Source organism: Aeromonas sp. QDB25 (assembly GCF_027707725.1).
GTDB classification, from domain to species: Bacteria; Pseudomonadota; Gammaproteobacteria; order Enterobacterales; family Aeromonadaceae; genus Aeromonas; species Aeromonas caviae.
The window spans coordinates 1-54,845 of record NZ_JAPCIZ010000005.1; the positions used below are offsets into that span (position 1 = coordinate 1).

General features: G+C 64.7%; 57 protein-coding genes and 2 pseudogenes (1 of these 59 running past the window's edge). 25 read left to right on the top strand and 34 right to left on the bottom strand.

Annotated features, from left to right (window positions below; all coding sequences use genetic code 11):
* Positions 1-171: 171 nt before the first annotated feature.
* The gene (locus PG883_RS02750; protein ID WP_270806936.1) at positions 172-2,319 is read right to left on the bottom strand and encodes a prolyl oligopeptidase family serine peptidase; all 2,148 of its coding nucleotides are present in this window, start codon (positions 2,317-2,319) and stop codon (positions 172-174) included.
* A 215-nt stretch (positions 2,320-2,534) separates the two neighbouring features.
* Between PG883_RS02750 and PG883_RS02755 the strand changes: the two genes are divergently transcribed.
* From PG883_RS02755 to PG883_RS02800, 10 genes are all read left to right on the top strand, one after another.
* Positions 2,535-3,746, top strand: a complete 1,212-nt coding sequence (locus PG883_RS02755; RefSeq protein WP_270806937.1) for a threonine synthase — start codon at positions 2,535-2,537, stop codon at positions 3,744-3,746.
* Positions 3,743-4,408, top strand: coding sequence for an amino acid ABC transporter permease (locus PG883_RS02760; protein ID WP_194760338.1), 666 nt, complete (start codon positions 3,743-3,745; stop codon positions 4,406-4,408). Before PG883_RS02755 ends, PG883_RS02760 begins: the two co-directional genes overlap by 4 nt.
* 74 nt (positions 4,409-4,482) lie before the next feature.
* The gene (locus PG883_RS02765) at positions 4,483-5,145 is read left to right on the top strand and encodes an amino acid ABC transporter permease (RefSeq protein WP_065017296.1); all 663 of its coding nucleotides are present in this window, start codon (positions 4,483-4,485) and stop codon (positions 5,143-5,145) included.
* Entirely contained in the window at positions 5,142-5,903 is a 762-nt protein-coding gene (locus tag PG883_RS02770; RefSeq protein ID WP_270806938.1) for an amino acid ABC transporter ATP-binding protein, read from the top strand. The genes PG883_RS02765 and PG883_RS02770 overlap by 4 nt, the downstream gene beginning before the upstream one ends.
* Positions 5,900-6,736: a transporter substrate-binding domain-containing protein gene (locus tag PG883_RS02775; protein ID WP_270806939.1), complete on the top strand. Its 837-nt coding sequence runs from the start codon at positions 5,900-5,902 to the stop codon at positions 6,734-6,736. Before PG883_RS02770 ends, PG883_RS02775 begins: the two co-directional genes overlap by 4 nt.
* Positions 6,737-6,955: 219 nt before the next feature.
* Positions 6,956-8,215, top strand: coding sequence for an MgtC/SapB family protein (locus PG883_RS02780; protein WP_270806940.1), 1,260 nt, complete (start codon positions 6,956-6,958; stop codon positions 8,213-8,215).
* 89 nt (positions 8,216-8,304) lie between these two features.
* The gene (locus PG883_RS02785; RefSeq protein ID WP_104453223.1) at positions 8,305-8,895 is read left to right on the top strand and encodes a sugar O-acetyltransferase; all 591 of its coding nucleotides are present in this window, start codon (positions 8,305-8,307) and stop codon (positions 8,893-8,895) included.
* On the top strand, positions 8,892-9,230 hold the full coding sequence (locus PG883_RS02790; protein ID WP_039040562.1) for a DUF1294 domain-containing protein: 339 nt from the start codon (positions 8,892-8,894) through the stop codon (positions 9,228-9,230). Before PG883_RS02785 ends, PG883_RS02790 begins: the two co-directional genes overlap by 4 nt.
* A gap of 94 nt (positions 9,231-9,324) precedes the next feature.
* The gene (locus PG883_RS02795) at positions 9,325-9,537 is read left to right on the top strand and encodes a hypothetical protein (protein WP_041211694.1); all 213 of its coding nucleotides are present in this window, start codon (positions 9,325-9,327) and stop codon (positions 9,535-9,537) included.
* 200 nt (positions 9,538-9,737) lie between these two features.
* Positions 9,738-10,199, top strand: coding sequence for a hypothetical protein (locus tag PG883_RS02800; RefSeq protein WP_268452240.1), 462 nt, complete (start codon positions 9,738-9,740; stop codon positions 10,197-10,199).
* Positions 10,200-10,271: 72 nt separating this feature from the next.
* Here the strand turns inward: PG883_RS02800 and PG883_RS02805 are convergent, their stop codons facing one another.
* The 4 genes from PG883_RS02805 to PG883_RS02820 all read right to left on the bottom strand — a co-directional run bounded on the left by PG883_RS02805 (position 10,272) and on the right by PG883_RS02820 (position 12,373).
* Positions 10,272-10,907, bottom strand: coding sequence for an FMN-binding negative transcriptional regulator (locus tag PG883_RS02805; RefSeq protein WP_268452238.1), 636 nt, complete (start codon positions 10,905-10,907; stop codon positions 10,272-10,274).
* A gap of 235 nt (positions 10,908-11,142) precedes the next feature.
* Complete coding sequence (locus PG883_RS02810) at positions 11,143-11,667, bottom strand: DUF4865 family protein (RefSeq protein ID WP_268452237.1); 525 nt, start codon at positions 11,665-11,667, stop codon at positions 11,143-11,145.
* Positions 11,664-12,056 carry a tautomerase family protein gene (locus PG883_RS02815; RefSeq protein WP_268452236.1) on the bottom strand — a complete coding sequence of 131 codons (393 nt, stop codon included), beginning with the start codon at positions 12,054-12,056 and terminating at the stop codon, positions 11,664-11,666. The genes PG883_RS02810 and PG883_RS02815 overlap by 4 nt, the downstream gene beginning before the upstream one ends.
* Positions 12,047-12,373 carry a carboxymuconolactone decarboxylase family protein gene (locus tag PG883_RS02820; RefSeq protein ID WP_010675684.1) on the bottom strand — a complete coding sequence of 109 codons (327 nt, stop codon included), beginning with the start codon at positions 12,371-12,373 and terminating at the stop codon, positions 12,047-12,049. Before PG883_RS02820 ends, PG883_RS02815 begins: the two co-directional genes overlap by 10 nt.
* A 96-nt stretch (positions 12,374-12,469) precedes the next feature.
* On the opposite strand from PG883_RS02820, the gene PG883_RS02825 reads away from it, so the two are divergent.
* Positions 12,470-13,363: a LysR substrate-binding domain-containing protein gene (locus tag PG883_RS02825; RefSeq protein ID WP_268452234.1), complete on the top strand. Its 894-nt coding sequence runs from the start codon at positions 12,470-12,472 to the stop codon at positions 13,361-13,363.
* Positions 13,364-13,470: 107 nt separating this feature from the next.
* Here the strand turns inward: PG883_RS02825 and argH are convergent, their stop codons facing one another.
* From argH to argC, 5 genes are all read right to left on the bottom strand, one after another.
* Positions 13,471-14,856 carry an argininosuccinate lyase gene (gene argH, locus PG883_RS02830; RefSeq protein ID WP_268452232.1) on the bottom strand — a complete coding sequence of 462 codons (1,386 nt, stop codon included), beginning with the start codon at positions 14,854-14,856 and terminating at the stop codon, positions 13,471-13,473.
* A gap of 202 nt (positions 14,857-15,058) precedes the next feature.
* A complete protein-coding gene (locus PG883_RS02835) occupies positions 15,059-16,294 on the bottom strand; it encodes an argininosuccinate synthase (protein WP_270806941.1) in 1,236 nt (411 codons plus the stop codon).
* 56 nt (positions 16,295-16,350) lie between these two features.
* On the bottom strand, positions 16,351-17,268 hold the full coding sequence (locus tag PG883_RS02840; RefSeq protein ID WP_010675688.1) for an ornithine carbamoyltransferase: 918 nt from the start codon (positions 17,266-17,268) through the stop codon (positions 16,351-16,353).
* Between the two features lie 25 nt (positions 17,269-17,293).
* Positions 17,294-18,073 (bottom strand): acetylglutamate kinase, encoded by a 780-nt coding sequence (gene argB, locus PG883_RS02845; RefSeq protein WP_010675689.1) that lies wholly within the window; start codon positions 18,071-18,073, stop codon positions 17,294-17,296.
* A gap of 23 nt (positions 18,074-18,096) precedes the next feature.
* Positions 18,097-19,104 carry an N-acetyl-gamma-glutamyl-phosphate reductase gene (gene argC / locus PG883_RS02850; RefSeq protein WP_042864921.1) on the bottom strand — a complete coding sequence of 336 codons (1,008 nt, stop codon included), beginning with the start codon at positions 19,102-19,104 and terminating at the stop codon, positions 18,097-18,099.
* Positions 19,105-19,365: 261 nt separating this feature from the next.
* On the opposite strand from argC, the gene argE reads away from it, so the two are divergent.
* Both argE and ppc read left to right on the top strand, forming a co-directional pair.
* Entirely contained in the window at positions 19,366-20,511 is a 1,146-nt protein-coding gene (gene argE, locus PG883_RS02855; protein ID WP_039040568.1) for an acetylornithine deacetylase, read from the top strand.
* A gap of 213 nt (positions 20,512-20,724) precedes the next feature.
* Positions 20,725-23,358, top strand: coding sequence for a phosphoenolpyruvate carboxylase (gene ppc, locus PG883_RS02860; RefSeq protein WP_069651917.1), 2,634 nt, complete (start codon positions 20,725-20,727; stop codon positions 23,356-23,358).
* A 166-nt stretch (positions 23,359-23,524) separates the two neighbouring features.
* Here ppc and PG883_RS02865 read toward each other — a convergent pair whose 3' ends face one another.
* The gene (locus PG883_RS02865; protein ID WP_270806942.1) at positions 23,525-25,006 is read right to left on the bottom strand and encodes a GGDEF domain-containing protein; all 1,482 of its coding nucleotides are present in this window, start codon (positions 25,004-25,006) and stop codon (positions 23,525-23,527) included.
* Between the two features lie 181 nt (positions 25,007-25,187).
* Here PG883_RS02865 and ybaK point away from each other — a divergent pair, with 181 nt between their 5' ends.
* A complete protein-coding gene (gene ybaK, locus PG883_RS02870; RefSeq protein WP_010675694.1) occupies positions 25,188-25,658 on the top strand; it encodes a Cys-tRNA(Pro) deacylase in 471 nt (156 codons plus the stop codon).
* A 127-nt stretch (positions 25,659-25,785) separates the two neighbouring features.
* Here ybaK and PG883_RS02875 read toward each other — a convergent pair whose 3' ends face one another.
* Genes PG883_RS02875 through PG883_RS02885 form a run of 3 tightly spaced genes read right to left on the bottom strand, consistent with a single transcriptional unit; the run spans position 25,786 to position 27,466 of the window.
* Entirely contained in the window at positions 25,786-26,553 is a 768-nt protein-coding gene (locus tag PG883_RS02875) for a GNAT family N-acetyltransferase (RefSeq protein ID WP_223914999.1), read from the bottom strand.
* Entirely contained in the window at positions 26,543-26,980 is a 438-nt protein-coding gene (locus tag PG883_RS02880) for a rhodanese-like domain-containing protein (RefSeq protein WP_268452227.1), read from the bottom strand. The genes PG883_RS02875 and PG883_RS02880 overlap by 11 nt, the downstream gene beginning before the upstream one ends.
* Before the next feature lie 18 nt (positions 26,981-26,998).
* Positions 26,999-27,466, bottom strand: coding sequence for an OsmC family protein (locus PG883_RS02885; RefSeq protein ID WP_268452225.1), 468 nt, complete (start codon positions 27,464-27,466; stop codon positions 26,999-27,001).
* Between the two features lie 252 nt (positions 27,467-27,718).
* Between PG883_RS02885 and pdxR the strand changes: the two genes are divergently transcribed.
* From pdxR to PG883_RS02900, 3 genes are all read left to right on the top strand, one after another.
* A complete protein-coding gene (gene pdxR, locus PG883_RS02890) occupies positions 27,719-29,146 on the top strand; it encodes a MocR-like pyridoxine biosynthesis transcription factor PdxR (protein WP_268452223.1) in 1,428 nt (475 codons plus the stop codon).
* 153 nt (positions 29,147-29,299) lie between these two features.
* Positions 29,300-30,133: a hypothetical protein gene (locus PG883_RS02895; RefSeq protein WP_080944108.1), complete on the top strand. Its 834-nt coding sequence runs from the start codon at positions 29,300-29,302 to the stop codon at positions 30,131-30,133.
* Positions 30,117-30,947, top strand: a complete 831-nt coding sequence (locus PG883_RS02900; RefSeq protein WP_268452221.1) for a substrate-binding periplasmic protein — start codon at positions 30,117-30,119, stop codon at positions 30,945-30,947. Before PG883_RS02895 ends, PG883_RS02900 begins: the two co-directional genes overlap by 17 nt.
* Positions 30,948-30,964: 17 nt before the next feature.
* Here PG883_RS02900 and PG883_RS02905 read toward each other — a convergent pair whose 3' ends face one another.
* Complete coding sequence (locus tag PG883_RS02905) at positions 30,965-31,840, bottom strand: LysR family transcriptional regulator (protein ID WP_039040573.1); 876 nt, start codon at positions 31,838-31,840, stop codon at positions 30,965-30,967.
* A 128-nt stretch (positions 31,841-31,968) separates the two neighbouring features.
* On the opposite strand from PG883_RS02905, the gene PG883_RS02910 reads away from it, so the two are divergent.
* The gene (locus PG883_RS02910; protein ID WP_039040574.1) at positions 31,969-32,370 is read left to right on the top strand and encodes a CidA/LrgA family protein; all 402 of its coding nucleotides are present in this window, start codon (positions 31,969-31,971) and stop codon (positions 32,368-32,370) included.
* On the top strand, positions 32,363-33,052 hold the full coding sequence (locus tag PG883_RS02915) for an LrgB family protein (protein ID WP_270806943.1): 690 nt from the start codon (positions 32,363-32,365) through the stop codon (positions 33,050-33,052). Before PG883_RS02910 ends, PG883_RS02915 begins: the two co-directional genes overlap by 8 nt.
* Before the next feature lie 67 nt (positions 33,053-33,119).
* Here the strand turns inward: PG883_RS02915 and PG883_RS02920 are convergent, their stop codons facing one another.
* Positions 33,120-35,573: a bifunctional aspartate kinase/homoserine dehydrogenase II gene (locus PG883_RS02920; RefSeq protein ID WP_270806944.1), complete on the bottom strand. Its 2,454-nt coding sequence runs from the start codon at positions 35,571-35,573 to the stop codon at positions 33,120-33,122.
* Positions 35,573-36,751, bottom strand: a complete 1,179-nt coding sequence (gene metB / locus PG883_RS02925; RefSeq protein WP_270806945.1) for a cystathionine gamma-synthase — start codon at positions 36,749-36,751, stop codon at positions 35,573-35,575. The genes PG883_RS02920 and metB overlap by 1 nt, the downstream gene beginning before the upstream one ends.
* Positions 36,752-36,974: 223 nt before the next feature.
* On the opposite strand from metB, the gene metJ reads away from it, so the two are divergent.
* The 3 genes from metJ to PG883_RS02940 all read left to right on the top strand — a co-directional run bounded on the left by metJ (position 36,975) and on the right by PG883_RS02940 (position 38,515).
* Entirely contained in the window at positions 36,975-37,298 is a 324-nt protein-coding gene (gene metJ, locus PG883_RS02930; RefSeq protein ID WP_005327165.1) for a met regulon transcriptional regulator MetJ, read from the top strand.
* Between the two features lie 35 nt (positions 37,299-37,333).
* Positions 37,334-38,092, top strand: a complete 759-nt coding sequence (locus PG883_RS02935) for an AraC family transcriptional regulator (RefSeq protein ID WP_270806968.1) — start codon at positions 37,334-37,336, stop codon at positions 38,090-38,092.
* 84 nt (positions 38,093-38,176) lie between these two features.
* Positions 38,177-38,515, top strand: a complete 339-nt coding sequence (locus PG883_RS02940; protein ID WP_010675707.1) for a tRNA-binding protein — start codon at positions 38,177-38,179, stop codon at positions 38,513-38,515.
* Between the two features lie 83 nt (positions 38,516-38,598).
* Here PG883_RS02940 and PG883_RS02945 read toward each other — a convergent pair whose 3' ends face one another.
* The 3 genes from PG883_RS02945 to nudE all read right to left on the bottom strand — a co-directional run bounded on the left by PG883_RS02945 (position 38,599) and on the right by nudE (position 41,744).
* Positions 38,599-39,867 carry an aromatic amino acid transport family protein gene (locus PG883_RS02945; protein WP_124812922.1) on the bottom strand — a complete coding sequence of 423 codons (1,269 nt, stop codon included), beginning with the start codon at positions 39,865-39,867 and terminating at the stop codon, positions 38,599-38,601.
* Positions 39,868-40,278: 411 nt separating this feature from the next.
* Positions 40,279-41,091 carry a 3'(2'),5'-bisphosphate nucleotidase CysQ gene (cysQ, locus tag PG883_RS02950; RefSeq protein WP_010675709.1) on the bottom strand — a complete coding sequence of 271 codons (813 nt, stop codon included), beginning with the start codon at positions 41,089-41,091 and terminating at the stop codon, positions 40,279-40,281.
* 44 nt (positions 41,092-41,135) lie between these two features.
* Positions 41,136-41,744 (bottom strand): ADP compounds hydrolase NudE, encoded by a 609-nt coding sequence (nudE, locus tag PG883_RS02955; RefSeq protein WP_029314816.1) that lies wholly within the window; start codon positions 41,742-41,744, stop codon positions 41,136-41,138.
* Positions 41,745-41,891: 147 nt separating this feature from the next.
* Between nudE and yrfG the strand changes: the two genes are divergently transcribed.
* Entirely contained in the window at positions 41,892-42,560 is a 669-nt protein-coding gene (yrfG, locus tag PG883_RS02960; RefSeq protein WP_041211711.1) for a GMP/IMP nucleotidase, read from the top strand.
* Positions 42,561-42,639: 79 nt separating this feature from the next.
* Here the strand turns inward: yrfG and PG883_RS02965 are convergent, their stop codons facing one another.
* Positions 42,640-43,746, bottom strand: coding sequence for an NADH:flavin oxidoreductase (locus tag PG883_RS02965; RefSeq protein ID WP_128272522.1), 1,107 nt, complete (start codon positions 43,744-43,746; stop codon positions 42,640-42,642).
* Positions 43,747-43,862: 116 nt separating this feature from the next.
* On the opposite strand from PG883_RS02965, the gene PG883_RS02970 reads away from it, so the two are divergent.
* A complete protein-coding gene (locus PG883_RS02970; protein WP_270806946.1) occupies positions 43,863-44,783 on the top strand; it encodes a LysR family transcriptional regulator in 921 nt (306 codons plus the stop codon).
* Here the strand turns inward: PG883_RS02970 and tyrS are convergent.
* Positions 44,778-46,043 (bottom strand): tyrosine--tRNA ligase, encoded by a 1,266-nt coding sequence (tyrS, locus tag PG883_RS02975; protein ID WP_270806947.1) that lies wholly within the window; start codon positions 46,041-46,043, stop codon positions 44,778-44,780. The genes PG883_RS02970 and tyrS overlap by 6 nt on opposite strands.
* A gap of 145 nt (positions 46,044-46,188) precedes the next feature.
* On the opposite strand from tyrS, the gene PG883_RS02980 reads away from it, so the two are divergent.
* The gene (locus PG883_RS02980; protein ID WP_180907071.1) at positions 46,189-46,998 is read left to right on the top strand and encodes a helix-turn-helix transcriptional regulator; all 810 of its coding nucleotides are present in this window, start codon (positions 46,189-46,191) and stop codon (positions 46,996-46,998) included.
* Between the two features lie 48 nt (positions 46,999-47,046).
* Here PG883_RS02980 and exeN read toward each other — a convergent pair whose 3' ends face one another.
* The 12 genes and pseudogenes from exeN to exeE form a co-directional block, all read right to left on the bottom strand.
* Positions 47,047-47,805, bottom strand: coding sequence for a GspN family type II secretion system protein ExeN (exeN, locus tag PG883_RS02985; protein ID WP_161470346.1), 759 nt, complete (start codon positions 47,803-47,805; stop codon positions 47,047-47,049).
* Positions 47,802-48,293, bottom strand: coding sequence for a GspM family type II secretion system protein ExeM (gene exeM / locus PG883_RS02990; protein WP_010675717.1), 492 nt, complete (start codon positions 48,291-48,293; stop codon positions 47,802-47,804). Before exeM ends, exeN begins: the two co-directional genes overlap by 4 nt.
* Positions 48,290-49,474, bottom strand: a complete 1,185-nt coding sequence (gene exeL / locus PG883_RS02995; RefSeq protein WP_080767872.1) for a GspL family type II secretion system protein ExeL — start codon at positions 49,472-49,474, stop codon at positions 48,290-48,292. Before exeL ends, exeM begins: the two co-directional genes overlap by 4 nt.
* 111 nt (positions 49,475-49,585) lie before the next feature.
* Positions 49,586-50,605, bottom strand: a complete 1,020-nt coding sequence (gene exeK / locus PG883_RS03000) for a GspK family T2SS minor pseudopilin variant ExeK (RefSeq protein ID WP_103259514.1) — start codon at positions 50,603-50,605, stop codon at positions 49,586-49,588.
* Positions 50,595-50,669, bottom strand: a pseudogene (locus PG883_RS03005) (type II secretion system protein GspJ); the annotation flags it as partial. The gene exeK and the pseudogene PG883_RS03005, both read right to left, overlap by 11 nt.
* Positions 50,670-50,694: 25 nt before the next feature.
* Positions 50,695-50,769: pseudogene (locus tag PG883_RS03010) on the bottom strand (type II secretion system protein GspJ); the annotation flags it as partial.
* A 25-nt stretch (positions 50,770-50,794) separates the two neighbouring features.
* Complete coding sequence (gene exeJ, locus PG883_RS03015) at positions 50,795-51,436, bottom strand: GspJ family T2SS minor pseudopilin variant ExeJ (RefSeq protein ID WP_045522074.1); 642 nt, start codon at positions 51,434-51,436, stop codon at positions 50,795-50,797.
* A 44-nt stretch (positions 51,437-51,480) separates the two neighbouring features.
* On the bottom strand, positions 51,481-51,825 hold the full coding sequence (exeI, locus tag PG883_RS03020; RefSeq protein WP_010675721.1) for a GspI family T2SS minor pseudopilin variant ExeI: 345 nt from the start codon (positions 51,823-51,825) through the stop codon (positions 51,481-51,483).
* Between the two features lie 74 nt (positions 51,826-51,899).
* The gene (gene exeH, locus PG883_RS03025; RefSeq protein WP_270806948.1) at positions 51,900-52,463 is read right to left on the bottom strand and encodes a GspH family T2SS minor pseudopilin variant ExeH; all 564 of its coding nucleotides are present in this window, start codon (positions 52,461-52,463) and stop codon (positions 51,900-51,902) included.
* Positions 52,464-52,510: 47 nt separating this feature from the next.
* A complete protein-coding gene (gene exeG / locus PG883_RS03030; RefSeq protein WP_270806949.1) occupies positions 52,511-52,942 on the bottom strand; it encodes a GspG family T2SS major pseudopilin variant ExeG in 432 nt (143 codons plus the stop codon).
* Between the two features lie 116 nt (positions 52,943-53,058).
* The gene (gene exeF, locus PG883_RS03035) at positions 53,059-54,279 is read right to left on the bottom strand and encodes a GspF family T2SS innner membrane protein variant ExeF (protein WP_045522076.1); all 1,221 of its coding nucleotides are present in this window, start codon (positions 54,277-54,279) and stop codon (positions 53,059-53,061) included.
* Position 54,280: 1 nt separating this feature from the next.
* Positions 54,281-54,845, bottom strand: partial view of a GspE family T2SS ATPase variant ExeE gene (gene exeE, locus PG883_RS03040; protein ID WP_270806950.1) — the final stretch only. 941 nt of this gene lie beyond the right edge of the window; 565 of the gene's 1,506 nt are visible here — the last part of the coding sequence; the start codon falls outside the window, past its right edge; it ends in the stop codon at positions 54,281-54,283.

The window sequence follows — 54,845 nt, forward strand, 5'->3', positions numbered from 1 at the left end:
CAATATGATGCACGGCGACAGCAGGGTGATGGTGGTGGTGTGTTTGGAGACAGCCAGTTTACCAGCACCCTGTCTGTCAACTTCCACTTTCCCAGGATCCCGCGAAGAACCATAAAAAGGGCCCCGCAGGGCCCTGATGATAGTGGATGGCTGGCGCCCGTCTCGCCCGGATCAAGGCTGACGCGGCAGCTCCCTGTAGCCCATCTCGTACAGGGTGAAGGCATAGATGTCCGCACTCTGCTCGATAAGTTTGGCCACCGGCGTGCCCGCCCCGTGCCCGGCATTGGTCTCGATGCGGATGAGCTGGGGATGGGGGCCGGCATTGTCGGCCTGCAGGGTGGCGGCAAACTTGAAGGAGTGGGCCGGCACCACCCGATCGTCGTGATCCGCCGTGGTCACCAGGGTCGAGGGGTAGCTGACCCCGGGCCGGACGTTGTGCAGGGGCGAGTAGCCCTTCAGGTAGTCGAACATCGCCTCGCTGTCGGCGCTGGTGCCGTAGTCATAGGCCCAGCCCGCCCCGGCGGTGAAGGTGTGGTAGCGCAGCATGTCGAGCACCCCCACCGCCGGCAGGGCGACCCGCATCAGATCCGGCCGCTGGGTCATCACCGCCCCCACCAGCAGACCGCCGTTGGAGCCACCGCGGATCGCCAGCCGATCGGTGCGGGTGTAGCCCTCGGCCTTGAGGTACTCGGCCGCCGCGATGAAATCGTCGAACACGTTCTGCTTGTTCTGCTGGGTGCCCGCCAGGTGCCAGGCCTGGCCGTACTCGCCGCCCCCGCGCAGGTTGGCCACCGCATAGACGCCCCCCAGATCCAGCCAGTTGGCTACCGACACGCTGAAGCTCGGGGTCAGGCTCACGTCGAAACCGCCGTAGCCGTAGAGGATGGTCGGATTACTGCCATCAAGCTTGAGGCCCTTGCGGTAGCTGATGATGAGCGGCACCCGGGTGCCGTCCTTGCTCTGGTAGAAGCGCTGCTCGGAGACGTAATCCTCCGGTTTGAACGGCGCAGCCGAGGCGCGATAGAGGCTGATGGCGCCGCTCTTGGGCTCGAATCGGTAGAGGGTCGGCGGCTGGGCATAGTTCTCGAAGCCGAAGTAGAGGGCGGGATCATCGTGCTTGCCGTTGAAGCCGCTGACGCTGCCAAGGCCGGGCAGCACCACCTCGCGCACCCGCTTGCCTTCGTAGTCGAACTGCTCGACCCGGGCGGTGGCATCCACCATGTATTCGGCGAACAGGTAGCCGCTGCCGCTGTGCACCGTCAGCACTTGCTGACGCTCGGGGATGAGATCCCGCCAGCGGGCCGGCCCCGGGTTGGCGGCATCCACCGTCACCAGCCGGCGGTTGGGGGCGTCCCGGTTGGTCAGCAGGTAAAGGGTGCTGCCCTGGTTGTCCACCAGGCTCACGTCCGCCTCCAGATCCCCCTGCACCGTCAGCAGCGGCGCGTTCTCCTGGCTCAGATCCTTCACATAGAGGCGATTGCCGGAGGTGGAGTTCGCCGCCGAGATGAGCAGGAAGCGGTCATCTTCGGTGACGGTCGCCCCCACGTAGCGGTGGTGCTGGGCCGGGATGGCGCCGAACACCAGCCGGTCATCCTCCTGCGCCGTGCCGAGCCGGTGGAAATAGACCTTGTGCTGATCGGTCTTGGCCGACAGCTCGCTGCCATCCGGCTTGTCGTAGCTCGAGTAGAAGAAGCCCTCGTTGCCGAGCCAGCTGATGCCGCTGAACTTCACGTCCTTGAGGGGCGCCTCCAGCGGCTGCTTGCTCTCCACGTCCATCAGGTGGATCTCGCGCCAGTCACTGCCCGCCAGCGACAAGGAGTAGGCCAGGATGCGGCCATCACGGGAGAAGCTCAGCTGATCCAGCGCCGTGGTGCCGTCGGGGCTGAGGGTATTGGGATCGAGGAACACCTCGGCCGGCTTGCCCTCCAGCTGGCGCCACAGCACGTTCTGGTTCTGCAGGCCGTCGTTCTTGAAGAAGTAGTGGTAGCGCCCCTCGCGAAACGGCGCCCCCTCCTTGGCGTAGTTCCAGGAGGCGGCCAGCTTCTCCTTGATGGCGGCGCGATACGGGATCTGCGCCAGGTAACCCTGAGTCACCCGGTTCTGGGCCTTGACCCAGGCCTCCGTCTCGGGGCTGCGATCATCCTCCAGCCAGCGATAGGGGTCGGCCACGGCCTGGCCGAAATAGTGATCCACCTGCTCACCCTGGCGGGTGACGGGGTAGTGAAGGCGCGTATTCCCTGACATGGCATCCTCTCTGGTTGGCTGGCCGCTGCACGCACAGAGCAGTGACAGGGCCAGCAGGCTGACAATGGCTCGCATCGAGGCGGCTCCCTGCGGTTTGAGTGAGCGGGCAGGTTAACAAAGCGCGCCGGATGGCCCAACCCCCCGACCGGTGGCAGAGGATGGCCCGCCGACACGGGGGAGCCATATGAATTTTTTCGCTTAAGTTTGCCGCTTTATTTTGTTTGTTATCCGGCCCTTGGGTCACAGGATGGAATAAGACACCAGCCAACGTGAGCCATTCAGGATAAAGCATGCCGTACAGCTACCTATCACATCTGCGTTGCAGCAAGACCGGCGAGATAGTGGATGCCGATCAGCCCCAGCAGTTGAGCCCGGTCGGTGCCCCCTTGCTGGCCAGTTACGACCTCGAGGCCCTGAAACAGGCCTGGCACCCGGCCGCGCTGCTGGGGCGCCCCGCCAGCCTGTGGCGCTACCACGAGCTGCTGCCGGTGCGCGACCCCGCCCAGGTGATCACCCTGGGGGAAGGCTTCACCCCTCTGCTGCCCCTGCCCGCTTTCGGCAAACAGATCGGCATTCCGGATCTCTGGATGAAGGATGAGAGCATCATCCCCACCGGTTCTTTCAAGGCCCGCGGCGCCGCGGTCGGCGTCTCCCGCGCCCGGGAGCTCGGCATCACCCACTTCGCCATGCCCACCAACGGCAACGCCGGTGCGGCCTGGGCGCTTTACGGCGCCCGCGCCGGCTTGCGCAGCACCATAGTCATGCCCCAGGCGGCACCCGCCATCACAAGACTGGAGACCTCGCTGGCCGGTGCCCGCCTCTATCTGGTGGATGGCCTCATCAGCGACGCCGGTCGCCAGGTGGCCGAGGCGGTGGCCGAGCAGGGGCTGTTCGATGCCTCCACCCTCAAGGAGCCCTATCGCATCGAGGGCAAGAAGACCATGGGGCTGGAGATCGCCGAGCAGCTCGGCTGGACTCTGCCGGACGTCATCCTCTACCCCACCGGCGGCGGGGTTGGTCTCATCGGCATCTACAAGGCGCTGCGGGAGTTGCAGGAGCTGGGCTGGGTCAAGGGGCCGCTGCCGCGACTGGTGGCGGTGCAGGCGAGCGGCTGCGCCCCCATCGTCCAGGCCTGGCAGCAGGGGGAGCGCGAATCGCGCTTCTGGCCCGATTCCCAGACCCTCGCCTTTGGCATCAACGTGCCCAAGGCGCTGGGGAACTTTCTGGTGCTGGACGCCCTCTATCGCACCGAGGGGTGCGCCGTCGCGGTGGACGATAGCGCCATCCAGCGCGAGATCCGACAGCTCGCCGCGCGCGAAGGCAGCTTCGTCTGCCCGGAAGGGGCGGCCGCCTTCGCCGCCGCCCGCCAGCTGCGGGAAGCGGGCTGGATACGGGGGGGCGAGCGGGTGGTGGTGCTCAACACCGGCGCCGGCATCAAGTACCCTGACGCCATCACGGTCGTGCCCCAGCGGCTGCGCCGCGACGGGAGGATCCCGGCATGAGCTTCGACTGGTCCTTTGTTCTCACCACCCTGCCGGCGTTCGGCCAATCGGTCTGGGTCACCTTGCAGCTCGGCGCCATCGTGATCCTCACCTCGCTCGCCGTGGCGATACTCAACGTGACGCTGCAAAGCCTGCACAAGCCCTGGCTGAACGGGGTGATCCGCGCCTATGTGGAGCTGGCCCGCAACACGCCGCTCTTGATCCAGCTGTTCTTTCTCTACTTCGGGCTGCCGGCGCTCGGCATCTCGCTCTCCGGCTTTGCCACGGCGGTGATCGCCATGACCTTCCTCGGTGGCGGTTACCTCACCGAGGCGCTGCGGGCAGGCGTTCAGGCAATCCCCCCCAGCCAGCTGGAAGCAGGCCGGGCCATCGGCCTCTCCCGTTGGCAGCTGCTGCGCCACGTCCAGCTGCCCCAGGCCTGGCTCGCCAGCCTGCCGGCGCTGTTTGCCAACTTCATCTTTCTGCTCAAAGAGACCACGGTGGCTTCGGCGGTGGCGGTGCCCGAGCTCCTCTACACCACCAAGAACTACATCGCCCTCTACTACAAGACCTACGAGATGCTGGCGGTGCTGACCTTGATGTGCGTGCTGATCTTTCTGCCGCTCTCCCTTGCCCTGCGCGTCGTTGAAAGGAGGCTGCAACATGGTCAGTTCGGTCATTGAGCAACTGATGCAGGCACCTATTTTCCAGCTGCCGCCGTCACTCGCCACCCATGCAGAGGAAAGGAGGGATCACTATGGCCAGTCCAGTCACTGAACAGCTGACGCAGGCGCTGCCGCTGCTGGCGGTGGGCGCGGGTCAGACCCTCGCCATCTCCCTGCTCGCCATCCTGTTCGCCACCCTGGGCGGGGTCGGTTACGGCGTGCTGGCCCAGCAAGGGGGAAGGCTGACTCGGGGAGCACTGCGGGTTTATCTGGAGCTGTTTCGGGTGGTGCCCGTGCTGGTGTGGCTCTATCTCTTTTTCTTCGGGTTGCCGATCTTCTTTGGCCTGGATATCCCGGCCTTCTGGTGTGCCGTGCTGGTGCTGGCCCTGTGGGGGGCCAGCGAGGTAGGCGAAGTTGTGCGCGGCGGTCTCAAGTCCCTCGCCCGCGGCCAGCAGGAGGCCGGCCTGGCGCTCGGGCTCTCCCGCTGGCAGCTCTATCGCCACGTGCTGCTGCCCCAGGCGCTGCAACGGCTGACGCCGCCGACCATCAACATCTACACCCGCATCATCAAGACCAGCTCGCTGGCGGTGCTGATCGGGGTGGTGGAGGTGATCAAGGTGGGCCAGCAGATCATCGAGCGCACCTATGGCTCGCTGCTCATCTACGGTCTGCTGTTCCTGTTTTTCTTTCTGGTCTGCTATCCGCTCTCGCTCGCCTCGCGCCGGCTGGAGCAACAATGGGGTAATGCGGTATGACACCTCTGCTTGAGCTCAATGCTGTCAGCAAACAATTCGGCCAACACCGGGTACTGGACGAGGTCAGCCTCACGGTGAACGCCGGGGAAGTGATCGTCATCCTGGGGCCGAGCGGCTGCGGCAAGAGCACCTTGCTGCGCACCCTCAACGGGCTCGAACCGATTCAGGGGGGGGACATTCGCTTCGACGGAGAGTTGCTGGATGCCAGCACCGACTGGCAGCGGCTGCGCCAGCGCATCGGCATGGTGTTCCAGAGCTATCACCTCTTCCCCAACCTGACGGTGCTGGAGAACGTGCTGCTCGGCCCTGTGCAGGTGCAGAAGCGGGAGCGGGCCGAGGCCCTGCTGCAGGCGGAACAGCTGCTGACCCGCATCGGCCTGTGGGAGCGGCGCCATGACTATCCGCGCCAGCTCTCCGGCGGCCAGCAGCAGCGCATCGCCATCGTGCGGGCCCTGTGCATGAACCCCCAGGTGATGCTGTTTGACGAGGTGACCGCTGCGCTGGATCCCGAGATGGTACAGGAGGTGCTGGAGGTGATCCGGGATCTCGCCGGCAGCGGCATGACCCTGCTTGTCGTCACCCACGAGCTGGCCTTCGCCCAGGCGGTGGCGGATCGCATTGTCTTCATGGACGGCGGCCACATCCTGGAGCAGGCCGCGCCCCATCAGTTTTTCGAGAGCCCGCGCAGCCAGCGTGCCCGCCAGTTCCTCGCCAAGTTTTCTTATACAACTGTCAGCAAACGAAAGGAGTCAGCATGAAGATAATTACCTCGGTCCTGTTTAGCGCCCTCATCGGCCTGGGCCTCGCCAGCGGCGCCGCCCAGGCAGAAGACGGTTCCCTCGCCAAGATCAAGGCGCGGGACAAGCTCATCGTCGGCGTCTTCACCGACAAGCCGCCGTTTGGCTATGTGGACGAGAAGGGCAACTACGTCGGCTTTGACACCGATCTCGGCCGCCGCTTCGCCAAGGATCTGCTGGGGGACGAAAACAAGGTCGAGTTCGTGGCGGTGGAGCCCGCCAGCCGCATCCCCTTCCTGCAGAGCGACAAGGTGGATCTGATCCTCGCCAACATGACGGTGACCCCGGAGCGGCGGCAGGTGGTGGACTTCACCAACCCGAACCTCAAGGTCGCGGTGCAGGTGCTGGTGCCGGAAGGCAGCGACGCCAAGAAGCTCGACGATCTGGCCGGCAAGCGGCTTATCGTCACCACCGGCACCACGGCCGACATCTGGCTGACCCGCAACCACCCGGACTGGAAGGTGCTCAAGTTCGAGAAGAACACCGAATCCCTGCAGGCCCTGGCCCAGGGCCGCGGCGACGCCTACGCCCAGGACAACCTGGTCTTGTTCAGCTGGGCCAAGGAGAACCCGGGCTATCGGGTGCTGCCCGAGAAGCTGGGCTCGGAAGACCCCATCGCCCCGGCGGTGAAGAAGGGCAATATCGAGCTGCGTGACTGGGTCAACAACCGTCTCGCCAAGCTGGGGGAAGAGAAGTACCTGCTCAAACTCTACGACCAGTATGTGCGCGACAAGCTTAGCGCCGATACCGATCCCAACGACGTGATAGTGGAAGGAGGCAAGTGGCAGGGTTGAGCCCTGCCCCCACAGCAGTGCTGAGTGTGAAGTGTGTGATCTTTGGTTCCGTTGGTCTGCAAACCGCAAGGTTTGACCTTTCCAGGCGCCCCCTCCAGGTGGCGCCTTTTTTTGTTTGCAAGACCCCGGCAGACGGGACACCAGCTCTGTGAGCCAGCTCCCCCTGCCCCGGGATGCCCTGTGCCATCCTCACTGAAACGGCAGCGGGAGGAGAAACCCATGTGGATAGAGGCCGAGCCCGTCTACGGCGCCCTGGTGTCCCTGGCCATCGGGCTCATCATCGGGCTGGAGCGGGGCTGGCAGGTGCGCCAGCTCGGAGACAACCAGCGCATCGCCGGGATGCGCACCTATGGCCTCATCGGTCTGCTCGGCGGGGTCTGCGCCCTGCTGCTGCCCACCCTGGGCGCCTGGCTGGCCCTGCTCGGTCTGCTGACCGTGGTGACGGGGTGCGGCCTCTCGGTCTGGCTGGCCCAGCGCTGGCAGGGGGAGTTCGGCCTCACCAGCTCGGTAGCCATGGTGCTCACCTACCTGCTGGGGCTGATGTCGGTGCTGCAGAGCCCGAGCGAGGCGGTGGCCTGCGCCGTGCTGGCGGCCCTCCTGATGGGGCTCAAGGGCAAGATCCAGCAGGGGATGCTGTTCTTGAGCGAAATGGAGTTTCACGCCACCCTGCGTTTTCTGCTCATCTCTCTGGTGCTGCTGCCGGTGCTGCCGGATGCGGAGATGGGTCCCCTCAATGCCTTCAATCCCTTCAAGATCTGGCTCATGGTGGTGGTGATTGCCGGCATCTCGTTCTGTGGTCACTTCGCGGTGCGCCTGCTCGGCACCCGCTCCGGGCTGGTGCTCACCAGCATGCTGGCGGGGCTCGCCTCCTCCACCGCCCTCACCCTGCAATTTGCCCGCCTCAACAAGGAGCAGGGAGGGCTGGAGCGGCTGCTGGCCACCGGCATCCTGCTGGCGGGGGCCACCATGTGGCTCAGGCTGCTGGCACTGGTGCTGATCATCCACGGAGAGCTGGCGCTGCGTCTGGCTGTCCCCCTGCTGCTGCTGGCAGCCATCGTCTACGGCTTTGCCTTCTGGTTCTGGCGCCAGCGGGAAGAGATGCCGGACGGCCCGGTACAGCCCGAAACCCGCAACCCGCTGGATCTCGCCACCGCCATCAAGTTCGGTCTGCTGCTCGCCCTCATCGGCTTCATGGCCACCCTGCTGCAAAGCAAGGTGGGCAACTCCGGGGTCTATCTGCTGTCGCTGGTCTCCGGCATCACGGACGTGGACGCCATCACCCTCTCCCTCTCCCAGCTCGCCCAGAAGGAGCTGGCCCTGGAGGTGGCGGCCAGGGGCATACTGCTCGCCGGGCTGGTCAACTCCCTGGTGAAAGGAGTGCTGGCACTGGTGATTGGCGGACGCAGCCTGGGGCGGCGGGTCTTGCTCCCCTACCTCGTCTCCATCCTGCTCATCCTGCCCCTTGTCCTGATGACATGATGACGGGGATCACCTGACGGGCCCGGCACTCTGACACCCCCTCCCCTTGTCGCGTATACTGCCCCCTCTTGCAGCAGGAGGAGATAACCATGGCAAGCGACTGGGACAAGGTATTGGCTGGGGGCGCCCTGGACAGCCAGAGCGAGGAGATAGCGAACGACCGCATTCGCGGCCAGGCGCTGCTGAGCCGACTCAACGCCTCACCGGCGGGGGATCACGTCCTGCGCCAGCAGATCTGCCGCGACCTCTTCGCCCACTGTCCCGACTCCTGCTGGATCAGCACCCCCTTCACCTGCGAATTCGGCCGCAACATCCACATCGGAGAGAAGACCTTCTTCAACTTCAACGTCACCATACTCGACGTGGGCGAGGTGCACATCGGCAACCATGTGCTGCTGGCCCCCAACGTGCAGATCTACACCGCCACCCACACCATGGACTATCTGGAGCGACGCAACTGGACCGCCTACAACAAGCCGGTGCGGATCGGCGATGACTGCTGGATTGGCGGCGGGGCCATCATCTGCCCAGGCGTCACCATAGGGCCCCGCTCCATCATAGGGGCTGGCGCCGTGGTCACCCGGGACATCCCGGCGGACTCCCTGGCGGTGGGCAATCCGGCCCGGGTGATCCGCACGCTACAACCGGGCGAGACTCGGGATCCGGCGTGCCTGTCATGATGGCCCTTGCCCTGCTGCCTTTGGGTTGGGCAGGCTGGCTCGGCGCGCACGATGCCAACTGGTGGCCGCTGGCCCTGATCCTGCTGATGAGCCTGCTGACCCTGGTCGTCTACGCCTGGGACAAACGCCAGGCCATTCGTGGCGGCTGGCGCGTGCCCGAGGCCCGCCTGCATCTGCTTGAGCTGTGCGGCGGCTGGCCCGGCGCCCTGGTCGCCCGCCAGTGGCTGCGCCACAAGACCCAGAAAGGGAGCTACCGCCTGCGGTTCTGGGCCATCGTCTGGGGGCAGTTGCTGCTGCTCGGGATCTGGCTCGGCTGGCCGCTCTGGCCGCTCTGAACAACCAGGCAGGCATTGCCGCCCAAGGTCGGGTATGAGACAACGATAGCGCGGGAGACAGATCCTCTCGTTCAAATCTTGAAAGGAGTCATTCATGACCATGTGGACAGGTATCGTCCTGATCGTCTTTATCAGCGTGTCGTTCAGCTATCTCACCAAACGCGCCCGCTACCAGATGGGGGATGCCCGCATTACCGACCGTCTCGGCAAGCAGGACATGATCATCAAGGAGTTGCAGGAGCGCATCGCCAATCTGGAGGCCATCGTCATCGAGGAGGAGAAGCGCCGCCCGTTCAAGGAGCTCTGATCCGGCAAGCCGGGCGGCAAACCGGCCAGCCCCCGGGCTGCAAGGGTTTGCCGCCGCCCCCGCTCGCCCCCGCCCGTCCTCCGCCTGGCAAAAACGAAATTCACAGCAGGATCAATCCCCTGCCATTTTTCGGTTGAATGTTCGCCAAGCTGGCCCGATCCCTGCTCCGTCATGACATCAGTCGTACGGAGAGTGACATCATGATCGCCATCGGCACCCTGCTTCCCCTCGCCTCCCTTGCCCTCAAGCTGGGCAGCAAGCTGCTGGGCGACAGCACGCCGCCCGCCCAGACCGAGCCTGTCGTGCAGGAAGCGCACCTTGCCCCCACGGTGCAGAGCCTGTTCCAGCGCCTCGGCATCCAGGAGGCTGACAGCGAGCAGAACCGCCCCGCCATCAACCACTTCATGGGGGCGCTGATGCAGACCCTGGGTCAGGAATCCTCGGGTCAGCCCCTGCCCCAGGCCATCAATGCCGCCCGCACCCAGTTGGCAGACGGCACCCAGAGCACCCGCCTCGATGCGCTGCAGAGCGAGCTCGACACCCTCAAGGGCTCCCTGGGCAACAGCGACCTCAACCTCGATCAGCTGCTCTACGCCTTCAAGCAGACCCTGACCCAGGGCCCGGGGGAAGGTGTCGGCAAGCTGCTCAATGCCAGCGCGTGAGCGGGTGTGGAACCATGAAAAACGGCAACCATTAGGTTGCCGTTTTTGTCGGGCAGCTCCCTGGGTGCCACGCTAGGGCTGTGAAGGGGGCGGGTTCAGCATGGCGCCGGCCAGCGCGGTCTGCCCGCGGTCCTGCAGGGCATTGGCCGCTCCCAGGCGATCCGCCGCCTCCTTGTTCTGACCCAGCTTGAACTTGCCGACCAGCCGCTCAATCTCGATCTCTATGCCCACCACGGCCTGCACCATGGTCTCGAGATAGTCTCGCGGTGCATCCGCCATCTTCCAGGGAATGGACTCTCCCGCCTCGTGGGTACGGGTCAGGGTCGCGAGCAGGCGACGCACGAAGCGGGCATCGTCCCTCACCCGGACACGGCCATGGGCGTGCACCACGGCATAGTTCCAGGTGGGCACCTGCTTGTGATGCACCTGCTTGCCCGGATACCAGCTGGGGGAGATATAACCCTCGGCGGCGCGGAAGATCACCAGCACCTCGTCGCCCTCTTTCACCTCCTGCCAAAGCGGGTTGTTGCGGGCCACATGGGCCCGCAGCACCCCGTGGTCCCCCTGCGCCCCATCGAACTCGAACGGCAGGTGGTTGGCGTCCAGCCCCCCTTCACCACAGGTGATCAGGGCCCCCAGGGGGTGCGCCTGCATCAGCTGGTGCAGCGCCTCGGGGTCGGTAACGGCGAAATGGGGTGGCAGGTACATGGGAACTCCTTGATCCGGTAGACGCGTCCATACGCATTGCAGCGGGATCATGCCCTGCCCGGCGCGGGCCGTCACCCTGAATGTGCCCCACTGAGCCAGTTCATTGCCGCAGGTGGACGCAATGCCACATCATCATCCACAGGCGAGATATAACACCCTATGTTCACGGTACAAATATCACTTTAACAGCCCAAGTGAATGGAAAAACAACCTCAATGACAAAGATAATTCCGCTTTACTCCCCTCTCCCCTTCGCCAGATAGCCGATACGGTAGATCTCGCCCCCGCCAGGCAAGGGCGATGAGAAGGACGGGAGCAAATCCGCCTCCAGCCATTCCCATCGGGTGAGGTCCCAGCCGCTCACCATGGCCTCGCCGTGCAGGTCGGCCAGCTGGCCGTGGGAAGCGACCTTGGTGCGCCGCAGCATGGCCATGCAAGCCCCGTCGAGGGAGGCCGGATCCGGCGCCCGCAGCAGATGCCAGGTCTCGATGCGGGGCCAGCCGAAATGCCGGGTGAGCGCCGCGAATCCCTCGCTTGCCAGGAATCGGTGCATCGCCTCGGCGCTGTGCCACACATAGAAGGGGGCATAGCGGTTCTCCTGCCCCGGCAGGGCCCCATCGTCCTGACGGCTGTAGAGATAGGCCTTGAACAACAGACCGGGAAAGCCGTCCAGTCTGGCGCCATTGCTGGCGATCCGCTGCTCGATCAGCGCCATGTCGTAGTCAGCGGGCAGGGTGAATCGGTAGTGCATGGCGATCATGAGGCCACCTCCTGTCTGAACATCCGGCCCTGGCCGCAACTCCACGCCTCGGCATCGGTCTGCTGGATCACCACCATGAGGTTGTCGGGATGGATCCCAAGCTCGGCCTCAAGGCGCTCGGCGAGACGTGCATAAAGCCGCTCCCTGGTCGCGGTGCTACGCACCTTGCCCGCCAGGATCTGGAAGAGGATGAAACCCTGGTCCCGGCGGCCGGTCTGGTAGTGGGGGTCATAGATGAGCGCACTGGCAGGCAAGATCTCGAGGATCTGGAATTTATCCTTCGGCGGCACCTCGAACACCTCCACCAGGGTCTGGTGGTAGAGGGCGCTGAGTTGTTGCAGGTGTGCGTCGCTCATCCCCTCGCACAGGGTGATGCGGGTCAGCGGCATGGGGTCACCTCCTCGCGGGGGGGCAGATAACCCACGGCTGTCACTGCGGCGGGCAAACCGGCGTAGAAGGCAAGATGGGTGAACAGCTCTTCCAGCTCATCCCGGGACAGGCCGTTTTGCCGGGCGAATGCAATATGCCAGGGCAGTTGTTGCACCCGGCCCAGGGACGCCAGGATGGCCAGGGTGATCAGGCTGCGCTCGCGGGCCGAGAGGGTGGGGCGCTGCCAGATATCGCCAAACAGCGTCTCTTCCGCCAGTCGGGCGAGTCGGGGGGCAAGCTGCGCCAGGGTGGCGCGATCGGGAACATCGGGTGTCATGGCAATCTCCTTGGTGGATGAAGCCACTCTCCCTCACTGCTACAATTTAAAAAATCGAAATATTCAAGACCAATCATCCCGATTATAAGGATAGTTATGTCACCCCTTCCCCCCAGCCTGGATCTCGATGCCCTGCGCAGCTACGTGCTGGGGCTGGAGTGCGGCAGCTTTGCGCTGGCGGCGCAGCGGCTGTGTCGCTCCACCTCGGCGGTCAGCGCCCAGTTGAAAAAACTCGAACAGCAGTGCGGCACCGATCTGGTCATGAAGCAGGGACGTCACCTGGTGCCGACAGCCAGCGGTGAGCGCCTGCTGGGCTACGCCAAGCGGCTGCTGGCGCTCAATGACGAAGCCGTGCTCGCCCTCAAAGGGGAATTGCTGCAAGGGGAGATCCGGCTCGGGGTGCAGGAGGACTTCGGTGAATCTTTGCTCCCCGCCGTGCTGGGGCCCCTCTGTCGCCAGCACCCGGCCCTGCGCATGACGACCCGCATCGATCGCAACGGGGCCCTGGTGCAGGGGATCAGGGAGGGCACCCTCGACATGGCTCTCGCCTGGCAGCCACAGGGAGAGCGGGAGGATCTTCCCCTCATCGAGGTGGTGCAACTGGCCTGGATTGCCCACCCCGAGTGGGACCTCGCCCCTTTGCTCGCGTGCGGGGAGCCCCTGCCCCTGGTGCTCTTCGATGCCCCTTGCCTGATGCGGGCGCGGGCCATCCGCGCCCTCGACGATGCCGGGATCCCCTGGCGGATCGCCTTCACCAGCCAGAGCCTGGGCGGGATCTGGGCCGCCGTGCAGGCCGGGCTAGGGATCACGGTGCGTTCCCCCATCGGCATGCCGGCCAGTCTCGCCACACTCGGCGGCGTGCTGCCCTCACCGGGCTCCCTGGGGGTGGTGCTACTCGCCGCCAGCCATGAAACCGACGAGGCCAGACGCCAGTTGCAACGACTGCTCACGGACGCCGTGCATCAGGCCAGCGCCGGACAAAGGGGCTGAACAGCGCCTGGTCAACGCGCCCTACGGCGCCGAGGCGTGCCCATAAAAAAAACGGCAACCCTGGGGTTGCCGTTCTGCCTTCTAATTCCAATGGCGAGCCGGTTGGCTTAACCCGCCCGTTTGGCCAGCCAGGCTTCGGCGGCGGTGAGGGCTGCCTCTATCTGCTCGCGAGCGACGCCTCCCTTGGCGACCCGCTTGGCCAGAGTCGCTTCAAGCTCCAGGTTCGGGTAAACATCCTCCCCCACCACGGGGCTGAAGCGCTGGAACTCGGGGAGGGAGAGTTCTTCCAAGGGCTTTTTCACCTGGATCGCATAGACCACGGTCTCGCCGACGATATGGTGCGCCTCACGGAACGGAATCCCCTTGGCCACCAGATAGTCCGCCAGCTCGGTGGCGTTGGCGTAGCCGCCCTGGGCCGCTGCCATGGTGCGCTCGCCATTGACCTTCAGATCGATGAGCACCAGCGCCGCCATGTCGAGGCAGTCGTGCCAGGTATCGAGGGCGTCGAACAGCCCCTCTTTATCTTCCTGCATGTCCTTGTTGTAGGCCAGCGGTAGCGCCTTGAGGCTCATCAGCATGCCCATCTGGGCGCCGACCACCCGGCCGGTCTTGCCACGAATGAGCTCCAGCGCGTCCGGGTTCTTCTTCTGGGGCATCAGGGACGAGCCTGAGGTCACCGCATCGGATAGCTCCACAAAACCGGCTTCGCCGGTGTTGTAGAAAATGAGATCTTCGGCAAACCGCGACAGGTGGGTCATGGAAAGCGACGCCACGTGCATCAGCTCCACCACGTGATCCCGATCGGAGACCGAATCCAGGCTGTTGCGGGTGGCGCCGCTAAAGCCCATGTCGAGCGCCAGGGCTTCCCGGTCGATGGCATAGGCGGTGCCCGCCAGGGCGCCGCAGCCGAGGGGGCTGGTGTCGAGGCGCTTGAGGGCATCCTGCAGACGGGAATGGTCCCGCTCCAGCATCTCCACATAGGCCAGGGCCCAGTGGGCGTAAGTGACCGGCTGGGCACGCTGCAGGTGGGTGTAACCCGGCAGTACCGCGGCCTGGTTGGCACGGGCGGAGGCCACCAGCCCCTGTTGCAGGGCGGTGATGGAGCCGAGCAGCAGCTCGCCCTGTGCCTTGCACCAGAGTTTGAGGTCAGTGGCGACCTGATCGTTGCGCGAGCGACCGGTGTGCAGCTTCTTGCCAAGGGCGCCGACGGCGTCGATGAGCTGGCTCTCGACCCAGGAGTGGATGTCTTCGGCGTCCGAGTTCAGGATCTGCTGGGGATCCTGCTGCACGGAGGCGAGCAGTACCTCCATCGCCTGCTGCAACTGAGCCTGCTCACCCTCGGTCAACACCCCCACCTTGACCAGCGCTTTGGCCCAGGCCATGGAGCCTTGAATATCCTGCTCCGCCAGACGGTAGTCGAACCGCAGCGAATCGTTGAACTGCTTGAACCGGCTATCGGCTCCCTGACTGAAGCGTCCACCCCAAAGTGCCATACTGCTCTCCTTGAATGCGTTGTCGGCGGCGCCTTGCGCCGTCGAACTTGAAATCTTGCCCTGTTTTTCTGCGAGCCTGTTATCTCACAGAAGCGGCCAGGGCGCAGCCGCTCTCGTCACACCCGATGAGGATGGCAAAGGGCCTCTCTGCCTGTAAAAGAGGGGGCCATGCCCCCTCGTATCAACGGGTGATAGCGCTTGCTTAGCCGTGGGTATGGTCGCCACCGATGGCTTGATGCTGCTCTTTCATGGCGCGGATCCGGCTCGCCAGGGTGTAGAGACGGATGAAGCCTTCGGCATGGCTCTGGTCGTACACTTCGTCGGCACCGAAGGTGGCGAAGTCTTCGGAGTAGAGGCTGTTCGGCGACTTCTTCTGCACCGCGGTGACCTGACCCTTGTACATCTTCAGCACCACTTCACCGTCGAGCTCCTCGGCGATGGCGTTGGCGGAGGCGACGATGGCCTTGCACAGCGGGGTGAACCAGCGACCGTCATACACCAGGTGGGAGAACTCGGCGCCGAGTTTTTCCCGCCAGGCGCGGGTCGGTCTGTCCAGTACCAGCTCTTCCACGGCGCGCAGTGCGGCAACCATCACGGTACCACCCGGGGTCTCGTAGCAGCCACGGGACTTCATGCCCACCATCCGGTTCTCGGTGATGTCGATCCGGCCCACACCGTGCTTGCCGGCACGCTCGTTCAGGGTGGTCAGGATCTGGTGCGGGCTGAGCGGCTGGTCGTCAACGGCGACCACTTCGCCCTTGGCCACGGTCAGCTTGACGTATTCCGGCTCGTTCGGGGCATCCTCTGCAGAGACGGTCCACTGCCAGACGGCTTCGGACGGCTCGTTCCAGGTGCTCTCCAGCTCGCCACCCTCGGTGGAGATGTGCCAGGCGTTGGCGTCGCGGCTGTAGATCTTCTTCAGGGTCGCCTTGCAGGGGATGTTGCGGGATTCCAGATAGGCCAGCAGATCTTCCCGGGAACGCATGTCCCACAACCGCCAGGGGGCGATCACTTTCAGTTGGGGAGCCAGGGCAGCCACCGCACCTTCGAACCGCACCTGGTCGTTGCCCTTGCCGGTGCAACCGTGGGAGATGGCATCAGCCCCTTCCGCCAGGGCAGCCTCGACCATCGCCTTGGCGATCACCGGACGGGCCATGGAGGTACCCAGCAGGTAGGTGCCTTCATAGACGGCGCCGGTCTTCAGGGTCGGGTAGACGTACTCTTTGACGAACTCTTCCCGCAGATCCTTGACGATGCACTTGACCGCGCCGGAGGCGATGGCCTTCTGCTCGATACCTTCCAGATCGTCACGCTCCTGGCCCACGTCGGCGACGAAGGCGATGATTTCAGCGTCATAGTGCTCCTTCAGCCAGGGAATGATGGCCGAGGTATCCAGTCCGCCCGAGTAAGCCAGTACGATCTTGTTGATTCCGCTCATTTACTTCTCTCCGTGATGATTCGATAAAAAGGGGTGATTCCGGGTCGGTTGCCGGATTACTTCTGGCCCTGTCCGAACAGGGTCAGCAGCACGGCGTTCTGGATATGCATCCGGTTTTCTGCCTCATCCATGATGAGGGAGGCTGGGCCGTCCATGACCTCCGAGGTGATCTCCAGCTCCCGGTGCGCCGGCTGGCAGTGCAGCACATGCTGGATGCCGGTCCGATCGAGCAGGGCCTGGTTGATCTGATAAGGCATGAAGATATCTTTTACCTGCTCCATTGGTGTGTTGTCACCCATGGAAACCCAGGTATCGGTATAAACCACGTCAAAGCCTTCGATATCCGCGACATCATCGCTGATATGTATGGTCGCGCCAGATTGAGCTGCCAGCGCCTGGGCCTGCAGGAAGATCTGGGTATCCGGGCCATGACCTTTCGGGCAGACCAGGGTCACGTCGGTGCCGAGGGTCGCCCCCAGCAGCAGCAGGGAGTGGCTCACGTTGTTGCCATCGCCGAGATAGGCCAGCTTCACCTTGGACAGATCGCTGTAGTGCTCGCTGATGGTCATGAAATCCGCCAGCCCCTGGCAGGGGTGGTAGAGGTTGCACAGGCTGTTGACCACAGGCACCGAGCCGAACTCGGCCAGCTCGACCAGGGTCTGGTGATCGAACACCCGGGCGACGATGGCGTCACACCAGCGGGACAGGTTGCTGGCGAAATCCTTCACCGACTCCCGCTTGCCGAGCGCGCCGTTCTGCTGATCCAGATAGACGCTGTGACCACCCAGTTTGGCGATGCCGATGTCGAAGGTGACCCGGGTACGCAGGGAGGGCTTCTCGAACAGGGTGACCACGCTCTTGCCCGCCAGGGCCTGGCTGTATTTCTTCGGATCGGCCTTGACCGCTTTACCAAGCGCCAGCAGCGCCTCGATCTGGGCCTTGCTTAAATCACTGTCTTTCAGAAGATGTTGCATCGGATTGTCCTTTTCCCGGTGGAGATCAGAGGGTGACCTGGGTGCCGACCGCGCCGCCAGCCAGCAGCTTGAGCAGCTGATCCGGGTAGCGCCAGCTGGCGACACAGACCGGCTTGCCCAGGGTTTCGGCGGCGTGCAGGGCGGCTTTCACCTTGACGGCCATGCCGTCCGTGATAACGCCCTTCTCCATCAGGTCCAGCGCGCTCTGCTTGTCCAGTTGCGGCACCAGCTTGCCCTTGCCATCCAGAATGCCGCTCACATCCGACAGCATCACCAGATCGGCGCCCAGCGCTTCGGCGATGGCGGTGGCCGCCTGATCCGCATTGACGTTCATCATCTGTCCGTCGGCGGTGATGCCGATGGAGCTCACCACCGGCAGGAAGCCCTGCCCCAGGATGCCGGCCACCAGCGCCGGGTTGCCCGGTTTGCAGTCACCGACCGCACCGAGATCCGGATCGAGCTGGGTCACCTGGCACAGACCGCCGTCGGCGAGGCACAGACCCACAGCAGGAATGCCGGTGGAGATGGCCTTGGCCATCATCATCTTGTTGGCGGTCCCGGCCAGGGCACCGGCAATCACGGGGATCTGCTCGAACGGGGTCACCCGCAGGCCGTTCTTCTTGGTGGAGGTCATGCCCAGCCCCTTGAGCAGGTCGTCCACCAGGCAGCCACCACCGTGCACCAGCACCAGAGGACGGTGCTGATCATCCAGGAAGGTCTTCAGGGTGGCGAACAGGGCGGTCAGGGCCTCGTCGTTCTCGATCAGGGCACCACCCAACTTGATTACCAGCGTCTGCTTGTCCATCTTCTCGATCCTTTCTTAAAGCGTTAAATCAGGCCGGTGGCCGGTTCAAAACCAAACTTGATATTTATGCACTGCATGGCTTGCGAGGCGGCCCCCTTGAGCAGGTTGTCGATGGCAGAAACCACCACCAGCATGTTGCCCTGCTGCTGCCAGGCGATGTCGCAGTAGGGTGTGCTCGCCACGCCGCGGATGGAGGGCATCTGGCCGGTGAGGCGTACCAGGGGCTTGCCTTCGTAGGCCTTGAGGTAGGCCTGATCCACCTGGGTGTGCGTCACCCCTTCCGCCAGTTGCACATAGATGGTGGCCAGGATGCCCCGCACATAGTTGCCGAGGTGGGGCTGGAACAGCACCTCCTTGCCGAGGTGGTGGCTGATCTCCGGCTGGTGCCTGTGATTGAAGGTGCCGTAGGGATTGAGGCTCACTTCGCAGAAACTGGTGTTGATGGCGGCCTTGCGACCGGCCCCGGAGACGCCGGAAACCGCATTGATGATGGGCTGCCATCCCTGGGCAATCAGCCCGGCCTGTTGCAGCGGCTTGAGAGCGCACAGGGAGGCGGTCGGGTAACATCCCGGCACGGCAATCAGTTGGGCGGCCTTGACGGCATCGGCATTCCACTCGGCCAGACCGTAGGCGGCCTGCTCCAGCCACTGCTCATTCTCGTGGGTGAAGCCGTAGAAGGAGGAGTAGAACTGCTGATCGTTGACCCGGAAGGCACCGGAGAGATCGAACACCGGCAACCCCTTGGCCAGGAACTTGGGCGCGAGTTCCGCACTCACCTCGTGAGCAGTGGCCAGCACCACCAGATCGGCCTGGGTCAGGATCCGGGTCATGCCGTCTTCGTCCAGGGGCAGCAGCGGCTGATCCAGCTTGCCCACCCATTGGGGATGCAGGGAAGAGAAGCGCTTGTGGGCGTCCTGGCTGCCGGCGGAAACATAGAGGCCGAACAGCTCGAGTTGTGGATGGTTCTGGACCAGAGCGGCCAGTTCGGCCCCCGCGTAGCCACTGGCACCGACGATAACGGTCTTAAGCATGTTTGAGTATTCCAAGTCTGGGTTCGAAATTCACAGCATGGTGCTGCGGTGCAAGGGGTCGGCTATCGCCCCTTTGATGCAACGAGTGCGGAGGGGCAATTCAGGCGGATATGCGTCGTCGGTTACAGATCAGGTGACAGAACATTAACTTTCCCTTACAACTAGAGGCCTTGTCGATGAGCACTCGAACAGAATATTCATGCACTCACTTTGCATTTGTATTTTCTAACAGAAACACTCCGGGGACGCAAGGAGGAGCTGATGGCCAAACTGGATTTTTTTTCACTTTATAAGAATATTATTGCGATTCCCTCTATCAGCAGCACGGATACTCGCTGGGATCAGAGCAACGAGGCGGTGATCCGGCTGCTGGCCGACTGGTTCGGCCAGCTTGGATTCCAATGCGAGGTGACGGCCCTGCCGGATCTGCCGGGCAAGTTCAACCTGGTGGCGACCTATGGTCAGGGAGAAGGGGGGCTGCTGCTGGCGGGCCACACGGATACGGTTCCCTTCGATGAAGGAGCCTGGACCAAAGACCCCTTCAAGGTGACCGAAGAGGGCAACCGCCTGTACGGGCTCGGCACCATCGACATGAAGGGCTTCTTCGCCTTTATCGTGGAAGCGCTCAAGGAGGTCGACCTCAAGACCCTGAGCAAGCCGCTGCGCATCCTGGCCACCGCCGATGAAGAGACCACCATGGCTGGGGCCCGCGCCATCGCCGCCGCAGCCGAACTCAAACCCGACTACGCGGTGATCGGTGAACCCACCGGGCTGGTGCCCGTGGTGGCCCACAAGGGCCACATGTCGGAAGCCATTCGCATCACAGGCCGAAGCGGCCACAGTTCGGATCCCGCCAACGGCGTCAATGCCATGGAGATCATGCACAAGGCCATGGGTCAGGTGCTCAGGCTCCAGCAGGATCTGAAGGAGAAGTACGCGGATCACCGCTTCGCCGTGCCCCAGCCCACCCTGAACCTCGGCTACATCCAGGGGGGCGACAGCCCGAACCGCATCTGCGGCTGCTGCGAGCTTCACATCGACATGAGGCCCACCCCGCAGGTGGGTCCCGACGAGCTGATGGGCATGTTGAAAGAGGCGCTCTCCCCCATCGAGATCCACCAGCCCGGCTGCCTGCACCTGCAGCACCTGCACGAACCCATTCCGGCCTATGCCTGCCAGGATGATTCCGAGCTGGTGCGGGAGGCGGAAAAGGCGAGCGGCCGGGCCGCCGAGTCCGTGAACTATTGCACCGAAGCCCCCTTTATCCAGCAGCTGGGTTGCGAGACCATAGTGATGGGCCCAGGCCATATCACCCAGGCCCACCAGCCCGATGAATACCTGGATCTGTCGTTCGTCAAACCGACCACGGCGGTGCTGCAGCACCTGATCCGGCGCTTCTGCGTCTAGCCAAACAGGGATGTAAGTAAGTTACATGACAGGCGCCTTGGGACAGGTGAGGGAAATACATGTTCTGAATCGGCTTGTTATTTGACCTTGCGCAGACAATCTGGGTAGATTGTCCCCCTAAGATGACGGAGCATATGTTGTAATCGCACAACAATAAGTGAGGTCGCCTCCCGCCTGGAAGGTCAGGAGGCACCAACAAAATAAGGATGTGGAATGAACGAAAAGTACGCCGCACTACGGGCCAACGTAGGCATGTTGGGCCAACTGCTGGGTAAATCCATCAAGGATCATCAGGGGCAGGCCTTCCTCGACAAGATTGAGACCATTCGCCAACTGGCCAAGTCTTCCCGCAAGGGAAACGAGACAGACAGAGAGCGCCTGCTCGACACCCTGCGTACCCTCTCCGATGACGAACTGCTGCCCGTGGCCCGTGCCTTCAGCCAGTTCCTCAACCTGGCGAACGTGGCGGAGCAGTTCCACACCATCTCCCGTCGCTGCGAAGAGCAGGTCTGCACCCCGGACCCGCTGGAGCAGATGTTCGACAAGCTGAAAGCCTCCAACCTGTCCCAGGAGGCCATCATCCAGGCCGTGCGCGAGCTGGACATCGATCTGGTGCTGACCGCTCACCCCACCGAGGTGACCCGTCGTACCCTGATCCACAAGCACGTGCAGCTCAACGACTGCCTCGAGGCGCTGGAACTGTCCGATCTGCTGCCCCGCGAGCGGGACAAGATCCAGAGTCGCATCGAGCAACTGGTCAACCAGGCCTGGCACACCAACGAGATCCGCGAACAGCGCCCGACCCCGGTGGACGAAGCCAAGTGGGGCTTCGCCGTGGTGGAAAACAGCCTGTGGCCGGCCATCCCCGAATTCATGCGCAATCTGGACGAGCGCCTGCAACACCATCTGGGTGTGCGGCTGCCGCTGGACGCCGCGCCGGTCAAGTTCACCTCCTGGATGGGCGGTGACCGCGACGGCAACCCCTTCGTCACCGCCAAGGTGACCGCCGAAGTGCTGGAGCTGGGCCGCTGGATGGCGGTGAGCCTGTTCTACAAGGACATCAAGGAGCTTACCTCCGAGCTCTCCATGGCCGATTGCACCGACGCCGTGCGTGCCCGGGTCGGCGACAATCCCGAGCCCTATCGCGCCCTGGTGCGTGAGCTGCGCGAGCAGCTGCGCGAGACCCAGGAGTACCTGACCGCCAAGGTACAGGGCCAGGCGAGCGAGAGCCGGGATCTGGTCAAGAGCACCGCCCAGCTGCGCGAGCCCCTGGAGCTCTGCTACCACTCCCTGCACGCCTGCGGCATGGGCAATATCGCCGACGGCATGCTGCTGGACGTGCTGCGCAAGCTGGCCTGCTTCGGCATCCACCTGGTCAAGCTGGACATCCGTCAGGATGGCGAGCGTCACGGCCAGGTCTTCTCCGAGCTGACCCGCTACCTGGGTGTGGGCGACTACGCCGAGTGGAGCGAAGAGGACAAGCAGGCCTTCCTGCTGCGCGAGCTGAACTCCCGCCGCCCCCTCATCCCGAGCGACTGGGATCCCAGTGCCGAGACCCGCGAGACCATCGACACCTGTCGCGTCATCGCCCAGCACGACCCCGATGCGTTCGGCATCTACATCATCTCCATGGCCGGTGCCCCGTCCGATGTCTTGGCGGTCCAGCTGTTACTGAAGGAAGCTGGCTGCAAGTTCCGCATGCCGGTTGCCCCGCTGTTCGAGACCCAGGAAGACCTGATGGCGGGCACCGCCGTGATGGAACGCCTGCTGTCGGTGGACTGGTATCGCGGTTACATCCAGGGCCGTCAGTACGTGATGATCGGCTACTCCGACTCCGCCAAGGATGCGGGCATGATGGCCGCTGGCTGGGCCCAGTACGCCGCCATGGAATCCCTGGTGGCGCTGGCTGAAGCCAACAACATCCGCCTCACCCTGTTCCATGGCCGTGGCGGTACCGTCGGCCGTGGCGGCGCCCCCGCCCATCAGGCGATCCTCTCCCAACCCCCGGGATCCCTGCGCGGCGGCCTGCGGGTCACCGAACAGGGAGAGATGATCCGCTTCAAGTTCGGCCTGCCGAAGGTGGCCATCCAGAGCCTGAACCTCTACACCAGCGCCGTGCTGGAGGGGAACCTGCTGCCGCCGCCCAAGCCGAAAGAGAGCTGGCGCGCCGTGATGGAGCAGCTGGCGTCTGTCTCCTGCGATCACTACCGCAGTATCGTGCGCGGTCACCCGGACTTCGTGCCTTACTTCCGTGCCGCCACCCCGGAGATGGAGCTCGGCAAGCTGCCGCTCGGTTCCCGCCCAGCCAAGCGCAAGCCCAACGGCGGTGTCGAGAGCCTGCGCGCCATCCCCTGGATCTTCGCCTGGACCCAGAACCGGCTGATGCTGCCGGCCTGGCTCGGCGCCCACAAGGGATTGCAACAGGCCATCGACGACGGCCAGAAGAGCGTGCTGGACGAGATGAGCCGCCAGTGGCCCTTCTTCCGCACCCGTCTCGAAATGCTGGAGATGGTGTTCCTCAAGGCCGACCTCTGGCTGGCGGAATACTATGACACCCGCCTGGTGCCGGAGAACCTGTGGGCACTCGGCAAGCAGCTGCGTCAGGAGCTTGCCGACTCCATCGAGGTGGTGCTGAAACTGCGCCCGCAGGGCGACCTGCTGGACGATCAGCCCTGGATCAAGGAGTCCATCAAGCTGCGCAACCCCTACACCGACCCGCTCAACGTGCTGCAGGCCGAGCTGCTCAATCGCTCCCGCAACCACCCGGAGACCCTGCACCCCGAGCTGGATCAGGCGCTGATGGTCACCATCGCCGGCATCGCCGCCGGCATGCGCAACACCGGCTGATCCCGGACCGTTGCAAACAAGGGCGCCTCAGCGCCCTTTTTCGTCTCTGCCGGGCACGGGGATCCCGATATTCCCGCCAGAACAGCCCCCTCTAAGGGAAAAAAACATCCACAACAAACAGGGCGCCATGATGGTGCCCTGTTTTATTTTGCGATATAGCCTCTCATCAGGAGACCTGGTTGCGACCCCGACGTTTTGCCTCGTAAAGTCGCTGGTCCACGCACTGAAGCCAGTCATCCATGCGCCTGTAACTCATCTGATAGGGGGTGAGCCCCACGCTGATGGTGACGGTGATCGCCTGATGCTGGTACAGGAAGGTGTGCTGCTCCACCTGGTGCCGGATGCGCTCCATGATGGTGTGGGCCTCCTCCAGGGTCGTGCCCCGCAGCAGCAGGATGAACTCCTCCCCGCCAAATCGCGCCACCAGATCCTTGCTGCGCACCGCCTGCATCAGGAGCCCCGCCAGCGACGCCAGCACGGCATCCCCGGCAAGGTGTCCATATACATCATTGATTTGCTTGAAGAAGTCGATGTCTATCAAGGCCAGGCAGCAGGCCTCCCCTTCGGCGGGATGGTGCTGGACGTGATCCAGCAACACGTTGGCCTGCTGGAAAAAGCTGCTGCGGTTGGGCAGCTTGGTCAAGAAGTCGTGCTCGGCGTTGAAGCGCAGCACCCGCTCCATGCGGCTGCGCTCATCCTCCAGGTTGCGGGCGTGGATAAGGGTGCCAAGGGCCGTGGTGAGGGGCTCGAGCAGGCTGACATGGGTCTCGTCAAAGCCACCCGGGCGGTTGGCCAGGGCGATCATGCCGATCGCCTCTCCCTTGTGGCGGATGGGAATGCCGAGGAAGCTCTCCAGGTGCGGATGACCACGGGGGGAGACACCGCGACTGGCTGGATGGCTCGGCAGATCGTTGCAGCACACCAGGGTATTGTGGGTCACCACGTGCCCAAACAGGTTGTCGAGCTTGCTGAAGATGAGCCCGCCCCGGCTCTGGCGCTGCTGCTCATACCAGGCATGGGTCGCCTCGTCCCAGGAGACATTGGAGATGGAGGGGACATAGAGACTGGGGCGGCCATCCTCGTACTGAATGATGCCGATGAAACCATAGGAGCTTTCGCTCACGCTCAGCAGCCGCTCGAAGACGGTATCGCAGGCGGAGCCGAGATTGCGATCGAGCAGAAAACTCTGGTGCGCGGCCACCACGATGTCAAACAGCTGGCTCTGCTGCTCGACCCGCTGCTTGGCCATCACAGCCGAGGTAATGTCGTGCGCCAGCTTGACCACCCCCAGCAGGGTGCCGGCCTCGTCGCTCACGGGCATGTAGGTGGCATGGAGCCAGAGGGGGTTGCCACCTTGCCTGACCCGGCGAAACTCCCCCGACTGGATCTCGCCACCCAATACCCTCTGCCAGAAGAGATCATGCTCGGCCTGCAGATCCGGCGGCAAGAGCATGAGATGGGACTGGCCCACCAGCGCTTCGGGGGGATAACCCAGCATGTCGCAAAACAGGGGATTGACCGACACCATGCGACCATCGAGATCGAACTCGACCATGCCATAGGCCCGATCAAGGGCGGTCAGCCTGGCGAGGGTCTCATATCGATCCATCGCGTCGATATCGCGAGCGCAAAGTGCTGTGGTATTCATGGCTACGATTCCTTTCGATCGCCGGCGCATTGCATTGGAATGCGGGGACAAGTGCCCAAATCATAGGATCCGGCACCCGGTTACGCTAACACAGGCCCCGATTGGGTGTGAAGACTGGTTCTTGCCACATCCGGCTCCCGGGCGCAGACTGTCTGGCCTTGCCACGGTTCGAGGAGACCCCATGACACCCGCCATCAACTTGCTGAAAAAGCTCAAGATCCCCCACAGGCTCTACCCCTACGAGTGCGAAGCCCACGACGACTTCGGCAAGCATGCCGCTACCCAGCTGGGTCTGCCTGAGGCGCAGGTGTTCAAGACCCTGCTCGCCCATCACGACAAGCAGGCGGTGGTGGCCATCGTGCCCTCCTCGGGCATGTGCAGCCTCAAGCAGCTCGCCAAGGCCACCGGGCTCAAGAAGGTGGAGATGATGAAGCCGGCGGAAGCCGAAAAGCTGACCGGCTACAAGGTGGGCGGCATCAGTCCCCTGGCCCAGAAGAAGCTGCTGCCCACCGTGCTGGACGACTCCGCCATGGCCTTCGACGAGATCCTGGTGAGCGGTGGCAAGCGGGGGCTCTCGGTCGGCGTGGCCCCCGGGGACATGGTCCGGCTGATGAACTGGATTGCGGCCCCCATCGGCGATCACCACGACTGAGCAAACAAAAGAGGCGCCATGACTGGCGCCTCTTGCGTCTGGATGTCGGATCTGGCGCCTGTGTGCGAAGGATACCCAAAGCCCCGGCACCGGAAACCGCCCCGTCCCGGCGGGTGATCTGCCGCCCTCAACACGCCGCAGAGCGGCAGGCGGCGGTCAGTTCGGAGAGTCGGCGACGCTGACGCCCGGCATGGTCGAAGTTGCCGTCCTCCAGCCAGCGCTCGAAGCACCCTTTCAGGGCGGGCCACTCGCTGTCGATGACGGAGAACCAGGCCGTATCCCGGTTGTGTCCCTTGTCCACCCGCGCCTGACGGAAGGTCCCCTCATAGTGAAAGCCGAGGCGCAGGGCCGCCTGGCGCGAAGGCAGGTTCAGGGCATTGCACTTCCACTCGTAGCGCCGGTATCCCAGAGCAAAGGCATTGGCCATCATCAACACCATGGCCGCCGTCGCCAGCCGTGACTGCTGCATGGCGGGGGAGAAGTGCAGCCAGCCCACCTCGATGCTGCCCGCCAGGGGATCGATGCGCAGGTAGCTCGCCAGCCCCAGCGCCCGTCCGCTCCCCTCGTCGATGATGCCGTAGAACTGGGGATCCCGCTTGGTGGCGACCTCCCGCAGCCAGACCCCCATGGCGGTCTCGTCCGCGAAAGGGCCGCTGGTCAGGTAAGTCCACATGGCCCCGCTGTCGGCACTGAATGCCTGCCACAGATCCCCCAGGTGGCGCTCGGGATCAAGGGGCTCGAGACGACAGCCCCAGCCATGCAGTGCGCGGTGGGGAGGGAACTCGGCGCCGCGCCATTCTGGCAGCGCACGCCCCAGAGGCTGCCCAAAGTCGTTGAAAAGGGCGGCGCCGGACAGGGAGGCGTCGCCCCCCTCATTGCAACGTTCAACAGGCACAGGCAATTCCCCCTTCCAGCAGCACTCCGGGCTCGCTGCCCGTGGCGACGGCGAAACCGTCCTGACGCCACCAGTGCAGGCCCCCTATCAACTCCTTGACCTCAAACCCGAGGGACGCCAGCTTGTAGGCCCCCTGGGTCGAACCGTTGCAGCCGATGCCGTCGCAATAGCAGACATACACCAGGTTCCGGTCCAGTACCGCCGTGGTCGACGCCGTCATGGTCCTGTGGGGGAAGGAGATGGCGCCGGGAATGTGCCCCTCGGCATAGTGTTCGGGGGAGCGGGTATCGATGACCACGATGCCCGCCACCCCGGCCAGCAGATCGGCGGCCAGATCCGCCGGATCGGTACGAAACTTCAGCTGGGCCTCGAAAAAGGCGCTGGCTTCGGCGGCCCCTGCCACCCCTGTGCTCAATACATGACTCATCCTGAACGCTCCTGATGACTAGATGACGATCTCTGTGGTGACGACGGTGTTGACCGAGTTGGCGATGAAGCACTCCTCATGGGCCTGGTGGTGCAACTGCTCCAGATCGGCCAGGGCGGGCTCCTGCTCTCCCCCGAAGATCACCCTGGGACGCAGGGTGACCCGGGTCATGGCGAGGCGATCTTGCCCGTTTTTCGCCATGATGCCGACCGCTTCGTCCCGGTAGCTCTCTACCCGATAGCCCGCCTTCGCCGCCAGCCAGAGAAAGGTGAGCATGTGGCAACTGGAGAGGGCCGCCACAAACGCCTCTTCCGGGTCCACATGTTCCGCCACCGAGTAAGGCAGCGGCACCACATGGGGAGAGGAGGAGGCCGGCACCCTGACCCCGCCATCAAACGCCCACTCATGGGCCCGGCTGTAACGCTGATCGACGAAGGGCTCGTGCTCCCCCCGCTGCCAACTGATGGTGGCACTGTATTCCGACATGCAGACTCCTTGTGTTGCCAATCCGTGCCGCCCGCTGGCGCCACCCTGTGACCACCAATGTAGCGACAAAATGGCCTTGCCACGCCGACCAATTTTGCCAATATGGGCAGACCAATTTCATCGAGCCGCCACCATGACCATCCACCCCACCCGCTCTGCCCGTCGGTCGCCAGCCCCACTGCCGCGCCATGCCCTGCGGGCAGGCTCCCTGCCTCGAAAGAGGCGCAACCCCCGAGCCAACGGGAGCACACCATGACCGTTCTGCCAACGCTCTTCGCCAGCCAGCAGCAAGGGGATCTGCCCCTGCACGAACAACTGGTGCGTACCCTGCGCGAGGCCATCCTGGCGGGCCACCTGCCCCTGCACAGCCGCCTGCCCGCCAGCCGTCTCCTGGCCCGGGATCTCGGTATCTCCCGCAGCACGGTGGAACTGGCCTATGGCCGGCTCGAGGCGGAGGGGTATCTGGTGCGCAAGGTGGGCGCCGGCAGCTTTGTCGCCCTGGCGGCGGTGCGCCCCGCGCCGCGCCCGCCCCAGTCAGCGGCGGGCCTCTCCCGTCGCGGTCAGGAGATGGCCCTGGGTGGCGCCTGTCACGACGTGCCCGAGGTGGGCACCACCTTTGCTTCCAGCCAGCCGGATCCCCGTCTCTTCCCCCAGGCACTCTGGGGTCGGCTGATGCAGCAACAGTGGCGCCAGCGCGCCAGCGACTGGATGAACTACGGGGATCCCCAGGGGCTTGGGGAACTTCGCGCCGCCATCAGCAGCTATCTGGTGCAGTCACGCGGCGTGGTGTGCGAGCCGGATCAGATCCTGATCCTCACCAGCTCCCAGCAGGGGATCCTGCTGGCGACCCAGTTGCTCATCGATGCCGGTGACACCGTCTGGGTGGAAGACCCCGGTTATCCCGGGGCTCGCACCGCCATGGAGAGCGCCGGTGCCCGGGTGCATCCGGTGCCGGTGGATGAAGAGGGGCTCAACCCTCATGGGGATCATCCTGCGCCGCGCCTCATCTATTGCACCCCGGCACACCAGTACCCCCTTGGCGTCCCCATGAGCCTGCCCCGCCGCATGGCGCTGCTGGCCGAGGCAGAGCGTCACGGCGCCTGGATCCTGGAGGACGATTACGACGGGGAGTACCAGTATGATCAGCGTCCCCTGCCCGCCCTGCAGGGGCTCGACGGCCAGGGGCGGGTGATCTATGTGGGCACCTTCAGCAAGGTGCTGTTCGGCTCGCTGCGCCTCGCCTACCTGGTGCTGCCCAGGCCGCTGATGGACTCCTTCTGCCGCGCCCGGGCCGCCGTCGACGGCCACAGCAACCAGTTGCTGCAAGCGGTCACGGCAGACTTCATCCGGGGCGGGCACTTCGCCACCCACCTGCGCCAGAGCCGCCTCCTCTACCAGAGCAGACGGGATCTGCTGCTGGCGGAACTGGCCGAGTACTGCCCGGGGCTCACCCCCATCCACAGCGGCGCCGGCCTGCAGTGCGCCGTGCTGCTGCCCCCCGGTGGCGAGGCGCGCTGGACCGATGCCGCCAACGCCTGCGGGCAGGGGCTGCGTCATCTGGGCCAGTTCTACCTGGGCCCGCCGACGCTGGAGGGGTGGCTGCTCGGCTTTGGCTGCCTCGACAACCAGACGCTGCGCCAGCTATGTCGTCGCCTGGGTCTCTTGATGAAATCCGCATGACCCCCTTCTCAAGAGGTCAGATCTGCCAGAACCTGATAGCGCTGTGTCGACGGGAGTGGCCCGTCTATACTGGGCACAATCCCGTTGCCGAACCCGGTCAAGATGCATCGAACCCTGCTCCTTTTGCTCCTCCTTTCCCTCCCGTCCCTCACGATGGCGGCCACCCGCTTCACCCTGATCACCGGGGAAACCCAACAGGATGTCCGCATGAATTATTACCGGGCGGCGATGAGGCTGGCGCTGGAGAAAACACGGCCCGATTACGGCGACTATGAACTGCTCGACGCCATCAGGATGAACAAGGCGAGGATGCGGCTCGAAGTGCAAACACCGGGCAAGAATGCCCTCTTCATCGTCGACAGCTGGCCCCAGGAGATCCCTCAACCCGGCGTCACCCTGGTCCCCTTCCCCATCGATCTGGGCGTGCTCGGCTACCGGGTCTGTTTTGTCGGCAGCGCCCGTGCCCAGGCCCTGGCCGGGGTTCACACCCTGTCCCAGTTGCAGCAGTTCACGCAAGGGGTGGGCACAGGCTGGCGGGATGCCGACATCCTGCGCTACAACGGCTTCAGAGTGCAGGAGGTGGATAACTATGAGTCACTGTTTCGCCTGGTGGCCCGTGGCCGGATCGATCTCTTCTGCCGTGGTGCCAACGAGATATTGAGCGAGTGGAAAAACCACAGACCCGGCCTGCCGGGGCTGACCGTGGATAGCCATGTCGCCCTCTTCTATCCGCTCATCCACTCCCTCTATAGCCACGCCACCTACAGCAAGGAGCGCGAGCGCCTTTTGCGCGGCCTGCAACTGGCCTGGAAAGATGGCTCCCTGCAGCGCCTCTGGCGCCATCATTTCCAGCCTTCCCTGGTCTTTGCCCGGCTCGATTCACGCCAGATCTTCCGGCTGACCAACCCGCAGTTGCCCGACGAGAGCACCGACTACCGCTCCTATCTCTATGACCCGATGAGGGATGACTTTGGCATCGCTCCCTGACTGGCTCGCCGGTTCTCCCCTGTCAGGCAGGCTCCCCTTGCGCACTCTCTGCCTGGCGCTGCTGCTCTGGTTGCTGCCGACCTGCGTCATAGCCGCCCCCGGCAGCATTCGTGCCTGCATGGAGAACAGTGATTCGCCTCCCTGGTTGCTGATGTCCGGCGAGGGGATAGTGCAGTTCCACCTCAAGGAGGTGGCAAACCGGATCGGGCACCCCATCATTCTCACCCCCCTTCCCTGGAAACGCTGCCTCTCCCTCGTCAGCCAGGGCCAGCTCGATGCCGCCGTCAAGCTGAGCTACAGCGAAGAGCGTGCTCGCACCATAGGGGTCTATCCCATGCGACACGGGGCACCTGATCCCGCCAAGCGCCTGCTCACCGAGAGCTACAGCCTCTACCAGCCAAAAGGCGGACAGGTTCGCTGGGATGGCCGCCAGCTCGTCGCCCATGGCGTCATTGCGGCGCAGTCCGGTTTCTCCATCGTCGCCCAGCTGCAGGAGAGCGGTGTCAGGGTGGATGACTCCAGCAGGGAGCCACTGATCCTGCTCAAGAAGGTCGCGATGCAGCGCGCCGTTGCCGCCGCCCTGCAAACCGGGGTCGCAGAACGGACCCTGGCCGCCCACCCGCAGCTGCAGGCCACACTCGAGCGGATCACCCCTCCCCTGGTCGAAAAACCCTACTACCTCATCTTCTCCCACCCCTTCCATCAAGCCCACCCCGATCTCAGCCAACAGGTGTGGGACGAGATTGAGGAGGTGCGACACTCCGCAGCCTATGCCCGCTTCGTCACAGGCATGGCGTCACCGGGGACCCCCTAACCCCAGCCCCCCCTCCCTCAGCCCTGCTCGCGGCACAGGGCAAGCCAGGCCTCGGCGGTGCGGGAGAGGTAGCGATCCCCTGGCCAGATCACCCCGAGCCGCCAGCTCAGCGCCGGGGCCAGAGGGCGCAACACCAGCCCATCCGGCGTCAGCCGCCGACAGATGGGCTCCGGCAGGAAAGCGACCCCCATGCCGCTTCGCACCATGGCAGTGAGAAAGTCCCACTGGCTGCTGCGGGCCGCCACCTGAGGCACGAACCCGGCTTGCTCGCAGGCCTGCTCCAGCCGCTCGCTCAGGGTGAAGGCCTGGGTATAGAGCAGGAAGGGTTCGTCCCGCAGAGCCTCCAGCCGGATCTCGCCCCCCTCGCGCCAGCGGGGCAGGTCCGGCAGCACCACCCGGATGGGGTAACTGTCCAGATCCAGGGCGCAGAGGGCCCCCTCTTCCCTGGTCGGCAGCATGGTGATGGCGAGATCCAGCTCCCCCGCCAGCACCGCCTGCTCGATGCGCCGCCCGCCATATTCGACGATGGAGAGCTCCACACCGGGGTAGCGGCTGCGATAGGTACGAATGAGATCCGCATAGACATGGCCCACCATGGGCGGGATGCCAAGGGCAAGACGCCCGGATTGCAGGCTCTGCAGATCCGCCAGCTCCGCCTCCAGCTGCTGCATCTCCGCCAGGATGGTCTGGGCCCGATTGAACAGCACCTGGCCGCTGTCGGTCAGGGTGAAGCGGCGGCCGACCCGGCTCAGCAGGGGCTGGCCCAGCTCCTCTTCCATGTTGCGGATCATTTTGCTGATGGTGGGCTGGGTGACGAACAGCTTCTCGGAGGCGCGGGTGAAGCTCTGCTCCCGCACCAACTCGACGAAGTAACGCAGGGCTCGAATATCCATGATGCTCTCTTGACGGGGATGGCTGGCTAAATCATGCCTCTTTGGCATGATTTTGATAATTTAAATTCATTTTTTGCAGGTTTGGTCCCTCTCTATACTGTGAGCAGGTTCACAGAAAGACGCTTGCCATGAAAACCCTCTGCCTTCGCTGGTTGCAAACCCCCTTCCAAATTGCCCTGCTGGCGGCCATCTGGTTGCTGGCCGACATCGCAGTGCGCACCTTGCACCTGCCCCTGCCCGCCAACCTCACCGGCATGTTGCTGCTGCTGGTCTGCATCCTGCTCGGAGTGGTCAAAGCCCAGTGGTTCAGTGCCGGGGCCCGCTGGCTGCTGGCGGAGATGCTGCTCTTCTTCGTCCCCGCCGTGGTGGCCGTGGTCAACTATCAGGAGCTGCTGCTGCAGGAGGGGTGGCGCATCATGGTGGTCCTGATCGTCAGCACCGTGCTGGTGCTCGGCACCACGGCGCTGGTGGTGGACAGGGTCTATCGCCTCGAGCTGAAGCTGGCCCGCCGGAGTCGCCGCCATGTCTGACACCCTGCTCGGCCTGCTCTGCTTCGCCCTGACCCTGCTCTTCTACTACGCCAGCAAGTGGCTCTATGGCAAAAAGCGCATCCTGCCCCTGATGCCGCTGCTGCTGGCCCCCACCCTGCTGGTGGCCGTGGTGATGTTGTTCCACATTCCCTACCGGGACTACATGGCCGAATCCCACTGGCTGCTCTGGCTGCTGGGCCCTGCCACCGTCGCCTTCGCGGTGCCCGTCTACGAGAATCGCCAGCTGATGCGCCGCCACTGGCTCTCCCTCTCGGTCGGGGTCGTGGCGTCCGTGGTGATGGCGGTGGGCAGCACAGTGCTGCTGGCCCGCTGGCTCAACCTCTCCGAGCTGTTGCAGCGCAGCATGGCCATGAGATCCATCACCACCCCCTTCGCGGTGGAGGCGACCCGTTCCGTGGGTGGCAACGCCGATCTCACCGCCCTGTTCGTGGTGCTGACCGGCGTCATCGGCATGGCGGTGGGAGAAAGCGTGCTCACCGTGCTCGCCATCCGCAGCCGCCTCGGCAAAGGCGCGGGCTTTGGTGCCTCGGCCCACGGGGCCGGGACAGCCAGGGCCTATCAGATGGGCAACGAGGAGGGGGTGGTCTCCAGCATGGTAATGATGATAGCCGGCATGGCCACTGTGCTGCTCGCCCCCCTCCTGGGCCAGCTGTTCTGGTAACTCCGCCACCCGATAACAGAAGAGGCGCCCTGGGGCGCCTCTTCTCATTGCATCGTGTCACGCAGCCTCAGAGGCTGGCGCAGATCTGCCACAGATCGTACTGGATGGCGGCGGCCGTCACTTCCCGGCCCGCTCCCGGCCCCTGGATCACCAGGGGGTTGGTGCGATAGCTGTCGCTCTCGATGGCGAACACGTTGTCGCAGGGCAAGAGGTTGGCAAACGGGTGATGGGGCTCCAGCGCCTCCAGCCCGACGCGGGCCTTGCCGTCGTGCTCGAAGCGGGCGACATAACGCAGCACCTTGCCGACCCGGCGCGCCCCCTCGAAGGCGGTCTGGATAGGGTCATCCAGCTCCTTGAGCCTGTCCATGAACTGATCCGCACCCACCTTGCGCAGGGCCACCGGCACCAGGTTCTCCAGCTCGATGTCGGCGGAGTCGAGTTCGAAGCCCGCCTCCCGCGCCAGGATGAGCAGCTTGCGCCGCACATCCTGACCGGAGAGATCCTCCCGGGGATCCGGCTCGGTCAGGCCGTGTTGCCACGCCTCGTCCACCAGTTCGGAGAAGGGGCGAGTGCCGTCATACTGCTGGAACAGCCAGGAGAGGGTGCCGGAGAAGATGCCGGAGACCCCCTGGATGCGGTCACCGCTCTGGCGCAGCATCTGGATGCTGGACTGGATGGGCAGCCCGGCCCCCACGGTGGCGTTGTAGCGCCACTGCACCTGGTGGTCGCGACAGGTCTGCTTGATGCGCTGGTAAAACTCGCTGTCGGCGGCACCGGCAAACTTGTTGGCGGCGATGATGTGGATGCCGAGCTGGGCAAAGTCCGGGTAGTAGCGGCTCACCGTCTCGCTGGCGGTCATGTCGAGCGCGATCAGGGAGTCAAAACTGTGCTGCTCCAGCTGGGAGAGCAGCTCCGGCCAGATGAGCGGCTTGGGATGGAAGTTGTCCTGTAACTTGAGGGGATCCAGCCCCTCTTCGTCCAGCAGCCCGCCCTTGGAGTCGAAGACCCCGTAGAGGGTGAGCGCCAGATTGAGCTCATGCTCGAGGCGCGCCTTCTCGCGGGCGTAGAGCCCCAGCCAGTGACCGCCGATATTGCCCTTGCCGAACACCACCAGCCCGACCCGGGTCGGGCGGCTGAACAGGGCACTGTGCAGAGCGATGAGCAGCGGCTCCAGCACGATCTGGCGCAGCACGGCCACCAGGCTCAGGCCGTCTTTGGCCACCTGCACGAACTCCAGAGGCTGATCCGCCAGCAGCTGGTAGAAGCGGTGGCACTGCTCGGCATTGTCGGTGACGCCGGCCCCCACCAGGGCGACCAGGCTGAACCCCTCCTTCTGGATGAGGCCGGTAAAGTTGCCCTGCAACTGGAAGTCACGGAGCACCTCGAAGGCCCCTTGTGCCACCTCCAGGGTGTAGGCAAGACGCAGCACCCGCCGATCCGGCTGGCGCTGCAGGGTGAGCGGATGGAGGCGATGGCGGGCCAGATGGGCCTCGATGGCCGCCACTGTCTGCTCAAAGTCAGTCTGCGGCAGCACCTTGAGCTCGATGAGGGCTATCTGATCCACCGAGGAGACGATGCGGGCACCGCCGGAGCGGGGCGCACGGCGCAGGATGTGGGTGCAGCCTTCGTCCGGATTGTAGCTGCAGCGCAGGGTGAGGCGCTGACGGCTGTCGGCCACCGGCTGCAGGGTACGCGAATGCAGAACCGAGGAGCCCAGGCGCGCCAGCTCGTTGGCCTCGGCCAGGCTCAGGCGCTCCAGCAGACGCGCCTCTTTCACCCGGCGCGGGTCGGCACTGTAGACCCCGGCCACGTCGCTCCAGATGGTGGTGGACTCCCCGTCCGCCAGCGCCGCCAGGAGGCTGGCACTGTAGTCGGAGCCGTTGCGCCCCAGCAGCAGGGAACGCCCCTCCATGTCGGCGGCGATGAAGCCGGTCACCACGATGCGACCGGCGTGCTCGGCCAGGCGGGCCTTGAGCAGCTCGCTGGAGAGGGCGGTATCCACCTTGATGAGGGCGCCGTCTTCTGCGCGCAGGAAACTGCGAGCATCGAGCCATGCGGCCACCTCACCCCGGCTGGTGAGCAGGGCAGCCAGCAGGCGGGCGGACCACACCTCGCCAAAGGCGAGCAGGCCGTTGCGCTCGAAGCGGTCAAACTGCCCCTCCAGGGTCTTGGCGATCAGCTGCATGTCGTCCGTCAGTTGCTGGCTCAGATCGAGGTGAAGCTCCCCTTCCAGCAGGCCGTCGATCAGGCTCTGCTGATAGGCGTGCAGGGCGGTGATGGCTTCGCCTGCGGCCTCATCCCCCGCTTCCGCCAGCTCCACCAGCTGGATCAGCCGGTTGGTGGTCTTGCCCGCGGCGGAGACCACCACCAGCTCGTTGCCCCCCACCTGTTGCTCGACGATGCTGGCGACCCGGCGATAACAGACCGGATCCGCCAGGCTGCTGCCGCCGAACTTGTGTACATGGCGCCGCTTGAAGACTGCCTCTGTTGCCACCACACACTCTCCTTGTTGTTGTTCCATTACTTCACCTGCTCTGCCTGTTGTGCCAACTGCGCCTGTTCAAACCCCTGGGCCAGATCGGCCACCAGATCCTCACCGTGTTCGATCCCCACCGACAGGCGCAGCAACTGGGCACTGATACCCGCCGCCTGCTGGGCCGCAGGGGTCATGGCCCTGTGGGTCATGCTGGCCGGATGGGCCACCAGACTCTCCACACCGCCGAGGGACTCCGCCACCGAGAAGAGGCGCAGCCCCGCGAGGAAGGCACGCAGCCCCGTCTCGTTGCAATCGAGCTCAAAACTTAGCATGGCGCCAAAGCCGGACTGTTGACGGCGCGCAATGTCGTGGCCCGGATGGCTCGGCAGGCTGGGGTGATAGATACGCTTGACCAGCGGCTGCTGCTGCAAGAAGGCGAGGATGCGATCCGTGTTCTCCTGATGGGTGCGCAGGCGCGGGGCCAGGGTGCGCAGGCCCCGCAGGGTGAGGTAGGAGTCAAAGGCACCGGAGGTGAGCCCCAGGCAGTTGGCCCACCACACCAGGGAGTCGGCCAGAGCCTTATCCTTGGCGATCGCCACACCCCCTACCACGTCGGAGTGGCCGTTGATGTACTTGGTGGTGGAGTGGACCACCACGTCGGCACCAAGGGCCAGGGGCTGTTGCAGCAAGGGGGAGAGGAAGGTGTTGTCCACCACCACCTGGGCCCCCACCCCGTGGGAGGCCTCGGCGATGGCGGCGATGTCCACCACCCGCAGCAGCGGGTTGGAGGGGGTCTCCACCCACACCAGTGCGGGTTTCTGGGCCAGCGCGGCAGCCAGCGCCACCTCGTCTCCCTGATCCACGAACTGCACCTGGTAGTGGCCCTTGGCCGCCAGATACTCGAACAGACGCCAGGTACCGCCGTAGCAGTCGTGGGGGGCGATCAGCAGATCCCCCGCCTTGAGCAGAGCCGTGGTCACCAGGTGAACGGCCCCCATGCCGGTGCCGGTCACCACGGCGCCGGCCCCCCCTTCCAGGGCCGCCAGGGCGTCCGCCAGATTGGTGCGGGTCGGGTTGCCGGAACGGGCATAGTCGTATTGACGGGGCTCGCCAAAGTCGGCAAAGGTGTAGTTGCTGGAGAGGTAGATGGGGGGCACCACGGCACCGTGCTGCATGTCTGTCTCAATCCCGGTGCGTACCGCCAGGGTGGCCTTGTGGGTCATGTCACTCTCCTTGATGGGTTGCCGGAGCCGGTCCGCCTCGTGGGTCGTCCAGCCCCGCTCTCATTTTCGTTGGCCGGACTGCCGGCCCATGGTGCACCACACTACGCCACCTTAAAAAAGCCGTCAACACTTCTAGACGTCTAAATGGCTTTGCTGTTGGATTGCCATTGAATTCCTTAAGGGTTAAAATCCGCGCTCACGGCCAAACGACTACAGGTGGAACATGGGTACAGAGTGGAACGGCGACTACGTCAGCCCCTATGCAGAGCACGGCAAGAAGAGCGAACAGGTCAAGAAGATAACCGTCTCGATCCCGCTCAAGGTGCTGAAGGTGTTGACCGATGAGCGCACCCGTCGCCAGGTGAACAACCTGCGTCATGCGACCAACAGCGAGCTGCTCTGCGAAGCCTTCCTGCACGCCTTCACCGGCCAGCCGCTGCCCTGTGACGACGACCTGCGCAAGGATCACCCGGACAGCGTCCCCGCCGAGGCCCGCGCCATCATGGAAGCCCTTGGCAAAGAGATCGAAGACTTCGACGCCGAGTAATGCGGCTGCCCATGGCAAACGATGCATCCCTTTCAATGACGCGGCCCGGTGCCGCGTCATGCTTATCTGCCGCCTCCCCCTTCAGCCTGCGTCACTACCAGAGCGACATGCAGAGCCACAGTCATGACCACGCCCAGCTGGTGATCCCCCTCGTCGGCCCCCTCGAGATCGAGGTGCAGGGTCGGGGATGTCGCCTCGCCCCCGGTTTTGCCTGCATCATCGCCCCTGGCCTTCGCCACGACTACGCCGCCGACCCGGCGCACGTGTTTCTGTTGCAGGAGAGCCACTGGCTGCCGGCCGCCCTGGGGGACCACCCCTTCGTCGAGCTGGATGAGGCCCAGCGCCACTACCTCGCCTTCCTGCACCGCATGGTGGCCGAGGGGCGCCACGTGGCCGGCATGGATCAGGTGTGGCTCGGGCTGCTGACCGAGGGACGCGGCATGGGCCCCGCCGTCGCTCCCCGCATAGCCCCTCGTATCGCCAAGGTGCAGCGTCATATGGAAGCCCACCTCGCAGACCCCCTCACCAACGAGGAACTCGCCGCCATCGCCTGCCTCGGCCTGAGCCAGTTCAAACACGCCTTTCGCCAGCAGGTGGGCACGAGCGTCTCCCACTACCTCAGGATGCGGCGTATGGCGCTGGCCCGCACCCTGCTCGCTCGCACCCGGCTGCCCGTCGGCGAAGTGGCCAGCCGCTGCGGCTATCAGAACCAGGGAGCCTTTGCCGAGCGCTTCCTGGCCGAAACCGGACTGACCCCTTCCCTCTGGCGCCGGCAAAACGGCTGCCTGCCGTAATCGGTCGGCTCTTTGCCGAAGACAATCCCCGGGCATTCGAGGCATGCTGAGGCTCATGCAAGGTATGGGCAACGAGGAGCCAAGATGCAGACCATAAGCTGGCAGGATTTCGAGATGGTGGAGCTCAGGGTGGGCACCCTGGTGCGGGTCGAGCCCTTCCCCGAGGCGCGCCGCCCCGCCTACAAGGTGTGGGCGGATTTCGGCCCCGAGCTCGGGGTGCGCAAGAGCAGCGCCCAGATCACCGACCTCTATCGACCGGAGGATCTGGTGGGCCGCCAGATCGTCGCCGTGGTGAACTTTCCCCCCAAGCAGATAGGCCCCATCCAGTCGGAGTTTCTGCTGACCGGCTTCTATCGCCCGGATGGCGCCGTGGTGATCGCCATCCCCGAGCAGGCGGTGGAGAACGGCGCCAAGCTGGGGTGAGACGACGGCAAGGCAACCAGAGAGCAGAAACAAGAGAGGCGACCCCCGAGGTCGCCTCTCTTGTTTGATGCTGACGGCCTGGCTTATTTCAGCAGGCTGAACAGCAGGGCCGAGACCGCCAGGGCACCGGTCAGCAGGATGAAGCCGTTGACCCAACGGTGACGGAAGCGGGCCAGCGCCTCCACCTTGTAGATGGCCACCACCGGCATGATGAAGAGGATCATGGCGATGACGGGACCGGAGAGGGTCTCCATCAACCCCAGAATGCCCGGGTTGATGATGGCGGCGCCCCAGATGGCGAAGAACATCAGGGCGATGCCGAGCTTGTCCGCCTTCGCCAGCGGCAGGCCGGTGGGCTTGGCGATCAGGCTTTTCAGGCTCTCGCGGGCACCGAGGAAGTGGCCGAGGAAGGAGGAGCTGATGGCGATGAAGGCGATGAGCGGCCCCAGGGTCACGATCACCGGGTTGTCGGTGATGTTGGCGAGATAGGAGAGCACGGAGACGTTCTGGGCCTTGGCCTCGGCCAACTGAGCCGGGGAGAGGCTCAGCACGCAGGAGAAGACGAAGAAGAGCACGAAGCCCACCAGCATGACGGTGGTGTTGCGCAGGATCAGGCCGCTCTTGGTTTCGGCCTGCTCCCCGTATTCCCGGCGCTGCACGTTGGCAAAGCCCGAGATGGCGGCGGCGTGGCTGAAGGCGAACACGGTGACCGGCAGCGCCAGCCAGACGGTGTTGAGGAAGCTCGTGCCTTCAAAGGCGGTCACTTCCGGCCACTGCCACTGGGGAATGAGGTAGCAGGAGAGGGCCAGCAGGATCGCCGCCAGCGGGTAGACCATGACGGCGAAGGCCCGCAGCATCGCCTTCTCGCCGGCCAGCATCACGGCGATCATGGCGAACACCAGCACGCCGGAGAGCATCACCCGATCCGGGGAGGCCAGGCCGAGCTGATTGACCATGAAGCTCTCCACCGTGTTGGTCAGCCCGACGCCGTAGATGAGCAGGATCGGGAAGATGGAGAGGAAATAGAGCGCCGAGATGAGGCGCCCGGCCATCTTGCCGAAGTGCTCCTCGGCCACCTCGGTGAAGTCGGCCTGGGGGCGCGACGACGAGAGCACGAAACGCGCCAGCCCGCGGTGGGCCAGGAAGGTCATGGGACCGGCCAGCACGGCGACGATGACGAGGGGCCAGATCCCCCCCAGACCCAGGTTGATGGGCAGGAACAGAATGCCGGCGCCGACGGCGGTGCCGAACAGGCTGATGACCCAGTGGGTGTCGTGGCGACGCCAGCCGGTGCTGGCCATGGTGGAGGGGGAACCGGACAGCTCCCGTGAGACGTCTGCAGATAAACTCATCGATAAATCACTTTTACGTAGTATTAAAATCTAAAAACATTGTGCTCCTTTAGCATTTAATTCTCAAAAATGGAGACTGGCAGATCTCACTGGCAAAGCCCTGTTCCACCAGTGAGATTGGGAGGAAATTTCACCCCGGATTATTCAATTAATCCTGACATTAACCAAAAGTTAGGAATATAAAACCAAAATTAAAACCCACGTCGATTTTTTGTTTCGATGAAATGCATGTTTTCAGAATTAACTGAAATTTATGCCAGTGCAGCCAGATTGGATGTGATGATCCACTGCCGTTATCGCCATCATTAGCGAATCTCCCTAAAATCCCCGTAACCAGCCAGTGGATCACACCAATGCAATCAGGCGACCCTGTGGTCGCCTGATTGCATTCTCTGCGAGCTGGTCGACCCGTCAGTGGGCCAGAATGCGACCCCAGGCGAGATCCGGGTCCCCCATCACGATGAAGTCCGGGTTCTCCAGCGACTCGGTCTCGTTGTAGCTCAGCGGTTGCAGCGCCAGGCTGAGGATGCGGCCCCCTGCCGCCTCCACGATGCACTGGGCGGCAGCGGTATCCCACTCCCCGGTGGGGCCCAGGCGCACGTAGCAATCCGCCACGCCTTCCGCCACCAGGCAGGACTTGAGGGAGCTGGAGCCGAGCGGGATCAGCTCGTAGTGGATGGCCGGGTTGAGGCGACGGGTCAGGTTCTCCAGTTTCTGGCGGCGGCTGATGGCCACCACCAGGGAGTCAGGCTGATCGTGTTCATGATGGATGGCGCTGATGGGACGGCTCTCGCCGTTCGCCTCCTTGAAGGCGCCGTGACCGCGCACCGCCCAGTAGAGCAGATCGGATTCGGGGGCATAGATGACCCCGAGCACCGGGACATTGTCCCGCACCAGGGCGATCAGGGTGGCGAAATCGCCGCTGCCTGCGATGAACTCGCCAGTGCCGTCCAGCGGGTCCACCAGCCAGTACTGGCGCCAGTTCGCACGCTGGCTGAAGGGGATGTCGGCCGCCTCTTCGGTCAGCACGGGGACATGGGGAGTGAGCGCTGCCAGCGCCTGTTTGAGGTAGGCATCGGCAGCAAGATCGGCACTGGTGACCGGGGTCGCATCCTCCTTCAACTGGCGTTCGAACTGACCGCCGCGATAGATCTCGTGAAGGATCCTGCCCGCCTCACGGGCGATCTCCTTGACCTCGGGTATCCAGGCCAACAACTCCTGCATGGTGCTTACCTCTGCCTCTGATTGCCAAACAGACCCTCTGCGGGCTAATTTCCCTGCTCCGCCAGCCATTTGCTGGCCAGCAGCAGGGCACTGATGCTGCGCGACTCGGTGAAGTCCGGTCGTGCCAGCAACTCGTCGATCCGGTTGAGGGGCCAGGGGATCACCTCGAGAGGCTCGGGCTCGTCACCGACCCGCTGCTCGGGGTAGAGATCCCGCGCCAGCAAGATGTCCATCCGGCTGGAGAAATACCCCGGCGCCAGCGACACCTGCTTGAGCAGGGTCAGGCTGCTCGCCCCGAAGCCCGCCTCCTCCATCAGCTCCCGGTTGCCCGCCTCGAAGGCATTTTCACCGGGGTCTACCAATCCCTTGGGGAAACCCAGCTCGTAGGAGTGGGTGCCCGCCGCGTACTCGCGCACCAGCAGCAGGGTGTGGGCATCGAACAGGGGCACCACCATGACGGCACCCCGGTTGCCGCCGCGCATCCGCTCGTAGACCCGCTCCTCGCCGTTGGAGAATTTCAGGTGAAGGGACTCCACCTTGAACAGCCGGCTCTCGGCCACGATCTCGGCCTTGAGGATCTCCGGCTTGCTCTTGTCATGGGCCATGGTCTCGACACTGAGGTGGACGGGATTGCGCTTGTGGGGATCGCTCATCGGGGGCTGACTGCTCGTTAAAAAATCGTGTTTCAAGAGTAAACGACTCCCCTGCCGAACACCACGGGGCAAAGAGGGGAAAGATGCCTGAAAAATCCGTTATAATGCGCCCCGTTTTTCCCATCACCACAGACATCGCGAGGCCCCATGTCGACTCCCCTGCCCTGGCACCAGATTGATACCGTGTTGCTCGACATGGATGGCACCCTGATCGATCTCCATTTTGACAGCCACCTGTGGCAAACCCTGGTGCCGGCGCGCTACGCCGAGCGACTCGGCCTGCCGCTGGCCGAGGCGAAGGCGCAGATAGACACCCACTATCATGCGGTCAACGGCACCCTCGACTGGTACTGCGTGGATTACTGGACCCGGACGCTCGGGCTCGACATCCGCGCCCTCAAACAGGAGATCCTGGAGAAGATCCAGTGGCGCCCCAACGTCATTCCCTTCCTGGCCGCACTCAAGGCCGCCGGCAAGCAGGTGGTGCTCTTCACCAATGCCCATCCCGCCAGCCTGTCGGTGAAGGATGCACGCCTCGGCCTCGCCCAGCACCTCGATCTGATGGTGAGCACCCATGAGCTCGGGTGGTCGAAGGAGAGCCAGCACTGCTGGCAGGCACTGGCCGAGCGGCTGGCCTTCGACCCGGCCCGCACCCTCTTCGTGGATGACAGCGAGCGGATCCTGGCCGCCTCGGCCGAGTTCGGCATCGCCCACCAGCTCGGCATCCGTCACCCCGACAGCCAGATGCCGCCGCTCACCTTCCAGCACTTCCCGGCGCTCGACGACTACGCCGACCTGCTCCCTCTCGGCGCCTGACACGCACAAGGCCCTCTTCACGAGGGCCTTGTCACATCAGCTCAACAGCCTGCCGAGCGCATACCGTTCATGAAAGCCCTCAGGCCGCATCGCGCGGGGCCAGCACCCCCATGCCGGCCAGGTAGTCGAGGGCGCTTGGGGTGAAGCCGACCTCCGTGAGGTGCGCCGCCGTGAAAGGGGCTGCATGCAGAGGCAGGCCGCGGCTCACCCGTTCCATCCAGTCCGGATTGCCAAGGGCCGCCGTGCCCACCGCCACCAGATCGGCGCCGCCGGCCAGAGCCCACTCCGCCGAATCTGCGTCGCTAATCTTGCCCGCCACCATGAGCGGCACCCGCCCGGCCAACCCGACCCTTACCGCCTCCAGCAGGGCGCCGCCGTCGGGATCCCCCGCCACCGCCTTGAAGCTGTCCCCCATGGAGAAGTGCAGGTAGTCGATCCCCTCGTCCGCCAGCAGGCGCGCCACCGCCAGCTGATGGGCCAGTTCGATGCCCTGGATATGGGCATAGCTCTCGGGGGAGAGACGCACCCCGACCAAGAAGCCCCGGGGTAGACGGGCGCGAATGCCGCGCACTATCTCCACCAGGATCCGCGCCCGGTTCGCGAGGCTGCCCCCCCAGCGGTCGGTGCGCCGGTTGTGCAGGGGGTTGAGGAAGTTGCAGAGCAGGAAGTGGTGGGCTGCGTGCAGCTCGACCCCGTGCAGGCCGGCGCCATGGGCCCGCTCGGCAGCGCTCACAAAGGCGTCAATGAGCGTCAGAATCTCCTCCTCGCTCAGCCCCTTGACCCCGAGGGGGTAACGCCCGCCCGGCGCCAGCGCGCACGGGCCGACTGGCGCCCCGTCGTTCAGCTCTGGCAGAGCCCGCATCCCGCCGTGATGCAGTTGCACCACCGCCAGCGTCCCGGCCTGCCGCGCACTGTCGGCCAGGGCCGTGAAGGCCTGCTGCTGGGCGTCCGTCATCAGGGCAGGCTGCCCCGCCCAGCAGCGTCCGCCGGGCCGCACCTGGGTGGCGGCGGCAATGAGCAGGCCGAAGCCGCCACGGGCGCAGCGCGCCAGCCAGTCGAGCTCGGCCTGGCCGGGATCACCGCCTGCGCCGCTCATGTTGTGGGTCAAAGGGGCCAGCACGGCCCGGTTCTTGAGCCGCAATCCGGCTCGCTCGAAGTGGAAGCTGTCGCCCAGTGTCTTGTTCATCGTCCTCTCCCGGGATCGCAATGGCATGGCGGCCACTATAAACCCGGGCTATGAGGATATAATCAGGCACTCAAGCAAAACATTCATTCCCAGCAAGACACAATAGGCCACCCCTCATGAGTCACCACAAGCTCGACACTCTCTACCTGATGCGCCTGCTGGTCGCCATCGTCCGCTGTGGATCCTTCGCCGCGGCGGCGGCCCGCCTGGGCATCACCCCGAGCAAGGCATCAAAAGATCTGCGCCACCTGGAGCAGAGCCTCGGCAGCGTGCTCCTGAGCCGCACCACCCGCCGGGTGCAACTGACCGACGCAGGAGAGCTCGCCTACCGCCAGGCTGACCAGATGATCGCCCTGCACGAGCAGTTGCTGGACGGCCTGCAGCGCCGCCGCTCGGCACTGTGCGGGGAGCTGCGCATCACGGCGCCGGATCTCTGGGGAGAAGTGGTGCTGACTCCGGTGCTGCTGCGCTTTCGCGCCGACCACCCGGAGGTGCGGATCATCGCCGACTTCAGCAATACCCCGGCCGACCTGCTGCGCGACAACCTGCACGTGGCGTTTCGCAGCACTGAGCTCGGCACCCAGCCCTACCTGGCGCGCCCCATCGCGGTGGACGATCTGGTGCTCTGCGCCAGCGCCGACTACCTGGGCCGCCACCCGCCCCTCACCACACCGCAGGATCTGCACCAGCACAGCCTCATCACCCGCAGCCAGGAGTACGGCCGCCAGGAGTACGGCCGCCACGAGTGCTGGCCCCTGCTTGCCCAGGGGCGCGAGATCCCTCTCGAGGTAGCGGGCGAACTGGCCTTCAGCAGCAAGAAGGCGATTCACCAGGGGATGCGCCAGGGACTGGGGATAGCCCGCCTGCCGCGCTACCTGGTGGCGGCCGAGCTGGCCGAGGGGGTGGTGCGCGAAGTGCTGCCGGACTATCGCCCCAAGGGGGCCCATTTCTACGCCCTCTATACCCAGCGCCGGGCCGAGTCGGCCCTGGTCGGCCACTTCCTCGACTACGTCATCGAGGCGCTCACCCCTTCATGAGCGGATCACCAGGTGGTACTGCTTCTTGCCCCGGCGCAGCAGCAGGTAGTGGCCGAACAACCGATCGTCGGCGGTGAGCGGCTCATCCCGGCGGATCGCACCGTTGACGCTGACGGCCCCCGCCGCCAGCAGCTCGCGGGCGATCCGCTTCGAGTTGGCCAGGCCGCACTCCACCAGCAGGGTCACCAGATCCGTTTCCCCCTTGATGGGGCTGCTTGGCATGCCATCCTGGGCCAGCTGGGCCAGATCGCTCTCCCCAAGGCGGGCTACCTCGCCACTGAACAACGATTCGCTGATGCGCTGCGCCGCCGCCAGCGCCCCCTTGCCGTGTACCAGTTCGGTCAGCTCGTCCGCCAGCACCTGTTGGGCCAGCTTGCGCCCCTGCCGCTTCGCATCCTCCGCCTCCAGCGCCTCAATCTCGGCCAGCGGCATAAAGCTGTAGTAGCGCAGGAAGCGGTAGACATCCTCGTCTGCGGTACCGAGCCAGAACTGGTAGAAGGCGTAAGGGGAGGTGAGCGCCGGGTCGAGCCAGACGGCGCCCCCCTCGGTCTTGCCGAACTTGGTGCCATCGGCCTTGGTGATGAGCGGCAGGGTCATGCCATAGACCTGTGTCTGATGCAGCCGCCTAGTGAGATCCATGCCGCTGGTGATGTTGCCCCACTGGTCGTTGCCGCCGATCTGCAGGGTGCAGCCGAGGCGCTGGTTGAGCACGGCGAAGTCCTGGGATTGCAGCAGGGTGTAGGAGAACTCGGTGAACGAGATGCCCTGATCCGGACGGGCCAGGCGCTGGCGCACCGATTCGCGGGCCAGCATGGCGTTGACCGAGAAGTGCTTGCCAATGTCCCGCAGAAAATCGAGGGCGGACATCTGCCCCATCCAGTCGGCGTTGTTGACCAGCAGCGGCGCCGCCAGCCCGTCGCTCGCTGGCAGCAGGGCGCTTATCTGGGCCGACAGGCTGGCGACCCAGCCCTGCACCGTCTCGGCGCTGTTGAGGGTGCGCTCGCTTGCCTTGAAGCTGGGATCGCCGATAAGGCCGGTGGCCCCGCCCACCAGCGCCACCGGGGTGTGGCCCGCCAGCTGGAAGCGGCGCAGCATCAGCAGTGGCACCAGGTGGCCGATGTGCAGGCTGCCAGCGGTGGGATCGAAGCCGCAGTAGACGGTGCGCGGGGTGGCAAGATGGTCGGCCAGCGCCACCGGGTCGGAATTCTGGGCCACCAGGCCGCGCTGGGTCAGCTCATCGAGCAGGTGAGGATTTGTCATGGGGGGCTCCAACAGCAAGAGAAAGAGGGCCATCCTCGCCGCTTGCGGTGCTGGCAGATATGTCCCCCAGGGGACAGTTTTGCCACTCCCGTGCTAGCATCCTGCCATCGTGGGGAAACCATTCCCTGACCCGGAGCCCATCGCCATGCCCCCGTCTCCTGCCACGGATACCCTGAGCCTGACCGCCGCCGTCGATGCCCTGTACGGCAGCGGCTTCCCGGCAGCCCTGGTGCGCCTCATCCAGCAACAGGTGGCGTTCGACTGTGCCCTGCTGCTCGGGGTGGGGCTGCGCCCCGTCTACCTCTACGACAACCTGCATCATCAGCGGGCCCTATTGTTCGACCGCTACCTCACCCGCCACTTCAGTCAGGATCCCTTCATGCAGGCGCTGGAGCAGGGGCTGGGTGCCGGGGTCTGGACCCTGGCGCAGGTGTCGCGGGGGCGGCTCGACCCCGAGTATCGCCACCACTTCTATCAGGCCACCGGCTGGCAGGAGGAGGTGGGGCTGATCCTGCCGGTGCGCGGCGGCCTCACCCTGATGCTGTTTCTGGGCCGCCTCGACAAGCGCAGCTCCCTCAGCCGTGACGAGCTGGCCAGGCTGGAGGCACTGTTCCCGCTGGTCCACTCCCTGTGTCGCCAGCACTGGCGGGAAGAGACACCCCGCCTGGCCCGCAGCCCGGCCAGGTCAGATGGCACTGACCTCAAGGGGGCGGTGGAGCAGGCTATCGCCAGTGTGGGGGGAGATCAGCTAACCCGGCGGGAGCGCCAGGTGGCGGGTTTGCTGTTGCAGGGGCTGGATACCGAGGCCATTGCCGGTGCACTCGGCATCGGCAGCGGCACGGTGAAGAATCACCGCAAGCATCTCTACGCCAAGTTGAACCTGCACTCCCGGGCCGAGCTATTCAGCTTCTTCCTCAATCACCTCATCACGGCGCCAGCCGGCGCGCCCCCATAACGACACCACCCCGCCGGGGCGGGGTGGTTCAAACCATGGGCAACGCCGTCAGATGCGGCCCTGATAACGCAGCGGGAAGCGCCCCTGCCCATCGGGCTGGCCGAGGAAGGGGAGCCCCTGTTTCATCTGGTCCGGCAGCTCGGGACCCGGTTTCAGAGTGCCCTGGAACAGGTACTGGCGATTGGCCTGCAACTCCAGCTTGCCCAGCACCTGCACCGCCTCCGAGCCCTGCTTGATCTCGGCCACCAGCCGGGAGTCGAGACAGGTGAGCGTGATCTCGGGATCCCCCAGGGCCAGCTTGCCCGCCGGGGTGTCCGCCTGTGCATCATACCAGTGAAGATCCCCGTAAAGGTTGTCGCACCAGGGAGTGCCCTGGGCAAACTGATCGATCTTGAGCTGCAACTGACCCGTCGCCGTCAACGGGAAGGGGGGTCTCATCGGCACCCGATCCAGCACCCAGGGGGCCGGCGCATTCAGGGTGATGTCGCGCCCGAAAGCGGCACCGTTCCAACCCAGGATCCCCTGCCCGTTGAGTCCGCTGCGCTCGCCAAAGCGCACCGACACCTCGGGCGCCAGCCGCAGCAGGGACCAGCCATCGAGATCCCAGCGCAACTGGGTGAGGGACTCGCTGGCATATTGCACCCGGGCGGCCTGACCGCTCCAGAGGGTACCGCTCACCCCCTCCAGCCGCACCAGATTGGGGGGCAGCGGCAGATGGCGCACCACCAGGGATGCTGGCAACTGGGCCAGCAGGAAACCGAGATAGGCCAGCAGGAAGAGACTGGCGATCACTATTTTTCGCTTCATTGGGAACGACTCAACTGCAAACGTCTGACCTTGACCAGCCCGGGGGCCAGCCCCTCGCGGGCCAGCTCGATGATCTGCACCTGGACGCCGTATTGATCCGAGAGGGTCGCAAGCCAGATCAGCAGATCATCGAACGGCACTGTGTCTATCCATACCTGCAGCTCCTGACCCTGGGGCTGCAAGCGGGCAATCTTGATCTTCTGGTTGAAGGCGGTGCGGTTCACCACGCCGTCCAGGGTACCGCCGGTATCGATCTGGCGCCCCTGTCCCCCCTGCATCGCCAGCACCTCCTGTCCCTTCTCCTTGAGCCAGGCTAGGGTCTGCTGCTGGTTCACCACCTGCCGCTCGCGCTCGGCAATGCGATTTGCCACCGGCTGCCAGATCGCCCAGTAGAAGAGCCCGATGAGCAGCACGCTGCCCCCCACCGCCACCAGCCGCTGCTCGCGGGCACTGATGCCGCGCCACCAGCTCTGCAGTTTGTCCATCATGACGACCTCCCCTTGAGCACCAGCGCCCCTTCGACCTTGCCTTCGGTGCTTCGCACCTCACCCTGCTGCACCTCGAAGCGCTTGCCCGCCAGCTCGCGGAAACGTTCGATCTCGGTGAAGCCGGGGGCCGTTACCTGCAACCTCAGCTCGCCCCGGGCTGCATCGAAGCGCAGCACCTCGGGCTTGAGGCCGGGCACCTCGGCAAACACCGGGGCCAGCTCGGTCAGGAGCAACAGGACGCCATCCTGGGGAGCCTGCCCCAACTGCTGGAGGTGCTGGGTCATCTGGCTGCGCACGTTGACGATACGCGTCTCCCCCGGGAAGATCCGGGTGTAGACCTGCCGGATCTCCGCCTTGAGGGCCTTGTCCTGTTCCGCCAGCTGGTGCAGATGCACACCGCGCTGCACCAGGGCCACCAGCAACAATACGCCTGCCAGCACCGCCACCTTGCGCCACTGCAACCAGTAGCGGGCGTATTCGGTCTGAGGACGATAGGGCCCCTGCAACAGGTTGGCCTGGCAGGTCAGCGCCCCTTTCGCCAGCAACAGCATGGGCAGTTCCGGGTCAGCCCCCTGCCAGTTGCCCGCCGCCATGGCGGGGATGGGAGTATGGCAGTGAAGGGTGACGGGTTCGGTCTGCGCTGCCAGCAGCATGGCCAACAGAGATTCCTCCGCCACTATGCCCTGACGGGGGCCCTGGCGGACCAGCCACTCCTCCCCCAGTTGCAGGGCTGACCAGCCATCGGCGGCGAGCGGCAGCGCCAGCACGTCGGGCAGCAGGTGCAGGGTCTTGAGCCCTGCCTGCTCCAGCCAACCGAGCCAGGAGTGCATCTTCCCCTTGTCCACCGCCATCAGATCCACCTCGCGGCCCTGATGGCCGAGCACCACCAGGTGCAGATCGTCCACGTCTGAGGCGATCTGCTCCTCCAGCAGATAGGGCAGGGCCGCCGCACTCTGGCGGCTGTATTTGCCCGGCAGATTGACCCGCCGGAAGATAAGATCGCTGCCGGGCACCAGGGTCACCACGGGGCGACCACCGGCACGCTCCTGCAGCTCGCCGAGGGCGTGCGCCGATGCCAGGATGCCGGAGGCGATGATCTCCTGCTCCTGCGCCGACCAGACCAGCCAGTGCACTGGCTGCTGCGCATTGGTCCCCAGACGGATGACCAGACTCTCGCTCACTAATGTCTCTCCTGCCATGCCCGCTCCTCCCTCAGGGGGCGGGCGCACAGCCATGGGTTGCAGTCCAATCGGGGGATGCGCAGGGTAGCTGAACCGCCCCACACCCCCTTGTTATTCGGCGCCGCCGCTCAGGCGACGCAGCATCACCAGCTTGTTGTCCTTGCCACGCTGGAAGACGGTCTCAAGCCTGGCACGGGTCTCCCCCACCTCCGCCAGCAGGCGGGCCTCGAAGAAGCTGCTCTTGATGTCCAGGGCGCCATCCAGCCCGGTGATGGCACCCGGCTGAACCTGCAACTGCTCCGTCATCTCCTGCTTGTTCTTCCACCCCTTCTTGGGGCGGCTGGTCAGCACCCGCTTGGCATCGTCCAGCCCGATCTTCCCCTGGTAGAGCCCCACCAGCAGGGCCGCCTGCTCCGGCCGGATGGTGTTGATGTTCACCACCAGCTTGTCATTGGGCAGGGAGCACACATAGGGGGCCAACCGGGCGTACAGGCTGGCGCTCACCCCGCGCACTGCCCGCAACTCGTCGGTGCCCAGCATCCGCTGGTTAGCCACCAGGTAGGGGGGATTGAGTCCCTCGTAGTAGGCATCCTCGGCCCCGTTGCTCGAGACCAGCTGGGTATCCTTGTCGGTCCAGTCGCGGATGGCGTCCGTCAGTTGCACCGCTTCGTAATCATCCACCTCGAGCTGGGCGAGCAGGGCCCGGAACACCTTGAACTGGTAAGGCTGGGCATCGAGATCGTCGCCGTTCTCCCCCTCCTTGAGGGGCACGCTCAGGCTGTTGAGGTTGAAGCAGGATTGCAGATCCCGTACCCGGCCCGAGAGAGTGCCATCCTCCACCGGGAAGACCCCGTCCTCCCGCGCCCAGTTCTGTCCCAGACTCACCCGATCCGGGTCATCCTTGAAGTCCTGGTTCAGCACCTTGATCACCAGGGCCTCCGCCGACATGGCATACCACCAGGCCTGCTTGCCCAGTGTGAGGTTGGCGGTGCGACGCAGCTCCAGTTGCAGGCGGCCGCTCATGTTGCTGGCGACGATCACCATCACCGCGAGGATGAGCAACACCACCAGCAGGGCCATGCCCCGCTGTCTGCCGGGGGCCAAAGGATGGCGGGGGCGCTTAATTGCCATTGTCCGCCCTCTGACCGCCAGCGCCGATCAGGAACTGGCGACGTCGAATAGTGCCGTCATCCTCCGTGACGGACAGGGGGAAACGACGATCAGTTACCATTCTCTGCCCTCTGGCCACCAGCACCGATCAGGAACTGGCGACGTCGAATAGTGCCGTCATCCTCCGTGACGGACAGGGGAAAACGACGATCAGTTACCATTCTCTGCCCTCTGACCACCGGCTCCGATCAGGAACTGGCGGCGGATGGTGCCGTAGTCTTCAAGCTCCAGCTCCACCGCCAGCCCGTAGGGCAGCAGGTCGCGCTGGGTCCACTCCTCCTTCCACTGTCCCTTGTCGTAGAAATAGAGGCGCAGCGCCGTCACGCCGGTCAGCACGGGCTGAATGCGCGGCTCGGTGCCAATGGCCGGATCCGGATAGAGGTAGCTCAACCGCTCCAGGGTCTGCCCCTTGAGACGCCAACCCACCCGTTGCAGGCCGGAGCGCGGCAGTATGCCGTCCGGATTGAGCCAGCCGCCGCGAATGAAGGCCATGCCCCAGTCGTCGCTCTGCTGGCCGAAGCGGGACGCCGCCAGCAGCACCTTGTTGTTCTCGCCGTCGATGCGACCGCTGCGCGGCACCATCTGGGTGACGTCCCGCTCCAGCAGGCTGAAGGCGAGCTGCAGTTCCGAAAGGCGGGCCTCCTTGCGCTTGGCCACCTCGTCGCTGGTCAGCACCCCTTGCAGCACCTGATAGGCCCCCAGGCTCAGGGTGGCGAAGATGGCGATGGCCACCAGCATCTCAAGCAGGGTGAAGCCGCGGTGGCACGATGGGTGGGTGTTGCTCTGGATCATCGGCTGACACCGGCTCCGGATCATGGACGCACGTTGATGAATGTTCATCGGCTGAGATAGGTCCGGATCATGGCCACCGGACTGTCGGCCTTGGGCGCGGTGCGCACTTCCATGTCCAGCGCCCTGAAGTTGCTGTCCGCCGTGGCGACGCCGCGATAGCGCCAGTACCAGGTCTGCCCGGCCATCTCCTCGTCCCCTTCCACCCAGCTGTCTCCCGGCCACTTGCCTTCGAGCTTCTGCTGCACCAGCTGATTCTCCACCACCCAGGTCGCCAGGGTCTTCTGCTCCAGATAATTGAGGCCGGCCAGGTGTTCGCTCGCGGTCTTCATCACCGCCAGCCCGGCGATGGCAAACACCGCCAGGGCCACCATGACCTCCAGCAGCGTCATGCCGCGCCCCCGGGCGGGGCCGCCCGACAGAGCGGTGCGACGCGCTAGAACGCCCCCTGCGGGCCTGGTGCTCCTCACTCTTCTTCCTCTTCATCCTGCAACAGGGAGAGACGACCGAACTCGTCCCCCCTGACGGTGCGCAGGTAGTGCAGATCCTCGTCCTGCTGGCTCAGGGTCAGCACGAAGGGAGAGAGCTCCCCCCCCGGAAAGACCAGGATCTGGGGTGTCCGCTCACGCTCGCCCCGACCCTGCTCCTGGCGTTCGTCCGACGCAGTGCGCCAGTTGAAACCTTCCAGCTCCACCGCCAGGGTCATCCCCTCCGGCAACGTCACCGGCCCCAGCAGCTTGTCACCGGTCAGGGCGCGCCACTTGCGATCCTTGGGATCCCGGGACATAAACTGCCAGCCGTTCTCCTCGACCCGCAGCCCCAGCAGCCTGCCATCCATGACCGAATACTCCTGGGCCTGCTGCAGGGTCGCCATGAAGCGGCGCGCCTGCTTGTCGAGCTCCCGATCCCCCCTGGCGCCCCCCATGCTGAGGGTGACGGCGGTCGCCACCAGTCCCATCAACATGGCCACCAGCAACACTTCCAGCAGGGTAAAACCGGCCTGGTGACGGGCCGAAGAGGCCACCTTCATGCAGGCAGCCCCGGGGGGGCGCAGTGAGCACGACGCGGCGGAATCACTTATTGGAAGTCCTTCAGGTTCCAGTTGCCGATGTCGTCATCGGTCCCGGCTTCGCCGTCCATCCCCATGGAGAAGATGTCGATCTTGCCGAACTGGCCCGGGCTCAGCAGCTGGTACTGGTTGCCCCAGGGATCCTGCGGCAGGCGCTTGATGTAGCCCCCTTCGCGGTAGCTGCGCGGCTCAGGGGATGCGGTCGGCTTGTTGACCAGGGCGTCCAGCCCCTGCTCGATGGTGGGGTAGCGGTTGTTGTCCAGCTTGTACATGTCGAGGGCGTTTTCCAGCGCCACTATGTCGGAGACCGCTTTTTGCTGATCCGCCTTCTCCTTGTTGCCCATCAGGTTGGGCACCACCAGGCTGGCCAGGATCCCCAGGATCACGATGACCACCATCACTTCCAGCAGGGTAAAACCCGATTGACGACGCTTTTGCATGACTGACTCCCTAACGAAATGAGATGGCATGAGCCATCAACGATTAACTGTTAAACCACGATCGTTCGATTGAATTTGCAGGTTCGAATGGCGAAGCCTATTCGGGCACCCGACCCTCACAGATTCACCATGTTGTTGAGCTCCAGGATCGGCTGCAGGATCGACATCACGATAAACAGCACCACCCCGGCCATGGAGACCACCAGCATGGGCTCGAACACCCCGAGGGCGATGTTCACCTGGGTTTCGAACTCCCTGTCCTGGTTGTCCGCCGCCCGCTCCAGCATGCTGTCGAGCTCGCCGCTCTGCTCGCCCGAGGCGATCATGTGCAGCATCATGGGCGGAAAAATTCTGGTTTCATCCAGCGACTTGCGCAGGCTGGTCCCCTCCCGCACCCGCTCGGTGGCCTCACCGATGCGCATGCGGGCATAGTCGTTGGAGAGCACTTCCCCGGCGATCTTCATTCCCTCCAGCAGGGGGACGGCGCTGGCGTTGAGGATGCTCAGGGTGCGGGCAAAGCGGGCGGTGTTGAGACCGCGGCTGACCCGACCGATCACCGGCAGGCGCAGTATCACCTGGTGCCAGCGACGACGACGCTTGTCGTCGGTCAGCCACCAGCGCCAAATCAGACCGCCAATGCCAAGGAGCAGCAGGAACCAGAGGCCGTAGTGCTGCAACAGCTCGCTGGTGCCGATGAGGAAACGGGTGGTGCCCGGCAGTTGCTGGCCCATGTGTTCGAACTGGGCCACCACCTTGGGCACCACGGCGGTGAGCAGTATGGAGATGACCCCCACCGCCACCAGGGTGAGGACGATGGGATAGATCATCGCCTGCAGCAGCTTGGTGCGCATGTGCTGGCGCTGCTCGGTGTAATCGGCGAGACGGTTGAGCACCTTCTCCAGGTGACCGGACTTCTCGCCGGCCGCCACCATGGAGCGGAACAGCTGGTCGAACACATGGGGGAAGGCCCCCAGCGAATCGGCCAGGGAATACCCCTCCACCACCTTGCTGCGCACCGTCGCCACCAGGCTGCGCAGGTGGGCCTTCTCGCACTGCTCGGCGACCGCCTTGAGGGCCTCTTCGATGGTGAGACCGGCCCCCACCAGGGTCGCCAGCTGGCGGGTGATGAGGGCAAGCTCCGAGGTGGAGGCGCCACGGCGAAACAGCACGAAGCGGTTCGCCTCCCGTTTGGCCTTCTCGGTGGTCTCGTTCACCTCGAGGGGGGTCAGCCCCTGCTCGCGCAGCAGCTGGCGCACCTGACGGGCGGAATCCCCTTCCAGCACGCCGCTCTTGTTGCGCCCCTTGCCGTCGAGGGCCTTGTATTCAAATGCCGCCATTTCAGTCTTCCCGGGTCACGCGCAGCACCTCTTCGAGGCTGGTCTGCCCCTTGAGCACCTTGTCGATGCCGTCGCGGCGGATGCTGGGGGTGTGACCCCGGATCAGCCGCTCGATGGCGAGCTCGCCGCTGGCGCTGTGGATCGCCTCGCGCACCGCCTCGTCCACCACCACCAGCTCGTGGATGCCGGTCCGGCCGCGATAGCCGGTATGGTTGCACTGCTCGCAGCCCACCGGACGCCAGATCTGCTGATCCGGCGCAAGCTCGATGCCCATGGCAACACGCTCCTGCTCGGTGACAGGGTGCGGTGCGCGGCAATCCGGGCAGAGAGTGCGCACCAGCCGCTGGGCCAGTACCGCCAGGAGCGACGAGGAGAGCAGGAAGGGCTCGATCCCCATGTCCCGCATTCGGGTAATGGCGCCGATGGCGGTGTTGGTGTGCAGGGTCGACATCACCAGGTGACCGGTGAGGGATGCCTGCACCGCGATCTGGGCGGTCTCGAGGTCACGGATTTCCCCCACCATCACCACGTCCGGATCCTGGCGCAGAATGGCGCGCAGGCCCCGG

Bases quoted from the DNA above. Each gene is read 5' to 3' on its own strand.
- PG883_RS02750 (WP_270806936.1), bottom strand. From the start codon at position 2,319: ATGCGAGCCATTGTCAGCCTGCTGGCCCTGTCACTGCTCTGTGCGTGC.
- PG883_RS02755 (WP_270806937.1), top strand. From the start codon at position 2,535: ATGCCGTACAGCTACCTATCACATCTGCGTTGCAGCAAGACCGGCGAG.
- PG883_RS02760 (WP_194760338.1), top strand. From the start codon at position 3,743: ATGAGCTTCGACTGGTCCTTTGTTCTCACCACCCTGCCGGCGTTCGGC.
- PG883_RS02765 (WP_065017296.1), top strand. From the start codon at position 4,483: ATGGCCAGTCCAGTCACTGAACAGCTGACGCAGGCGCTGCCGCTGCTG.
- PG883_RS02770 (WP_270806938.1), top strand. From the start codon at position 5,142: ATGACACCTCTGCTTGAGCTCAATGCTGTCAGCAAACAATTCGGCCAA.
- PG883_RS02775 (WP_270806939.1), top strand. From the start codon at position 5,900: ATGAAGATAATTACCTCGGTCCTGTTTAGCGCCCTCATCGGCCTGGGC.
- PG883_RS02780 (WP_270806940.1), top strand. From the start codon at position 6,956: ATGTGGATAGAGGCCGAGCCCGTCTACGGCGCCCTGGTGTCCCTGGCC.
- PG883_RS02785 (WP_104453223.1), top strand. From the start codon at position 8,305: ATGGCAAGCGACTGGGACAAGGTATTGGCTGGGGGCGCCCTGGACAGC.
- PG883_RS02790 (WP_039040562.1), top strand. From the start codon at position 8,892: ATGATGGCCCTTGCCCTGCTGCCTTTGGGTTGGGCAGGCTGGCTCGGC.
- PG883_RS02795 (WP_041211694.1), top strand. From the start codon at position 9,325: ATGACCATGTGGACAGGTATCGTCCTGATCGTCTTTATCAGCGTGTCG.
- PG883_RS02800 (WP_268452240.1), top strand. From the start codon at position 9,738: ATGATCGCCATCGGCACCCTGCTTCCCCTCGCCTCCCTTGCCCTCAAG.
- PG883_RS02805 (WP_268452238.1), bottom strand. From the start codon at position 10,907: ATGTACCTGCCACCCCATTTCGCCGTTACCGACCCCGAGGCGCTGCAC.
- PG883_RS02810 (WP_268452237.1), bottom strand. From the start codon at position 11,667: ATGATCGCCATGCACTACCGATTCACCCTGCCCGCTGACTACGACATG.
- PG883_RS02815 (WP_268452236.1), bottom strand. From the start codon at position 12,056: ATGCCGCTGACCCGCATCACCCTGTGCGAGGGGATGAGCGACGCACAC.
- PG883_RS02820 (WP_010675684.1), bottom strand. From the start codon at position 12,373: ATGACACCCGATGTTCCCGATCGCGCCACCCTGGCGCAGCTTGCCCCC.
- PG883_RS02825 (WP_268452234.1), top strand. From the start codon at position 12,470: ATGTCACCCCTTCCCCCCAGCCTGGATCTCGATGCCCTGCGCAGCTAC.
- argH (WP_268452232.1), bottom strand. From the start codon at position 14,856: ATGGCACTTTGGGGTGGACGCTTCAGTCAGGGAGCCGATAGCCGGTTC.
- PG883_RS02835 (WP_270806941.1), bottom strand. From the start codon at position 16,294: ATGAGCGGAATCAACAAGATCGTACTGGCTTACTCGGGCGGACTGGAT.
- PG883_RS02840 (WP_010675688.1), bottom strand. From the start codon at position 17,268: ATGCAACATCTTCTGAAAGACAGTGATTTAAGCAAGGCCCAGATCGAG.
- argB (WP_010675689.1), bottom strand. From the start codon at position 18,073: ATGGACAAGCAGACGCTGGTAATCAAGTTGGGTGGTGCCCTGATCGAG.
- argC (WP_042864921.1), bottom strand. From the start codon at position 19,104: ATGCTTAAGACCGTTATCGTCGGTGCCAGTGGCTACGCGGGGGCCGAA.
- argE (WP_039040568.1), top strand. From the start codon at position 19,366: ATGGCCAAACTGGATTTTTTTTCACTTTATAAGAATATTATTGCGATT.
- ppc (WP_069651917.1), top strand. From the start codon at position 20,725: ATGAACGAAAAGTACGCCGCACTACGGGCCAACGTAGGCATGTTGGGC.
- PG883_RS02865 (WP_270806942.1), bottom strand. From the start codon at position 25,006: ATGAATACCACAGCACTTTGCGCTCGCGATATCGACGCGATGGATCGA.
- ybaK (WP_010675694.1), top strand. From the start codon at position 25,188: ATGACACCCGCCATCAACTTGCTGAAAAAGCTCAAGATCCCCCACAGG.
- PG883_RS02880 (WP_268452227.1), bottom strand. From the start codon at position 26,980: ATGAGTCATGTATTGAGCACAGGGGTGGCAGGGGCCGCCGAAGCCAGC.
- PG883_RS02885 (WP_268452225.1), bottom strand. From the start codon at position 27,466: ATGTCGGAATACAGTGCCACCATCAGTTGGCAGCGGGGGGAGCACGAG.
- pdxR (WP_268452223.1), top strand. From the start codon at position 27,719: ATGACCGTTCTGCCAACGCTCTTCGCCAGCCAGCAGCAAGGGGATCTG.
- PG883_RS02895 (WP_080944108.1), top strand. From the start codon at position 29,300: ATGGCGGCCACCCGCTTCACCCTGATCACCGGGGAAACCCAACAGGAT.
- PG883_RS02905 (WP_039040573.1), bottom strand. From the start codon at position 31,840: ATGGATATTCGAGCCCTGCGTTACTTCGTCGAGTTGGTGCGGGAGCAG.
- PG883_RS02910 (WP_039040574.1), top strand. From the start codon at position 31,969: ATGAAAACCCTCTGCCTTCGCTGGTTGCAAACCCCCTTCCAAATTGCC.
- PG883_RS02915 (WP_270806943.1), top strand. From the start codon at position 32,363: ATGTCTGACACCCTGCTCGGCCTGCTCTGCTTCGCCCTGACCCTGCTC.
- PG883_RS02920 (WP_270806944.1), bottom strand. From the start codon at position 35,573: ATGGAACAACAACAAGGAGAGTGTGTGGTGGCAACAGAGGCAGTCTTC.
- metB (WP_270806945.1), bottom strand. From the start codon at position 36,751: ATGACCCACAAGGCCACCCTGGCGGTACGCACCGGGATTGAGACAGAC.
- metJ (WP_005327165.1), top strand. From the start codon at position 36,975: ATGGGTACAGAGTGGAACGGCGACTACGTCAGCCCCTATGCAGAGCAC.
- PG883_RS02935 (WP_270806968.1), top strand. From the start codon at position 37,334: ATGACGCGGCCCGGTGCCGCGTCATGCTTATCTGCCGCCTCCCCCTTC.
- PG883_RS02940 (WP_010675707.1), top strand. From the start codon at position 38,177: ATGCAGACCATAAGCTGGCAGGATTTCGAGATGGTGGAGCTCAGGGTG.
- PG883_RS02945 (WP_124812922.1), bottom strand. From the start codon at position 39,867: ATGAGTTTATCTGCAGACGTCTCACGGGAGCTGTCCGGTTCCCCCTCC.
- cysQ (WP_010675709.1), bottom strand. From the start codon at position 41,091: ATGCAGGAGTTGTTGGCCTGGATACCCGAGGTCAAGGAGATCGCCCGT.
- nudE (WP_029314816.1), bottom strand. From the start codon at position 41,744: ATGAGCGATCCCCACAAGCGCAATCCCGTCCACCTCAGTGTCGAGACC.
- yrfG (WP_041211711.1), top strand. From the start codon at position 41,892: ATGTCGACTCCCCTGCCCTGGCACCAGATTGATACCGTGTTGCTCGAC.
- PG883_RS02965 (WP_128272522.1), bottom strand. From the start codon at position 43,746: ATGAACAAGACACTGGGCGACAGCTTCCACTTCGAGCGAGCCGGATTG.
- PG883_RS02970 (WP_270806946.1), top strand. From the start codon at position 43,863: ATGAGTCACCACAAGCTCGACACTCTCTACCTGATGCGCCTGCTGGTC.
- tyrS (WP_270806947.1), bottom strand. From the start codon at position 46,043: ATGACAAATCCTCACCTGCTCGATGAGCTGACCCAGCGCGGCCTGGTG.
- PG883_RS02980 (WP_180907071.1), top strand. From the start codon at position 46,189: ATGCCCCCGTCTCCTGCCACGGATACCCTGAGCCTGACCGCCGCCGTC.
- exeN (WP_161470346.1), bottom strand. From the start codon at position 47,805: ATGAAGCGAAAAATAGTGATCGCCAGTCTCTTCCTGCTGGCCTATCTC.
- exeM (WP_010675717.1), bottom strand. From the start codon at position 48,293: ATGATGGACAAACTGCAGAGCTGGTGGCGCGGCATCAGTGCCCGCGAG.
- exeK (WP_103259514.1), bottom strand. From the start codon at position 50,605: ATGGCAATTAAGCGCCCCCGCCATCCTTTGGCCCCCGGCAGACAGCGG.
- exeJ (WP_045522074.1), bottom strand. From the start codon at position 51,436: ATGATCCAGAGCAACACCCACCCATCGTGCCACCGCGGCTTCACCCTG.
- exeI (WP_010675721.1), bottom strand. From the start codon at position 51,825: ATGACGCTGCTGGAGGTCATGGTGGCCCTGGCGGTGTTTGCCATCGCC.
- exeH (WP_270806948.1), bottom strand. From the start codon at position 52,463: ATGAAGGTGGCCTCTTCGGCCCGTCACCAGGCCGGTTTTACCCTGCTG.
- exeG (WP_270806949.1), bottom strand. From the start codon at position 52,942: ATGCAAAAGCGTCGTCAATCGGGTTTTACCCTGCTGGAAGTGATGGTG.
- exeF (WP_045522076.1), bottom strand. From the start codon at position 54,279: ATGGCGGCATTTGAATACAAGGCCCTCGACGGCAAGGGGCGCAACAAG.